Raw genomic sequence first — 55,917 nt, 5'->3', positions numbered from 1 at the left:
GAGTCCTGGGCCCGGCCCGCCATCGAGGCTGGCCTTCTGGTGGAAAAGGAGGTGGTCGAGCCCAAGCCGGACGAGACCTTCTACCTGGCCTGGCGCAGCGGCGAGGAAGGCGCGGCGCTGGCCTGGTGGCTCAAGCGCATGCGCGAGCAGCTGCCGTTCGCGCGCCTGATCACGCGCCACTGCCACGAGGCGAATCTGAAGGTGCAGCTCGAGAATCAGGCCGGCCGGACAAAATAGACGAAGGTGCTCTTCGGGTACAGGTGGCGGTAGACCGGGCGCGCCAGGGTCTTGAGGGCCGACTTCGGTTCCATCCAGCCGCTGCTGGCGTTGTACAGCTTGCGCAGCGAAGGACGCAGCGGCACCAGGCCGGCTTCGCGCCCCAGCGCATTCAAGGAATCACAGGTGAAGGCATTGATGTGCTCGAAGGGGGCGATGGCCATGATGTCGTCCGGGCTCAAGGCCCCGAAGTCCCTGGCCCCGAGCAGCTTGCGGATCGACTTCGCGGAGTTCGGCACGCTCACCTTCACCAGGCCGCCCGGCCGCAGCGCGCCGGCAAGGGTCTTGAGCGTCTCGCCGGGCTCGAGCAGGTGCTCGAAGACCTGTTCCGTATTAATGAAATGAAATTCGTCGCGCGGCAGCGCAGTGCCGTCGATCACCGGGATGCCGACCGACTTCGCATAATCGATCCGCACCTGTGACAGTTCGGCGCCACACACGTCGACCCCGTAGGCGCCGGCCATCTTCGCCCACTCGGCCCAGCCGAAACCGAAATCGAGGGCCTTGATGCTGCCCGGGCGCACGCGGAAATGGTCGAGCATGAACTGCACCTGCTCGGCCAGGTAGCGGTAGTCGCCCAGCCCCCAGCGCGCCGCCACCGCTTCGCGTTCGGTGGCCGGCAGCCAGCGGTCGTAGATTTCCTCGAGCAGCTCGGGCGCCGGCACCTGGGCCTGGAAGGCCAGGCCGCAGTGTTCGCACTTGGCCAGCTCGTAGTCGTAGCCGGTGAAGTCGCGCTCGACCCGGCGCCCGTAGTGGTCCTGCATGTAGCGGCTGATGCCGGGACTGTCCAGGGGTTCGCTGTACAGCGTGCGGGTGGACGTATGCCGACAAGCGGGGCATTGCCCGCGCTTGAACAGCAGGGGACGGGATGAATCAGGCATGGCGGCCTCCGCAGTCGATACGGGGTTACTGCTGACAAGCGGATGGTATGCCAAAGGACCGCGTCCTGCCATGGCGCGTCAATCGTGCGCGGCTGACTCAGGCCGCCTCGGTCTCGATATGGATGGCGCCCGACAGGGTCTTGTGCACGGGGCACTTGTTGGCGATGTCGGTCAGGCGCTGGCGCTCCTCGAACCCGAGCGCGCCCACGTACTCGATGTGGCGCTGGAAGGCGTAGCCGCCGTCCTTCGGACCGTGGGTGATGCGCACCCGCACGTCCTCCAGCGCCATTCCCTTGCGGCGGGCAAACATCGTCACCGTCAGCGTGGTGCACGCGGCCAGCGCCGCGGCCAGCAGGTCGTGCGGTTCGGCGCCGCTGTCTTCGCCGCCGAAGGCCTCCGGCGCGTCGCTCAGCAGCTGGTGCCTGCCGATCGTGATCATCTGCTGCAGCTTGCCTTCGCCTTTTTGTGCAGTCACTTCCATCGCATTCCCCAGTCTCGTGAATGGCGCGGGTTTCCCCCGCGCCTGGTTGCTCAGTTGGGCAGATCGAACACCAGGATCTCGGCCGCCTCGGCCTGCTCGAGCCGCACCGCATCCTCGTCGGTAATCTTGAGCGCGTCGCCGCCCTGCAGTTGCACGCCGTTGACCGTGGCGCGGCCGCGGATCACGTGGACGTAGGCCTGGCGTCCGGCAGCCAGCGCGTGGCTCAGCGCATCGCCACCGTTCATGATCGTGGCGTAGATCGAGGCATCCTGGCGCATCGACACCGAGCCTTCACGGCCGTCGTTCGAGGCGATCAGGCGCAGGCGGCCCTGCTTCGAGGCGGCGTCGAAATGCTTCTCCTCGTAGCCCGGCGGCTCGTCGGTGGTATTCGGCTCGATCCAGATCTGCAGGAAATGCACGCCCTCATCCTTCGAGTGGTTGTACTCGCTGTGGACCACGCCGCTGCCTGCGCTCATGCGCTGCACGTCGCCGTAGCGCAGCACCGAACCGTTGCCCATGCTGTCCTTGTGCTCGAGCGCGCCTTCCAGGACATAGGAGATGATTTCCATGTTGCGGTGGCCGTGCGAGTCGAAACCGCGGCCCGGGGAGACGTGGTCCTCGTTGATGACGCGCAGCGGGCCGAAACCCATGTGCTTCAAGTCGTAGTAGTGGCCAAACGAGAAGCTGTGCTGGGATTTGAGCCAACCGAAGCTGGCGGCGCCGCGTTCATTGCTTTTACGTACGTTCAACATGGTGTTCTCCTTGTATATTAGTTGACCATCGAAGGCCTTGATCATCGGCGACTTGCTGCCTGTGAGTCTTGCGCCGCTGTCTTTCGATGCGATGGAGCCATTATGCGCGTCCCGATCGGGATTGAAAAACGAGTAATTTACTGCCGAATCATCGAAATTTTCGAACCTTCCCGGCGGGCGTGCGGCCCGTGTTCTGCCCATATGGTCTAATCGCAGGAGACCAAGCCCTGGAGCCGACGATGCAGACTGCCCACCCCGATCCGAACACGCTGGACGAAGCCACGCTCGCCTTCGTGCGGTCCGTCTTCCAGCACGCGCGCGCCGGCGACACCGAGGCGCTCGCGACGCTGCTGGCGCAGGGCCTGCCGCCGAACCTGCGCAACGAACGGGGCGACAGCCTCTTGATGCTGGCCTGCTACCATGGCCACGTCGACACAGCGCGCGTCCTGCTCGAGCACGGCGCCGACCCGGAACTGATGAACGACGCCGGCCAGACACCGCTTGCCGGCGCCGCGTTCAAGGGCGACCTGGCGGTGGCTACCCTGCTGCTGGACCATGGCGCGAGCGTTGCCAGCGCCGGCCCAAACGGCAAGAACGCCCTGATGTTCGCCGCCATGTTCAACCGCACCGAGATCTCCCGCCTGCTGCTGGCGCGCGGCGCCGATCCGCATGCGCTGGACGCCGACGGCCTCAGCGCGCTGGCGGCGGCGCAGCGCATGGGTGCGCAGGATACGGCGGCCCTGTTGGCCGGCCTCGGCTGAGCATCCAGCGCGCGTTCATGTTGCTTGCGGCAAGATTGCAAACTGGCTTTGGTTCTGGCGTAATATGTTCAAGGAACCCATCGGTTCAGCAAAGCAGAGACAATGGAACGACCCCGTATTCCGCTGGATGAAGCACAACGCCTCGCCGCCCTGCACGCCACCAGGCTGCTCGGCAGCGCGCCCGAAGAGACCTTCGACCGCATCACCCGCACCGCCGCGCGCCTGCTGGGTGTGCCGATCGCCCTGGTGTCCCTGATCGACAAGGACCGCCAGTGGTTCAAGTCGCGCACCGGCCTGGATGCCTGCGAAACCCCGCGCGAGATCTCCTTCTGCGGCCACGCCATCCTCAGCGACGAACCGCTGGTGGTGCCGGACGCGGCCCAGGACGCGCGCTTCGTCGACAATCCGCTGGTCACCGGCGACATGCACCTGCGCTTCTACGCCGGCGTGCAACTGTACTCGGTGGACCGCAAGAAGATCGGCACCCTGTGCGTGATCGACAGCAAGCCGCGCCAGCTCGGTCCTGGCGATCTGGACGCCTTGCGCGACCTGGCCCGCATGGTCGAGCAGCTGGTCTACCACCGCCAGCTGGCGATGGCGGCACAATCCTTGAGCGAACGCCTGCAGGACTGCCCGCCGGCTCCGGGCGGCTCCCCGGCCTCGGGCGAACTGGCCTGGCTGGTCGCGCACGACCTGCTCACCGGGCTGCCGAACCGCCAGGCGATGCTGCGCGCCATCCAGGGCAGCATCGCCGGCTGGCGCGCGGACGGCACGCCGGCCCTGGTCGCCTGCATCAACGTCGATCGCTTCAAGCGCTTCAACGAGACGCTCGGCCATCGCGCCGGCGACGAGATCCTGGTGGGGCTCGCCACCAGCCTGCAGGCCCTGCTGCGCGAAGGCGACATGCTGGCGCGTGCCGGCAGCGACGAATTCCTGCTCCTGCTGCATGCGCGCGGCGAGCACCCGGAACCGGAACGCGCGTTCGACCGCATCATGGCGGCGGCCAACCGCGCCATCCCGACGCCGGACGGCGAAATCGCCCTCACCTGCAGCATCGGCACCACCCTGCTGCCGCAGGACGGCGACGACGCCGACGCCCTGCTCAACAACGCCGTCACTGCGATGCGCCATGCCAAGGCCCAGGGCCGCGGGGCAATCGTACGCTTCACCCCGGAGCTGCGCACCGAGCACGGCCGCCGCCTCACCCTGGAGAGCCACTTGCGGCGCGCCATCGCCCAGGACGAGCTGTTCCTGCAGTATCAGCCGAAGGTCGACCTGCGCAGCGGCGGCCTGGCCGGCTTCGAGGCCCTGGTGCGCTGGCGCCACCCGGAGTATGGCGTCATTCCGCCCGACGAGTTCATCCCGATCGCCGAGGAGAGCGGCATGATCGTCCCGATCGGCGAGTGGGTGCTGCGCAGCGCGGTGGGGCAGCTGGCCGCCTGGCGCGTGCAAGGCTTGCCGCTGGCGCCGGTGGCGGTCAACCTGTCGGCGCGCCAGTTCCTGCAAAGCGACGTGATCGCCATGGTGGGCGAACTGCTGGAGCAATCGGGCGTGGCGCCCGGACTGCTCGAACTGGAGCTGACCGAAAGCGTGTCGATGGCCGACCCGGAACGCAGCGTGGTCGTGATGCGCGGACTCGGCGATATCGGGGTCATGCTGAGCATCGACGATTTCGGCACCGGGTATTCGAGTTTCGGCTACCTGCGCCGCCTGCCGCTCGACAAGCTCAAGATCGACAAGTCCTTTGTGCAGGACATGGCGCACAGCGCCGAGTCGTCTGCCATCGTGCAGGCCATCGTCGCGATGGCGCACCGCCTGCAGCTGGCCGTGATCGCCGAAGGCGTCGAGACGGCGGACCAGGTGGCGGCGCTGCGCAAGGCCGATTGCGATCAGATCCAGGGATACTATTATTCGCGGCCCCTGGCGGTAGAAGATTGCGCGGCCTTCATCCGCCAGTATGCGGCCGAGCCGGCCGGCGGATCGTCTGTTGCGGCAAAGGCGTGAGCGGCGGGCTTGCCGATATAATCCCACGCTTGCGTAACCACACCGAAGGATGACGATGAAAGCACTGCCCCTGTTCCTGTCCCTGGCATTGAGCTCGCATGCCGCGTTGGCCGACGATGCCGGCATCTTGAAATGCCGCACCCTGACCGACACCGGCGCCCGCCTGGCCTGCTACGACGCCATCCAGGTCGGCGCCCGGCCGCAGGTGGCGACCGCCGCGGCCGCGCCGGCGCGCAGCAAGGAGGAGAACTTCGGCATCGAAGCGAAGAAGCAGCGCGAAGCGGAACCGCAGTCGATCACCTCGACCATTGCCGGCGACTTCCAGGGATGGGGCCCGTCCTCGCAGATCCGCCTCGCCAACGGCCAGGTGTGGCGCATCATCGACGGCAGCGAATCCGTGCTGGCGCCCATGCGCAACCCGAAGGTCACGATCGAACGGAACATGTTCGGTACCCTGTTCCTGAGGGTCGACGGAACTAACAGTTCCGCGAAAGTGCGCCGGGTCCAGTAAGCACGCGTACCATGTAGCGCGCCACGCCCGGATAGCTGGCCAGGGCGGCGCGCGCCGTATCGCAGGACGTCGCCCCGGCTTCGTAGCCGAGCGCTCCCCAGAAGCCGGCGGTATCCTGCACCGACACCAGCGCCGAGGACGTGAAACCGCGCGCGCGCGCCTGCGCCAGCAGGTGCTCCACCAGCCTGCGCGCCAGCCCGCGGCCATGCGCACGCGGCGCGACCGCCAGGTCGTGCAGGTAGAGCGTGTCGGCTTCCACGGCGGGTTCGAAGGGCGCGCCGAGCGGCGTTACCTTGCCCAGCCTGCTCGGGTAGGCGAACAGGTAGGCGCAGATCCCCTCCCCATCCTCCGCGACGATGCAGCTTTCCCTGGCCGCGCCCATGCGCGCCAGGACCACCTCGCCCGCTTCCTGCATCGACGGCGGGTAGCAGGCCGCCTGCACGGCGAGGAGGATATCGAGGTCGGCCGGGCGCATGGCGCGGATCCCATGGTGATATGCGAACTGCATGATTCTGGCGAGATAAAAGCCCGGGATGTTAGCACGCTGCCGGCTTCCTCGTCGTTCGTCGCACCGCCATCGTCGTTCGTCGCGCCGCACTTTCACGCCGGGTTCGGCTTTCCTAGACTTGCCACATTGCCTTATATTGAACAGCAAGGAGAACGACATGTGGCGCAAGATCATCGACTGGTACGAGGAGCTCGAACGTGAACACCTGGCCATCCTGGAGCGGCCGGAGCTGGCTGCGCAGGTGGCGCCCGGCTACCGGCGCAAGATTGCCGACAACATCGCGGCAATGTCGCCGGTGGACCGCCGCCAGTTGCACGCGTTCTCACTCATATACCGCGGGCGGCGCCTCTGGATCGGACTTGCCAAACTGGCCCTGGCCTTCAGCGCCGCCGGTGTCCTCACCGAGGTGATTCTCGACAAAGGAAGCTGGTACAAACCGGTGTTGGCCGCCAACCTGCTGGGTTTCGGCCTGCTGCTTGCGGGACTCGGCGTCTGGTTCAACTCCGGCAACGTATTCGGAAACAAGCGCCGCTTCGGTTTCGGGCTGTTCATGGGCCTGCTCGGCGCCGCGCTTGGCGTCGCTCTCGGCAATCCCGCCCCCTTTGCCGAGCAGTTGCCGCGAATGATGCGCACGCTCCAGCTGGCAGCTCTGTTCAGCCTGGTTGCCGCCATTCCGCTCCTGATGCTGGGCTCCTACCGGCGCAGCCAGCACGCCGCCCTCATGGAGCAACTGCAGCGCGACGCCGAGCGCGAGCGGCTGGCGCGCGAGCTGAGCGAATCGCAGCTGCGCATGCTGCGCGCCCAGATCGAACCGCACTTCCTGTTCAACACCCTCGGCGCAGTGCAGCAGCTTGCCGCCGACGGCGCCCCGCGCGCCGCCGCGCTCACGGCCGACCTGATCGCCTTCCTGCGCGCCAGCTTCAGCGACATGCGCTGCGAGCAGGTCAGCTTGCGAAGCGAGTTCGCCACCATCGAATCCTACCTGCGCGTGATGCAGGCCCGCATGGGCGCGCGCCTGCGCTTCGAGCTGTCGCTTCCCGCTGCGCTGGCGTCGAGCGAGGTGCCGAGCATGATCGTCCTGACCCTGGTCGAGAACGCGATCAAGCACGGCATCGAGCCCTCGCTGCGCGGAGGCGAGATCCACGTCGGCGCCGCGGCGCAGGATACCGGCATCCGCATCTGGGTGCGCGACAGCGGCGTCGGCATGAGCGACACACCCGGCAATGGCGCGGGTCTCGACAACGTGCGGCGCCGCCTGCAGCTGGCCTACGGCGACGCGGCGCGCCTGGTGCTGCGCGAAGCCGAGCCGGGCCTGAGCGCGGAGCTGCATGTGCCGGCGAAGAAGGAGGCGGCATGACGCGCGTCCTGATCGCCGAAGACGAACCGCTGATGCGCGAACGCCTGGCGGGCATGCTGGCCACCTGCTGGCCCGAGGCCGAGGTAGTGCTGCAAGCCGAGAACGGCAACGACGCCTGGGATGGATACCTCGAACACGAACCCGAGGTCGTGTTCCTGGACATCCGCATGCCCGGCCTGTCCGGTCTGGAAGTGGCCGAGCGCATCGGCGACAGCGCCCACGTGGTGTTCGTCACGGCCTACGACCAGTACGCCGTCGAGGCCTTCGACGCCGGCGCGGTCGACTACCTGCTCAAGCCGGTACAGCTTGACCGGATGGAGCGCGCGTTGGCGCGCATCCGGTCGAAACTCAGCACGCCGCCGGCCGACCTGGGCGAGCTGCTGCGCCACCTGAAGACCGCCCTGCCCGGCGCGCGCACCGAGAAGATGAAGTGGATCAAGGCCACCGTCGGCAAGCAGATCCGCCTGATCGACGTCGACGAGGTGCTGTTCTTCCAGTCCGACAGCAAGTACACGCGGGTGGTGCTCTCGGGTTCCGAAGCGCTGGTGCGGATTCCGCTGAAGGACCTGCTGGGAGGGCTGGACCGCGACCGCTTCTGGCAAATCCACCGCGCCACCCTGGTCAATGTCGGCGCCATCGCGGCGGTCGAACGGCTGGACGCAGAACGCATGCAGGTGCTGCTGCGCGGCTGCAGCGAGAAACTGGCGGTGAGCCGGACTTTCACCCACCTGTTCCGTGATTGAGAACCCGCGAATTCGTCATTTTACGACTTGTAAAATTGCCTCTGTTATATAATTCACACAAGAAGTCCGGCCTGCGCGTCGTTCTTCTCTTTGACAGGGGGATGCATGGCAACTGGCAGCAGCAAGGAAGAACGGGATCGCCTTCCGCACGACGACGCGTCCAGCCATGGCCAGAGCGAAGGCGTGCCCAGCGTGGGCCAGATGGAAGGTAGCGCCTTCAATCCGCTCGGCAACCCCGGCATCCGCCACTGGCAGGCCAGCCACATCTCGCGCCCGGGCTTCGAAGAGCGCGGCAATATCTTCTTCGCCGCCATCGAGATGACCCGCATGCCGATGGTGGTGACCGACCCGAACCAGCCGGACAACCCGATCGCATTCGTGAACCGCGCCTTCCTCGACCTGACCGGTTACGAGGAAGAGCAGGTCCTCGGCCGCAACTGCCGCTTCCTGCAGGGGGAGCAGACCGACCCGCATACCATCGAAGAGATCCGCAGTGCCCTGCGCGAGCAGCGCGCGGTGGCGGTCGACGTCCTCAATTACAAGGCCGACGGTCGGCCGTTCTGGAACGGCCTGTTCATCGGCCCGGTGTTCGACGAGGGCGGCAAGCTGCTGTACTATTTTTCCTCGCAGATGGACATCACGCGCCGGCGCGTCTCCGAACAGTCCTACCTGCAGGCCCAGAAGATGGAAGCGATCGGCCAGCTGACCGCCGGCCTGGCGCACGACTTCAACAACCTGCTGCAGGTCGTCGCCGGCAACCTGGAGCTCGCGGCCTCCGATCTCGACGACCGAATCACCGTCGGCCAGGCCATCGACCGCGCCCGCCTGGCCAGCGAAAAGGCCGGCAAGCTCACCCAGCAGCTCCTGACCTTCGCGCGCAAGCAGCGCCTCGAACCGAAGCGCCTGAACCTGAATTCGCTGGTGGTGGAATTCAGCGAGATGCTGGTGCGTACGCTGGGCGACAAGGTCGACCTGCACCTCGACCTGAAGCCAGGCCTGCCCTCGTGCACGCTCGATCCGACCCACATGGAGATGGCGCTGCTGAACGTCCTGATCAACGCGCGCGACGCCATGCCGGAGGGCGGCAAGGTCACGGTCGCCACCTCGACCATGGACGACCCGGAGAAGCTCGAGCGCCTGCACCTGGCGCCGGGCCGCTACGTGGTGATCTGCGTGATCGACCAGGGCGAAGGCATGTCGCCGGAAGTCGCGGCGCGCGCCACCGAACCCTTCTTCACCACCAAGGGCCCGGGCACCGGCCTGGGACTGGCGATGGTGCACGGTTTCGTGCAGCAATCGCACGGCCGCCTCGAGATCGAAAGCGCGCCGCAGCAAGGCACGACCATCCGCGTGGTATTCCCGCAGGCGTCCAAGTCGGCCATGGAGATCATGGGCGAGCGTTCCGCCAACGGCGCCAGGTGGACGCCCGAGGCGATCCTTGGCAAGCGCACCGTGCTGGTGGTGGACGACAGCGAAGAGGTGCGCGAACTGGCCGAGACCCACCTGCGCGCCGGCGGCTACCGGGTGCTGGGCGCCCCGAGCGGCGAGGCGGCCCTCGAGATGATCGAGCGCTACGGCAGCATCGACCTGCTGTTCACCGACATCATCATGCCGGGCGGGATGAACGGCCTGCGCCTGGCCGAACTGGTGCGCGAGCGCCAACCCGAGGTGCCGGTGCTGCTGGCCACCGGCTACATCGACGCGTTGCCGGCTGTCAAGGGCGAGGCCGCATCCTTCCCGATCCTGACCAAGCCCTACCGGCTGAACGAACTGGCCGAGCGCATCCGCCAGGCCCTGAAGGTCGACCTGCGCGTGAATCCGGCAGCCGGCTTCACCCACGAGGGCTGACACCATGCACATCCTGCTGGTCGACGACGAAGAGGCCATCGTTTACGTGTTCCAGCGCTACCTGGAGCGGGCGGGCTACCGGGTGACGGCGGTGGTCGATCCGTACGAAGCGCTGGCCATCGGCAGCGCCGGCCGCATCGACATGCTGGTCACGGATTTCCGCATGCCCGGCATGACCGGCGCAGACCTGATCGCCCGCCTGCGCGAACTGCATCCCGACCTGCCGGCCCTCGTCGTGACCGCCTTCGGCGCCGAAGTCGGCGTGGCCGCGCCGGATGTGCATGTGCTGAACAAGCCCTTGCCCCCGCAGGACCTGGTCGACGCGGTGGCGCGGGCGCTGGCGCCTGCCCAGCCATCCTGAGCCAAGGGCGCCTGCGCTTCGTCGCGTTTGCGCCTCGCGCATCAGTCGTGCGCTCCTTGACGGCGCAGGCTGCATCCGCCATGCTGTTAGAATAACAACGTCTGCATCGTCCACGAGGCTTGCACGGCGGCGCTACCGGCATGCGGCCACCCATCGCACTGCCTTTCACGCCGCCGGCAACAGCGCAGGCGCCACAACTCACGACCGCTTCATCGCACGCAAGGACGATCGCATGACCCCGAACTCGACTCCAAACGAAGGCGCCAGGGCGCCGCACGCCCCGACCGAATACATCCTCAATGCCAGCTGCCGCGCCGGCATCGGCATCGTGGCCGCTGTCGCCACCTTCCTGGCCGAACGCGACTGCTACATCTGCGCACTGGAACAGTTCGACGACGACTCCACCGAGCGCTTCTACATGCGCGCCGTGTTCCGGCTCCAGGCCGGCTCCCCGAGCATCGAGAACATCCGCGAGCAATTCGGCGAAGGCTGCGGCGCCCGTCTCGACATGCAATGGAAGATCCACGACCCGGCGGACGCTGTGAAGACGGTGATCATGGTGTCGAAGGACGACCACTGCCTCGACGACCTGCTTTACCGCCGCCGCAACGGCGAACTGAACATGTCGATCACGGCGGTGGTGTCGAACCACCTCGACCTGCGCCCGATGGTCGAGCGCGAAGGCATCCGCTTCATCTTCCTGCCGGTGACCAAGGACAACAAGGCCCAGCAGGAAGCCCGGTTGCTGGAAGTGGTCGAGGAGACCCGCGCCGATCTGGTGATCCTGGCGCGCTACATGCAGATCCTGTCGGACGAGCTGGCGCGCCGCCTGGCGGGCCGCTGCATCAACATCCACCACTCCTTCCTGCCCGGCTTCAAGGGCGCCAAGCCCTACCACCAGGCCTTCGACCGCGGCGTCAAGCTGATCGGCGCCACCGCCCACTACGTGACGCCGGACCTGGACGAAGGCCCGATCATCGAGCAGATGGTCACCCGCGTCGACCACAACTTCCGCCCCGAGCAGCTGGTGCGCGTGGGGCGCGACAACGAATGCATGGCGCTGGCCGCGGCGGTCAAGTTCCACATCGAGCGCCGGGTATTCCTGCATGGAAACAAGACGATCGTCTTCCGGGGTCCCTGAGCTGCGATCGATCATATTCGAGAGTTAGCAGTAGCACGTCGTCCCGGCGCAGGCCGGGACCCAATTCAGTCGAGCAGCGAATTGCTTCACCGGCTAGCGATAGCACACGTAGAACTTGGGCCCCGGCCTTCGCCGGGGCGACGGTCTTGCGGCCGCGGGTTCATGCCGGCGTCCGCTCAACGCCCGGCATCCTTGTCCATGCGCTGCTGCAGCAGCCACAAGCGGGCGTAGGTCCCCTTGCGGCGCAGCAGTTCGGCATGGCTGCCCTGCTCGACGATGCGGCCGCGGTCCATCACCACGATGGTGTGCGCATTGACGATGGTCGACAGGCGGTGCGCGATCACCAGGGTGGTGCGGTCCTGCGACAGCCGGTCCAGTTCGCGCGTGATCGCGTGTTCCGAGTCGGCGTCGAGCGCCGAGGTGGCTTCGTCGATAATCAGGATCGGCGGGTTCTTGAGCACCGCGCGCGCGATCGCGATGCGCTGCTTCTCGCCGCCCGACAGGTTGACGCCGCGCTCGCCCACGGGCGTGTCGTACTTGTCCGGCAGCGAGTCGATCACCTCGTGCAGGTGGGCCGCGCGGCAGGCCGCCACCACGTCCTCGCGCGTGCTGCCGCTGCGCCCATAGGCGATGTTGTTGCCGATCGTGTCGTTGAACAGCGCCGTCTCCTGCGGCACCACGCCGATCGCCATGCGCACGCTGGCGGCTTCACATTGGCGGATATCCTGGCCATCCACCAGGATGCGGCCATTGGCCGGGTCATAATAGCGCAGCAGCAGGCGCGCCAGCGTCGACTTGCCAGAGCCGCTGCGCCCGACCACGGCCAGCGTGGTTCCCGGCGCGATGCACAGGCTGACGTCGACCAGCACCGGACGCGCCGGCTCGTAATGGAAACTGACGTGCTCGAACACGACCTCGCCCCGGCCCGGCCGCAAGGGCGGCGCCCCGGGTGGATCGAGGATTTCGGGACGCTCGCGCAGCAGCTCGAACAGGCGCTCCGCGTTCACCCAGGCGTCGCGCGCCTCGCGGTAGACGAAACCGAGCGCATTCAGCGGCAGGCAGACCTGCAGCGCGTAGGCGTTGATCAGGACCAGGTCGCCCACGCTCATGCTGCGCGCCATCACCGCCTGGCCGGCCAGCACCATGATGGCGGCCACACCCAGTGCGATGACGGCGCTTTGCCCCACGTGCAGGGTGAACAGGGCGCGCTGGTTGGCGCGGCCGGCCTCCTGCCAGTCGCCCATGATGGCGGCGAAGCGCCGGGCCTCGCGCGCCTCGCCGCTGAAGTACTTGACCGTATCGTAGTTGATCAGGCTGTCCGCCAGCCGCCCCTTGGCGGTGGAGTCGAGCTTGTTGACCCGCCGCTGGTAGACCACGCGGCGCGCCGTGAACACCAGCGTGAAGCCGGCGTAGACCAGGAAGGTCACCAGGATGATCCCGGCAAAGCCCGCCGCATAGCGGCTCAGCATGATCGCCAGCACCAGCCCGATCTCGACCAGGGTCGGCACGATCGTGAACAGCCCGACTCCGAGCAGGAAGGCGATGCCGCTGGTGCCGCGATCGATGTCGGGCAGCAGGCTGCCGAGCTTGCGCTGGGCGTGGAAACGCGGCCCCAGTGCGTGCAGGTGCGAGAAGGTCTTCTGCGCATAGGCCGCGACGGCCTCGAGCGTGACCCGCACGAACAACAGGTCGCGCCACTCGTTGAACAGGGTGGACGTGAAGCGCAGCAGCGCGTAGCCCACCAACAGGTACAGCGGCAAGACCTGCGGCAGCGACGCTTGCGAGAAGGCATCGATGATCCGCTTGAGCAGCAGCGGCACCGCGACGGTGGCGAGCTTGGCCAACAGCAGCAGCACGACCGCCGCCACGATGCGCCAGCGGTGCCGGCCCAGCACCTGCCACAGCTCGGCGCCGATACGGGCGCCCCGCCCCGCCTCCCCGCTACCCCCCGCCATCGCCGCGTCTCCTGAGCCCCGATGGGAATTGGACAGGGCACGGACGCACAACGTTCGGATTCCGCGCCGGCAGGCTGCGGTATCGCAGTCCGATACCGAAAAGCCAGGCCGGTGCTACTTCATACGGCGTCCTTGCACGGAGCCCGGCGGCTGCGGATGATGCCCCTACATTCATCACGGAGATCAACATGAAACGCCTCCTACTCGCCGCCCTGCTCGGCCTCGCCTGCACCTCCACCCATGCAGCCGGGCATGCGGGACAGTCGGAACTGTCGAATGCCAGCGCCAACCTGTCCGGCGTCGTCGTCGGCGGCTCCATCCTGACCCTGGCCGCCACCGGCAGCGTCGTGGTGGCCAGCGTCAGGACGGTCGGCGACGGCATCGAAGTCGTGCTCGAGGGCGCCGCCGACGCCAGCCGCGCCACGGTGCGCCTGTCCGGCCGGGCGGCCGCCGGCGTCTCGCTGGCCGCCGGCACCGCGCTGGAAGTGGTGACGGCGTCGACCGGCTACGTCCTGGTGATGTCGGGCAAGGCGATTGCCTTCCTCCCGAACGAAGCGGGCAAGGCCCTGCTGCACCATTCGAGGGCAGGCTGATGGACCGCCGCCTGTTCGGCGCCGCCCTGCTGGCCCTGGCCATCGCCGTGCCCGCCAGGGCCGGCCAGCCCTGCGAGGAGCGCCCGCTCGCCGCCCACGAAGTCGTGCTGTCGATGGACCTGGCCCAGCGCACGGTCCAGGCCCTGGAGGCCAGCGGCGCCCAGGTCGCCCTGGTCTCGCGCGCCGGCCAGGACCTGAGCCGCTACCGCCTGCGCTACTCGCACATGGGCATCGCGGTGCGCGACCATCCGAAGGGACGCTGGACCGTGGTGCACGCGCTGAACGACTGCGGCAGCGCGGTCTCGGGCCTGTACGACGAGGGCATGGGGAATTTCTTCCTCACCGACCTGTACCGCCACGAAACCCAGCTGGTGATTCCCGGTCCCGAGCTGGGGGCCAGACTGGCGAAGCTGGCGGCCACCCGCACCCCGGTGCGCCTGCACGAGCCGAAGTACAACATGTTGTCCTATGTGTACTCGACCAGGTACCAGAATTCGAACCAGTGGGTGCTCGAGACCCTGGCCGCCGCCGCCGCCCCGCCCGGCCAGGTCGAGACCCGGCTCGAGGCCCAGAAATGGCTGCGTTCGATCGGCTTCCAGCCGCCCACGGTCGAGGTGCCGGCGGCGGTGCGCCTGGGCGCCCGCATGTTCCGCGCCAACGTGGCCTTCGACGACCACCCTTATGAGCGCCGCATGGCCGGGCAAATCGACACGGTCAGCACCGATGCCGTGCTCCGGATGGTGCGCATGGTCGACCCGCAGGCCAGGACCATGACCATCGATTGAAGCGGTCCGGCACGGTCGTACGTGCGTGAACTAACCGAACAGGATCAGGCTGGCGGTTAAGGTAGTGGCTTCGCTCAAGAATTCCACGAAGGGACGGCCATGGACCACTACCAGGAATACCCGATCCGGCTGCGCATCAACGGCCAAGACCGCGAGTTCGCGGTCGGCGCCTGGGTGACGCTGCTCGACCTGCTGCGCGAACGCGCAGGCCTCACCGGCACCAAGAAGGGCTGCGACCACGGGCAGTGCGGCGCCTGTACGGTGTTGCTGGACGGTAAACGCATCAACTCCTGCCTGACCCTGGCGGTGATGCACAACGGACATGAGGTCACCACGGTCGAGGGCCTGGCCAAGAGCGAGGAACTGCATCCGCTGCAGCAGGCCTTCATCGACTGCGATGCCTTCCAGTGCGGCTACTGCACGCCCGGCCAGCTGTGCTCCGCGGCCGGGCTGATCGCCGAAGGCCAGGCCAGGAGCGTCGACGACGTGCGCGAACTCATGAGCGGCAACCTGTGCCGCTGCGGCGCCTATCCGCAGATCACCCAGGCGGTGATGCAGGTGATGGGCATCGAGGGCAAGCCCGGCGAAGGCGAAAAGCCGTTCACAACCGGTCCGGTGCTCGCATGAACCCGTTTACCTTTACCCAGGCCAGCGACGTGGACGCCGCGCTGGCCCGCCTGGCGATGCCGGGCGTCCGTCCGATCGCGGGCGGGACCAACCTGCTCGATCTGATGAAGGAAGGCGTGATGCACCCCGGCGAGCTGGTGGACATCAATGGCCTGGGATTCGACCGGATCGAGCAAGATGCCGGCGGCGGCCTGCGCCTGGGCGCCCTGGCGCGCAACGCCGATACCGCCTACCACCCGCTGGTACGCGAGCGCTACCCGCTGCTGAGCGCCGCCATCCTGGCAGGCGCCTCGCCGCAGCTGCGCAACATGGCCACCAACGGCGGCAACCTGCTGCAGCGCACCCGCTGCTACTACTTCTACGACGTCGGCACGCCCTGCAACAAGCGCGAACCGGGCAGCGGCTGCCCCGCCAAAGAAGGACTGAACCGCCTGCATGCGATCCTCGGTACCAGCGAGCATTGCATCGCCACCCATCCTTCCGACATGTGCGTGGCCCTGCGCGCCCTCGACGCCGTGGTCCACGTACGCTCGCAGGGCGGCGCGCGCGAGATCCCGTTCGCGGACTTCCACCGGCTGCCGGGCGAGCACCCGGAACGCGACAACACCCTGGAAGCCGGAGAGCTGGTCACCCACATCACGCTGCCCGAAGCCGGACGTTTCGCCGCCCATTCCACCTACCTGAAGGTGCGCGAACGCCTCTCGTACGCGTTCGCGCTGGTGTCGGTCGCCGCCGCGCTCGACCTCGACGGCGGCAAGATTCGCGCCGCCCGCATCGCGCTGGGCGGCGTGGCCCACAAACCGTGGCGGGTCGAGGAAGCCGAGGCTTCGCTCGAGGGCAAGGCGCCCGGTGCGGACGCCTTCGGCGCCGCCGCCGACATCGTCCTGCGCGGCGCCAAGGGCTACGGCCAGAACGACTACAAGCTCACGCTGGCGCGCAACGCCATCGAGCAGGCCTTGAGCACCGCCACGCGCGGCACCGAGTACGCGAAGGGTGAACACCGAGGAGAGCAGCAATGACCGACCTGATTCCAGAACTGCGCACCCCAAGCGCCCCCGAAGGCACCGGCCGGGTACGCAGCGGCATGCCGGTCTCCCGCATCGACGGCCGCGCCAAGGTGACCGGCGAAGCGAAATACGCGGCCGAGCACGAGGCCGAGGGACTGCGCTACGGCGTCGTGGTGAGCGGCACCGTTGCCCGCGGCCGCATCAAGTCCATCGACACCCGCGCCGCGCTGGCCACGCCCGGCGTGGTGGAGGTGCTTACCCACCTGAACCGCCCCAAGGTGCGCTCCTGGGACCTGGCCTACAAGGACATGACGGCGCCGGGCGGCTCACCCTTCCGCCCCCTGTTCAGCGACCGCATCTTCTACAGCGGCCAGCCGGTGGCGCTGGTGCTCGCCGAGACCTTCGAGGCGGCGCGCCACGCGGCCCAGCTGGTGGAGGTCAGCTACGAGGAAGAAGCGCACGAGACGAACCTGCTGGCCTCGCTCGACCAGGCCTACACGCCGCGTGCGCTGAAGGCCGGCTTCACGCCGCCCAGCTCCACCGGCGATGCCGACAAGGCCTTCGAAGCCGCCGAAGTGAAGATCGAGTCGCAGTTCTACCACGGCGTCGAGCACCACAACCCGATGGAGATGCACGCCACCACCGTGGTCTACGGCGAGGACGGCCACCTGACGATCTACGAGAAGACCCAGAGCTCGCAGAACAACCGCTGGTACGTCTCGCGCGCCTTCGGCATCAAGAAGGAAAAGGTCACCGTGCGCAACCCTTACGTGGGCGGCGCCTTCGGTTCCGGGCTGCGCCCGCAGTACCAGCTGCCGCTGGCGGTGATGGCGGCGCTCAAGCTGAAATGCCCGGTGCGGGTGGTCCTGACGCGCCAGCAGATGTTCAGCTTCGGCCACCGCCCCGAGACCTGGCAGAAGGTGAAGCTGGCCGCCAACAACGAGGGCAAGCTGCAGGCGATCGTGCACGAGGCCATCCACGAGACTTCGCGCCTGGAAGACTATGTCGAGGTGGTGGTCAACTGGTCGGGGCAGCTGTACGCCTGCGACAACATCAAGCTCGGCTACAAGCTGGTGGCCCACGACCGCCATTCGCCGATCGACATGCGCGCGCCCGGCGCCGCGCACGGCATGCACGCGCTGGAAGTGGCGATGGATGAACTGGCCTACAAGCTGCGCATGGATCCGCTGGAATTCAGGCGCATCAACTACGCCGACCGCAATCCGCTCGAGGACAAGCCGTATTCGACGAAAGAACTGAGCCAGTGCTACGACAAGGGCGCCGCGCGCTTCGGCTGGCAGGACCGCCCGATCGAACCGCGCTCGATGCGCGACGGGGAGGAACTGATCGGCTGGGGCATGGCCACCGGCATGTGGGATTCCCTGGTGATGCTGGCGCGCGTGAGCGCCGTGTTCCACGCCGACGGACGCCTGGTGGTGAGCAGCGCGGCCTCGGACATCGGCACCGGCACCTACACGGTGATGTCGATGATCGCGGCGGAAGCGCTGGGCCTGCCCATGGAGCGGGTCACCTTCCAGCTGGGCGACTCGACCCTGCCCTTCGCGCCGGTCGAGGGCGGCTCCTCGCACGTGACCACGGTCGGGGGCGGCGTGCACGGCGCCTGCGACAAGCTCAAGAAAACCCTGATCAAGATGGCGAAGGCCATGCCGGGTTCGCCGCTTGCCAGGGCGCGCACCCAGGACCTGGAATTCGCCGACGGCACGCTGCGCCTGCGCAACCGTCCCGAGACCGCCATGCAGTTGCGCGACGTGCTGGCGGCCGGCGGCGTCGACCGGGTCGAGGAAAAGTTCTTCATGAAGCCTTCGATGCTCAAGCAGCGCAAGTACACCCGCGCGGTGCACTCGGCGGTGTTCTGCGAGGTGCGCGTCAACGAAAAGTTGGGCATCGTGCGCGTGACGCGCGTCGTGAACGCGGTGGCGGCCGGCCGCATCATCAGCGCCAAGACCGCCGCCAGCCAGGTGATCGGCGGCGTGGTGTGGGGCATCAGCCAGGCGCTGCACGAGGAAAGCTTCACCGACCACCGCTTCGGGCGCTTCATGAACCACAACTACGCGGAGTACCACGTGGCGGTGAATGCGGACGTGCACGACATCGAGGTGATCTTCGCCGATGAAGACGACCGCATCGTCAGCGAGCAGCTCGGCGCCAAGGGCGTGGGCGAGATCGGCATCGTGTCGGTGTCGGCGGCGATCAGCAATGCGATCTTCCACGCCACCGGCAGGCGCCTGCGCGGCACGCCGATCACCCCGGACAAGGTGCTGCTGGGCGAGCACGAGATTCCGGTGCCGGAGCCGAAGCAGGCGCAGTAGGACCTCCTGCCGCGCCCGTCACGGCGGGCGCGCGCATCGGCAAGCGTAGTATTTCGTCAACACGACGCCGATCGGCGGCTCCTGCCATGCGCCATGCATGGCGGCGAGGGCCGCATTCCGGCGTTTTTCCGACATTGTTCCGCATCTTTTCCGACTCGCCATACGGGTTTCCACGTAGTTGCAAATCTATCTATTTACTGGTAAAACCAGTCCTGCGTATGCACGCGCTCCATGCAAGCTGGCTGGACTCGTCGTGGCCTGCATCGTGGCTGTTCCTGCGTCGCCCATACTGATAAACCAAGAAAACCGAGGTTAGAGGAAGACACCGATGAAAACCACATTCCTGCGCACCGTCGCGGCCATTGCCCTGCTGGGCGCAGCCACAGTCGCCACCAGCGCTTCAGCCCAGAACTACCCCACCAAGACCATCACGATGATCGTGCCGTTCGCCGCCGGCGGACCGACCGATACCGTGGCGCGCCTGGTGGCCCAGTCGATGGGCAATACCCTGAAACAGCAGATCATCATCGAGAACGTCGGCGGCGCCGGCGGCACCATCGGTGCGGCGCGCGTGGCCAAGGCCGCGCCGGACGGCTACACCATCTTCCTGCACCACATCGGCCACTCGACCGCGCCGGCCCTGTACCGCAAGCTGAGCTACAACGCGATGACCGATTTCGAGCCGATCGGCCTGGTCACCGACGTGCCGATGACCCTGATCGCCAAGAAGGACTTCCCGGCCAAGGACTTCAAGGAACTGCTGGCCTACGTGAAGGCCAACAAGTCCAAGGTCACCTATGCCAACGCCGGCCTCGGTTCGGCCTCGCACCTGTGCGGCATGCTGTTCCAGACCGCCATCGGCGTCGACCTGACCACCGTCCCGTACAAGGGCACCGGCCCGGCCATGAACGACATGCTGGGCGGCCAGGTGGACCTGATGTGCGACCAGACCACCAACACCACCAGCCAGATCAAGAGCGGCAAGGTCAAGGTCTACGGCGTGACCACCAAGCAGCGCCTGGCCTCGATGCCGAACGTACCGACCATGAGCGAAGCCGGCCTGCCGGGCTTTGAAGTGGCCGTGTGGCACGGCATGTACGCGCCGAAGGGCACCCCGAAGCCGGTCATCGACACCCTGTCGAACGCCCTGCGCACCGCCCTGAAAGACCCGACCGTCAAGCAGCGCTTCGCCGACCTCGGCACCGAGCCGGTGGCCGACAAGCGCGCTACGCCGGAAGCCTTGCGCACCCACCTGAAGGCCGAGATCGACCGCTGGGGCCCGATCATCACCAAGGCCGGCCAGTACGCCGACTGATCGCGCAGCGCAAACGCGGCAGGCTGTGCGGGAATCGCTCCCGCGCAGCCCGTTCGCTACCACACAACAACAAGCAACAAGGGGTTCGCAGTGGCTTCCATCGTCCGCCATCCGAAGAATTTCTGGATCGGCATCATCTTCCTGTGTTTCGGCATTGCCGCCATCGCCCTCATCGGGGACAACGAGATGGGCAGCGCCGGCCGCATGGGTCCGGGCTATTTCCCGACCGTCCTCGGCGGCCTGCTGTCCGTCGTCGGCCTGGCCGGCATCATCCGCGCCTTCATCGGCCGCCGCTCCGAAGCGCATGACGCGATCGGCACCTTCCACATCAAGGACATCGTCATCATCCTGGGCGCGGTGATCCTGTTCGGCATCCTGATGCGCGGCGCCGGCCTCCCCGCCGCCGCCTTCGTGCTGGTCATGCTGAGTTCCTTCGCCAGCAAGCAGTTCAGTTTGAAAGGCTCGCTGCTGCTGGCCGTCGGGCTGGCCATCTTCTCGGTGCTGCTGTTCGTGAAGCTGCTCGGCCTGCCCATGCCGATCGTCGGCCCCTGGCTGGGAGGGGCATAAATCATGGAAATCTTCACCAACCTGGGACTGGGCCTCGAAACGGCCTTCACCCTGACCAACCTGTTCTACTGCCTGGTCGGCGTTTTTGTGGGCACCGCGGTCGGCGTGCTGCCGGGCCTGGGCCCGATCGCCACCATCGCCATGCTGCTGCCGGCCACCTTCGGCTTGCCACCGGTCTCGGCCCTGATCATGCTGTCCGGTATTTACTATGGCGCCCAGTACGGCGGCTCGACCACCGCGATCCTGGTCAACCTGCCGGGCGAATCGTCCTCGGTCGTGACCGCGCTCGACGGCTACAAGATGGCGCGCAACGGCCAGGCCGGCAAGGCGCTTGCCACCGCGGCGATCGGTTCCTTCTTCGCCGGTACCGTCGCCACCATCCTGCTGGCCCTGTTCGCGCCGCCGCTGGCCGACCTGGCGCTGAAGTTCGGCCCGGCCGAGTATTTCTCGCTGATGGTGCTGGGCCTGGTGGCCTCGGTGGTGCTGGCGAGCGGCTCGCTGCTGAACGCGATCGGCATGGTGATCCTGGGCCTGCTGCTCGGCCTGATCGGCACCGACGTCAACTCGGGCGCGCAACGCTACACCTTCGACAAGCCGGAACTGGCCGACGGCATCAACTTCGTGATCGTCGCGATGGGCATGTTCGGTATCGGCGAGATCATCCGCAACCTCGAGCACGGCGAAGACCGCAACGTCCTGATGAAGAAGGTCGAGGGGCTGATGCTGAGCAAGGAGGACTTCAAGCGCATCCTGGCGCCGGTCCTGCGCGGCACCTTCCTCGGCTCGGCGCTCGGCATCCTGCCGGGCGGCGGCGCCATGCTGGCCTCGTTCTCGGCCTACTCGATCGAAAAGAAGGTCTCGCCCAACGCCAAGAACTTTGGCAAGGGTGCGATCGAAGGCGTGGCGGCGCCGGAAGCGGCCAACAACGCCGGCGCCCAGACCTCCTTCATCCCGATGCTCACGCTCGGCATCCCGTCCAACCCGGTGATGGCGCTGATGATCGGCGCGATGATCATCCAGGGCATCCAGCCGGGTCCGGCCGTGATGTCCGAGCAGCCGGCGCTGTTCTGGGGCCTGATCGTCTCGATGTGGTTCGGTAACCTGTTCCTGGTGGTGCTGAACCTGCCGATGATCGGCCTGTGGGTCAAGATGATCCTGGTCCCCTACCACCGCCTGTATCCGGCCATCCTGATGTTCTGCGCGATCGGCGTGTTCAGCCTGAACAACAACGAGTTCGACATCTGGCTCATGGCCCTGTTCGGCCTGTTCGGCTACATCTGCGCCAAGCTGGGTGCGGAACCGGCGCCGATGCTGCTCGGCTACATCATCGGCCCGATGATGGAGGAATACCTGCGCCGCGCGCTGCTGCTTTCGCACAGCGACCCGATGGTGTTCCTGCGCAGCCCGATCAGCGCCACCATGCTGGCCATGGCGGCCGTCGCGCTGATCATCGTGATGCTGCCGGCGCTGCGCAAGAAGCGCGAGGAGGCTTTCCAGGAGGAGTGAGCGGTTTCGTAGGGTGGCGTTGCATCTTTGCAGGGACCGCATGAACGCGCGGACGGCATAGCCGTCCACCCTACATCAGAACAGCGCGCCCTGCGGGCTGGTCAGCCGCGCGAAACTGTCTCCGAGAAAAGGCAGGATCGCGTCGGCGATCGGCTCGAGCTGCTTCGTCAGGTAGTGTTCGTAGTCGATCGGCGCGCGCCGCAGTTCCAGGGGCTCCGGCCCCGCCGTGGTCATCACGTAGCGGATCCAGCCGCCTCGCCGGTATTGCGCCGGCCGCCCCTGGGCGGTATGGAAATCGTCGGCCATGCGCGCCGCGCGCACGTGCGGCGGGACGTTGCGTTCGTACTCCTCCAGCGGACGGCGCAGGCGCTTGCGGTAGACCAGCAGCTCGTCCAGTTCCCCGCGCAGCGTGCGCGCCACGTAGTCCGCTACCCAGGCCTCGTAGGGCTGGCCCTTGAACACGCGCAGGTAGAGCTCCTGCTGGAACTGCTGCGCCAGCGGCGACCAGTCGGTACGCACCGTCTCCAGTCCCTTGTACACCACCTCTTCGCTGCCGTCGGCGTTCAGTACCAGGCCGGCGTAGCGCTTCTTGCTGCCTTCGTCGGAGCCGCGCACGGTGGGCATCAGGAAGCGCGCGTAGTGGGTGTCGAATTCCAGCTCCAGGTGCGAGTCGAGGCCATGTTCGTCCCGCAAGTGCTCGCGCCACCAGCCGTTGACGTGATCGACCAGTGCGCTCCCGATGCGCTCCGCGTCCTCCTGCGCGTGCGGGCCGCCGAGCCAGACGAAGGTGGAGTCGGTGTCGCCGTAGATCACCGCGTAGCCCTGTTCCTCGATCAGGGCGCGGGTGCGGTGCATGATCTCGTGCCCGCGCATCGTGATCGAGGAGGCCAGGCGCGGGTCGAAGAAGCGGCAGGCGGTGGTCCCGAGCACGCCGTAGAAGGCGTTCATGATGATCTTGAGCGACTGCGACAGCGGCACGTTGCGCTCGCGCTTGGCCGCTTCGCGCCCTTCCCACACCTGGCGCACGATGCCCGGCAGGCAGTGGCGCGTGCGCGAGAAGCGCGCGCCGCGAAAGCCCGGCACGGTGCGCTCCTCGGCTTCGGCCAGCCCGGCCACCAGGCCGACCGGGTCGATCAGGAAGCTGCGGATGATGGACGGGTACAGGCTCTTGTAGTCGAGCACCACCACCGAGTCGTACAGTCCGGAGCGCGAATCCATCACGAAGCCGCCGGGGCTGTCGCCCGCGGCTACGTCGCCGATGTTGGGAGCCACGAAACCCAAGCGGTGCATCAGCGGCATGTAGCGGTGCTCGAAGGCCGCCACCGAGCCGCCGCTGCGGTCCACCGCCAGCCCGGTGACGCTGGCGCGCTCCAGCAGGAAGCGGACCAGTTCCGTCTTCTCGAAGATGCGGGTGACCAGTTCGCAGTCCTTCAGGTTGTAGAAGGCCAGCGCCGGCTTGTCCTCGGCGAACATGCGGTTGATCTCGTCCATCCGGCTGTAGGGGTTGTCGATCGCCTTGCCTTCGCCCAGCAGGCTTTGCGACACCGATTCCAGGCTGAACGAGGGAAAACTGTAGGTGGCCGAGCGCAGCGCCTCGATGCCGTCGATGACCAGGCGGCCCGCGACCGACACGAAGAAATGCTCGGAGCGCCCGTGCTCGCGGGTCTCGATGGCGCTGCCGTCGCGTCCCAGCCGCAAAGGGCGTCCCAGGCGCTCGGCCGCCTGCACCAGCATGCGCAGGTCGAACTGGATCACGTTCCAGCCGATGAGCGCGTCCGGATCGTGCGCGCGGATCCATTCTTCGAGACGGTCGAGCAGCTCCGCACGGCTCACACAGTACTCCAGTGCGAAGTCCAGTTCCCGTGGGGCCCCGTTGGGCTCGCCCAGCATGTAGACCTGGCGCTGGCCACAGCCCTCCAGGCCGATGCAGTACAGTTCGCCGTGCTGGTTGGTCTCGATGTCGAGCGAGACCATGCGCAGTTGCGGACGATAGTCGCCGTCCGGCTTGAGCTGGGCGTCCAGGATCAGCGCGGGGTCGCGGGAATCCGGCCTGCCGTGCACCAGCACCGGCGCCGTGATGAAGCGCTCCATCAGGTAGCGCTCGGGCGGGCGCACGTCGGCCTCGTAGACGGCGACCCCGAACTCGCGCAGGCGCTTTTCCAGCCGCAGCAGCTGGCGGTACTGGCGGCAGTACAGGCCCAGTACCGGACGGTGGTGAAAATCGCACAGCGACAGCTCGCGCAGTTCCCAGCCCGTCTTCTCGCCGTGCAGCGCGAGTTCGGCGGCCTCGCGCTGTTCCAGAGGAAGAAAAGCGACCGGGGTCTGCGGCGCCAGGCGCACCCGCCGCGGTCCTTCTTCGGTGGCGATCCAGAATTCGACTTCGTTGCCGCTGTCCGTGTCGCGCCAGTGGCGGGTCAGCAGGAAGCCCTGGATGGGTGCGGTATCCATGCCGGCCTAGCTGAAGCGCGCCAGCTCCGCTTCGCTGAAGCCCGCCTGGCGCCGCGCCTCGATGTTGAAAGGCCCTTTCAGGACCGGCGCCTTGTAGCGCACGGTCAGCTCGCCGTAGGTGGACACCGGCTCGAGCCCACGCAGGGCGCACAGGTGCAGGTACCAGCGGTTGCCGATCTCGACGTGCCCCACCTCGTCGCGTAACAGCACGTCGAGGATGGCGGCGGCCTGCATGTCGCCGGCCTGCGCCAGCTTGGCGCGCAGCGGCGGGATCGCATCCAGCCCGCGCGCTTCCAGCGTACGCGGCACCAGCGCCATGCGCGCCAGCACGTCGCCGCGGGTTTTTTCCACCATCTCCCACAAGCTGTCGTGGCCCGGGAAGTCGCCGTAGGTGTAGCCGAGCGTGGCCAGGTGGCCGCACAGCATGTCGAAATGCAGCGCTTCTTCGCCCGCCACGCGCAGCCAATCAAGGTAGTAGTCCTGCGGCATGCCCGGGAAGCGCCACAGCGCGTCGAGGGCCAGGTTGACCGCGTTGAATTCGATGTGGGCGAGCGCATGGACCAGCATGGCGCGTCCCTCCACGGTCGCCATCGAGCGGCGGCCGACCAGCCGCGGCGGCACCAGTTCGGGCCGCGCCGGACGGCCGGGGATGCCCGCCGGCGCATCCATGACGGCGTCGGCGTCGACGCGCCAGTCGCCGTGCCGGTGCGCGGCGCGCATTGCCGCCACGCCCGCGCTCTTGGCGGCGGGATCGGTCTCGAGCAGGGATTGCAGAGCGCATGCGCGTAGCTCCAGCGGTTGCGCCATTATCAAGCCTTGGGTAGATCGAAAAGCGCTAGTGTACCAAAAGGCAGCAGGCGGCCATCGGCTGGGTTACCATGATGGCATCGCCAATGACCCGAGCCCCTCATGCGTCACGAGCACCCCGCCCTCCTGATCATCGACATGCAACAATGCATGGCCAGCCCGGATGCGGGCGCGCGCAACAACCCCCAGGCCGAAGCCAACATCGATACGCTGCTGGACGCATGGCGCGCACGCGCGGCGCCGGTGGTGCACGTGCGCCACATCTCGCGCGCACCAGGCTCGGACTTCGCTCCGGGGCAGCCGGGCGCCGCCTTCCAACCGGTGTTCGCGCCGCGCCAGGGCGAGCACGTGGTCGAGAAGAACATCCCGGACGCCTTCATCCTCACGGGGCTGGAACGCTGGCTGCGGGTGCGCGGCATCGAGCGCCTGGTGGTGGCGGGCGTCAGCACCAACATCTCGGTCGAGTGCAGCGTGCGCAGCGCCGGCAATCTTGGTTTTCAGGTGAGCGTCGCGGCAGACGCCTGCTTCACCTTCGCCCGCCACGACCATAGCGGTGCGCTGCGCAGCGCCGACGAGGTGCATGCGATGTCGCTGGCGAACCTGGCGGGAGAGTATGCAAGCATCGTGACGACCGCCGACGCGCTGCGTCTGCTCGACTGAGTCGTCCAAGCCACACTCTACCCGTTTGACATTGTGGCAAGCTGGTCAGGCTTGCTACACTGGCCTGCCGGACTTTCCGTCCATCGCCAGGCCCACCGCAAAGGAAGCGTGCCATGTTCGCCCGTCCTGACCTGCAGTCCCGCCTCATCCTCACCACGTCCGCATTTACCGCAGAAATCCTCCACCTCGGGTGGGAATACAGCCACGGCGGCGTGCCGGCCCACCACCTGCTGAACAACCCGGAACTGCCCGCCGTCTCCAATTGGTGGGGGCTGCTGGTCGTGCCACTGCTGGTCTGGTTCCTGGTGGGTCGCATCCAGCGCCGCGCCGCCACCCTGGTGCAAATCGGTAGCCGCGAGCGTTTCCGCACCCTCGCCCGGGCCCGCTTCGCCGTCGCCTTGCTGTGGGCCGGGGCCTTGGCGCTGGCCTTCACGCTCGGACACCCGTCCGTGACCTGGATCTTCTTCGGCGCCTTTGCCGCGGCCGTGTGCGCGGGCGCCTGGCGTGCCGAATACGTGCTCGGCTTCGCGCTGGGCATGAGCTTCACCTTCGGCGCCGTGCTGCCGGTGCTGGTGGCCTCGACCATCGCGGCCTGCGCCTTTGCCGTCCATCTGGTGTGTGGCGCCATGCTGCGGCTGGCGCGCGGCGGGCGGGTGCGCGGGGCTGGCCTGCCCTAGGCAGAATAGAACTGCGCGACACCGCGCACGGGCTGCGAGCGCATCGAATTAAACCACGGCAGCGCTGAACGGCTCAGGCCGCCGCGCCAGCAGATGAGACAGCCGCTGCAGCCCCGCCTGCAGGCGTCCACGGTCCTGGATACTGCCCAGGGAGATCCGGATCGCATTCACCGATCCGCTGCCGGTGGCGAATGCCTCCGCCGGCGTGACCGCGATGCCCTCGCTGTCGGCCGCACGCGCAAGCTGCGAGGAGTTCCAGTACGCCGGCAGTTCGAGCCATACATGCAGGCCGTCCCCGGCGCCACTGTAGCGCCCGGCAAGAATATCGCGCGCCATCCGGTGGCGCAGGCGCGCTTCCTCCCGTACGCCTGCCAGTAAACCATCGGCCGAACCGTCGAGGATCCACTGGGTGGCCAGCGCAGCGCTCAAGGGGGCAACCATCAGCGCAAACGACCTGAGCGCGGCCAGGAAGCGTTCCCGCACTTGCGGATCGCGTACCAGCACGAAAGCGGCACGTAGACCGGGCGTCAGGCATTTCGACAGGGTCGAGATGTAGACCACCCGTTCCGGCGCAAACGTGGCGATCGGCGGCGGCGGGGCATCGGCAAGGAGCCAGTAGGGATCGTCCTCGACAATCCGTACGGCGCAGCGCTGCGCGACGCCGGCGAGCTCCTTGCGCCGGCCTTCCGGCATGGTGACGGCGGTCGGGTTCTGTAAGGTCGGATTGAGGTAGACCAAGCCAGGCTGGTGCTGGCGGCAGGCTTCCTCGAGCATCTCGGGCAGCATCCCGTGTTGGTCCGCTTCCACCGCAACGATGCGGCGGCCGAACTGGGTCGCTGCGGCGCGCAGGCCGGGATAGGTCATGGGCTCTGCCAGGATGACGTCGCCAGGCTCCGTCAGCGCAAGGATCAATGCGGCGATGGCGGCTTGCGCACCCGGACAGACGACGATCTGCCCGGAATCCAGGGATCCGAACATGGGCGCGAGCCAGGCGGCGCCTGCCTTGCGGTCGGAGTCGCTTCCCCCGCCCAGGTGGTAAGTCATCAGCGATGCACTATCCGCCCGCATCAGTACTTGCGACAAACCTTGCTTCAAGAGGTCGCCGAAGTCCACGCCATCCGGCGGTGGCGGAGTATTCATGCTCAGGTCGAGGATCGGGTTCAACTCGACTTTCGGCGCCGCGACATACGTGCCGCGCGCGCCGCGGCCTTCCAGCAAGTTGCGGCGTCTGGCTTCGTCGTAGGCGCGCGTGACCGTCGTCAGGTCGACGTGCAGCTGTGCCGCCAACCGGCGCTGGGGAGGCAGACGGTCGCCCGGTTTCAGCGATCCGTCGGCCACCGCCGCCTGCAGGGCATCCGCGATCTGCAGGAAGCGTGGCCCTTTGTTCCCGGCCAGGCGCGGCAGCCAGGTTGGCAAATCTTCATCTTGTATGGCTCTCAACTGGGACATTATGTCTCAATGTATGGATTTTGTTTTTGAGTAGAATGCCTCAAAACGTGGAGCAACACCATCCTTGCATGGCAGTCGCCGCACCTTTTCTCCTCTCTCATCACTATTCGGCAATGAAGTGCCGGATGCACCCGCTCAAAATTATGGAATGGACCCCGGTAGTCTTCTACGTATTCAAGTTTGTCGTGTTAGGCATAGGCATGTTCTACGCCGTCAAGTGGCATTACGATCAAGGAGAAAAGAATCAGGACAAGCAGCAGGAAAAGCGCGCGGTGCTGCGCGCGGCCGGCAAGCTGGCGGTCCTCTTCGTGCTGCTGCTCCTCATTCTGGGCCTGGCCACCTTCTTCCTTGCCGGGACACTCGGCCTGGACCTGAGCATGCCCTGACGGCATATTCCCCTACATCTGCCGGAACAGTTGGGCGTACACCGGACTCACACGCGGCTTCTCGGGCCGGTTGCGCAGGTTGAGCGTCACCTTGCCCATCGAATCACGCCCGGCGCTGGCGACGCAGCCCAGGTTCACCACGGTGCTGCGATTGACCTGGCGGAACGTGTCCGGGTCGAGCTGAGGCAGCAGTTCCTTGAGCGGCACCCGGATCAGCGCTTCGCTCTCCGCCGTGACCACGTTCACATACTTGTCGGTCGCCTGGAAGTACACCACCTCGGCCACCGGAATCATGCGCACCATATTGCCCACCGCCGCGCGCACGATCGTCAAGCGTTCCGGCGCCGGGGCGGCCGGCATCAGGGCCTGCAGCCGGCCGACCAGATCGGCGAGCGGATCGCCGTCCTCTTCCTGGCGCCGCCCCAGCAGGCCCTGCAGGCGTTCGACCGTGCGGGCCAGGCGCGCCTCGTTCACCGGTTTCAGCACATAGTCGGCCGCCGCCTGCTCGAAGGCCTGTACCGCGTAATCGTCGTAGGCGGTCACGAACACGACGTGCGGGAACGGCCCCAAGCCTTCCCAGCGCTCGGCCAGTTCCTCGGCAGCCTCGATGCCGGTCTGGCCGGGCATCTTGATGTCCATGAACAGCACCTCGGGCCGGGTCGCCAGTGCCTGCTCCACCGCGGCCACGCCGTTCGGGGCGGTCGCGACGATCTCCAGTTCGGGCCACAGCTTGGTCAACAGGCGGGCCAGGGTCGCGGCCAGAATCGGTTCGTCTTCTGCAATCAGGGCGCGGATGCTCATGCGATCTCCAAAGGTAAGGTAAGGCGGACAAGGGTGCCTTGCGGCTGTGCCGGAGTGATCAGGACGCCGGCGCGTTCGCCGTACAGCACGCGCAGGCGTTCGCGGGTGGTGGCGACACCGACCCCGCCGCCGCCGTGGCTGGACTGGCCAAGGCCCAGGCCGGTATCGAGGATGCGCAGGTCGAGCAGGCCGTCGCGCGCCTCGGCCGAGATCCGGACTTCGCCGCCCTCGATCTTCGGTTCGAGTCCATGCACGATCGCGTTCTCGACCAGGGGCTGCAGCAGCATCGGCGGCAGCTTCGCTCCGCGCAGCGCGGCCGGCAGTTCCAGCCGGTAGGCCAGGCGCTCGCCCATGCGCACCTGCATCAGGCCGAGATAGGCGTCCATGGCGGCGAATTCATCGGCCAGCGTGGTGCTCTCCGAGCGCGCGGCGCCCAGCGTGGCGCGCAGGTACTGGATCAGCTGGTCGAGCATGGTATTGGCGCGGTCCGGATCGATCGCGATCAGTCCCTGCAGGTTGGCCAGGGTATTGAACAGCATGTGCGGTTCGATCTGGGCCTGCAGCAGGCGCAGTTGTGCCTGCAGGGCCTGGCGCTCGACGGTCTCGGCGCGCAGGCGGGCCGCGTGGTGTTCCTGTTCGGCCCGCCGCAGCCCCTCGCGGTGCGCCGCCAGCACCATGCCGGCGCATAGCAGCAGGAAGGTCAAGGCGGCCAGGCTGAGGCGCGGCAGCGTCGCGTAGCCGGCCAGGTCGGGAGGATGGTGCTCGAGCAGGCGGCCAATCACCTGCACCCCGCTGAAGTGGGCCAGCGGCGCCGCCAGGGCCGCGACGCCGGCCAGCGCCAGCCACTGGCGCCGGACCTGCAATGGCCCCGGCCAGAACAGCAGGCGCACTGTGTCGACGATGGCAAAGCCCAGCACCGAGATGAAGCAGGAATACGCGAGCTGCTCGTACAAGGTTTCGGGCCGGCCGACCACCAGCGTGATGATCACCGCCGCCAGCACGCCGAACACGACGGCCATCCGCAGGTCGCGCAGCAGCCTGGCGCCAAAGCTGTCCGCTGGGGCCGCCGGTGCCGGCGCAAGGGAGAGGATGGAGCTGGTCATGCGGCCTCGCTTCGATGCGTTATCAGGATGACCAGCATTCTGCCCAGCCGATGCCGTCTCGGCAAGGCGGGAGCGATGAACCCGCATTTCGATACCGTGAACCGGCTTGCCGGTCGACCGGATTGTCGCCTGGCCCCGGCGAAATGGCCCTGGGGATATGTCACCAGCGCCTCCTTTCCTGTAGGATAGCGCCTTTGCTCGGTACAGCCCAGCCGGCTTTTACCCTGCAGCTCATCAATACGATAACCAGTGTCGCGAACCGGCCCAGTCCGGCTCGCCGGGAGTGTATGGAACGATCCCCGCACGCGCGCAAGATGAAGATGACGCGCAGCCGTACCGCCATTGCCTGCGCCGCCGTGGTGCTCGCCATCGCCTGCGCCGAGACGGTGCGCTGGAGCCGTGCCCGGGCGGCGGCCGCCCCTTCCACGGTGCAGGCCGTGGTGCCGGGACGGGTGGCCCTGTCCGAACTGTCGCGCTCCCTGATTCCGATGCCGCGCAATACGCCTTCGGCCCATGCCAGCGCGATGGCGACGCTGCCCGGCGACCGCATGATCACCTTCTGGTGGGCCGGCAGCCGCGAGAGCGGGCCGGACGTCAAGGTCTATGCCTCGCAATGGCAGAACGGTAAATGGGGCGAACCCTGGATGGTGGCCAGCCGCGAAACGCTCGGCAAGGCCCTCGGCTTCGGCGTGCGCCGTATCGGCAACCCGGTGGCCTGGACCGGCCCGGACGGCCAGATCCACCTGTACGTGGTGGCCACCGGCCTGGGCGGATGGGCGGCGTCGCGCGTGGCGCACCTGGTCTCCGTCGATGAAGGCGCCAGCTTCGCCATGAAGCGCGTGCTGCCGATGTCACCGCTGTTCAATACCAGCGTGCTGGTGCGCACCAATGCGGTCGGCCTGGTCGACGGCGGCTGGTGGCTGCCGGTGTATTTCGAGATCGGCATCAAGTACCCGATGATGATGGCCTTCGGCCCGGACGGCGAGCCCACCGGTCTGGGGCGCATCGGCACCCGAACCACCACGCTGCAGCCGGCCATCGTCCCGGTGTCCAATACCGAGGTGCGCGCCTGGATGCGCGACGCCAGCGAGGAGCGCCGCGTGCAGCATGCCCGCAGCCGCGACGGCGGCGCCAGCTGGGAAGACCTGCCGGCCCTCGACCTGAACAACGAGAACACCTCGATGGCGGTGCTGCGCCTGGCCAATGGCGAATTCCTGATGCTGCACAACCATATCGCCCCCGGCGGCGGCTCGCGCAGCCTGCTGCGCCTGTCGCTCTCGAAAGACGGACACACCTGGCGCACCGTGGCCGACGTGGCCAGCGGCGGCAAGAGCGACGAGTTCTCCTATCCCACCATGCAGCAGGTCGGCCGCGAACTGCACGTCACGTATACCTTCCAGCGCCAGGCGATCGCGCATCACCGGTACCGGATCAGCATTGGAGAGACCATCTGATGACCCTGCCCGATCTTTCGCTGCAATTCGTGTATGCCCGCCTGGCGTGGGCACTGGTGCTGGCCGCCATCCTGGTCGGCCTGTGCCCCGCGGCCTGGCGCCTGCCGCGGCGCGCGCTGGGCGCGACCCTGGCAGCCTGCCTGTTGCTGATGGCCCTGCCGGGCGCGGCCTCGCCGGCCTGGCACCTGGGCCTGGCCTTCCAGTATCCGAGCGCCCTGCTGGCCGGCCTGTGCCTGCTCAAGCTCCATGCGCGCTGGCGCAGCGCTTCCGGCCCGGTCCCGGCTGCCCTGCCGGTTCCGCTGGCCGCAGCGCTCGCCTTGGCCGGCGTGCTGCTCTACCTCGACGCCTTCGGCCTGATCGCGGGCGGCTATTATTACGCCGGCTTCGGCGGGCGCGCGGCGCTGGGCGCGGTGCTGCTGGCCGCCATCTGCGCGCTGGCCGCCACGCGCGGCCGCTTCCCCCTGCAATCCGCCGCGATCCTGGGCGCCCTGGCCCTGTTCTCGCTCGCGCGCCTGCCGAGCGGGAACCTGTGGGATGCGCTGCTCGACCCGCTGCTGTGGGGCTGGGCCCTGGTCACCCTGCTTGGCGCGGCCCTGCGCGCCCTGCTGCGCGCCCGCGCGCGCGGGCCGCTGGCCAGCGCCGAAGCGGAGCTGCCGGTGCTGCATCATGCCGGCGCCGAACCGATTTCATCAATGAAGGAGTAGTCTGTGGCAAACAAGAAGTGGTATCTCCATCCCGTCATCGCCACCGGGATCGTCATCAACGCATTCGTGCTGCTGCTCGCGGTGGCCCTGGCAGGCAACCCGGCCAGCATGGACCGCCTGCTGGTGGAAGACGGCATCGTCGAATGGATGCAGTTCCTGTGCTTCATGGCGCTGGCCGGCCTGCTCGGCTTCGCATTCTTCGAACGCCTCAAGCGCAGCGACCGCGGCGTCATGGAATTGCTGACCCTTGGCGGCCTGAGCCTGCTGTGCGCGCTGGCGGCGATGGAAGAGATCAGCTGGTTCCAGCGCATCCTGAACATCCAGTCCTCGGAATTCTTCCTGCAGAATAACCGCCAGGGCGAGACCAACATCCACAACCTGGCGATGGGCGACGGCAGCCTGCACAAGAACGTGCTGCTCAAGCTGATCTTCATCACCGGCATGGTCCACAACCTGATCCTGCCGCTTGTGGCGCGCTTCAAGCCGGCCGTGCAGGACTGGGTCGAGAAGATGGGCCTGTACCTGCCGCCGCTGTCGGCCTCGGTGCCCTACCTGGTGCTGGTGGCCCTGTCGCACCTGCTGATCGACCATCCCCGCAAGGGCGAGCTGGGCGAGATGTTCGGCGCGGTGCACTACATGGCGACCGTGTTCGGCGCCTATTTCGTGGGTGTGGCGTACAAGCGCGCACCGCTGTTCGACAACCCGGCCGACATGCGCCGTGTGTCGACCCTGTTCGCGCTGTGGATGCTGTTCCTCTTGATGAACGGCTGGATGCTGAGCGCCGGTGCCGGCGCCATGGTCGGCTGATCGATCCTGATTGGCCGGGCGGCATCGCCGCCCGGCCAGCCACGGCTCAGAAGCCGTAGTTCATGCGGGCGTAGATGAAGCGCCCTGCCCGCCCGAACGGCGCATAGTTCGCGAACGGGGTGTTACCCGTGGTGTTCAGCGCCGGCGGCTGGGTCTCCGGATACTGGTCGAACAGGTTGTCCGCCCCCAGGGCCAGGCTCAGTTTCGGCGTGAACGCATAGCGCGCTTCGATGTCCACCAGGGTCTTCGGATCCATCCAGAAGTCCAGCGCCGCCGTGGTCCCCGGCGACAGCACTTTGCCGTAGCGGGTCGCGCGGAAGGTCGCGCCCCACTGGCCGAGTTTCCAGTTCACGTTCGCGCTCAGCTTGTTCTCGGGCTGGCCCTTCTCCAGCGACAGCACGTTCAGGCGGTCGAACAGCACCGGCGCCGGGTTCAGGGCGCTCAGTTGCGCCGTCACCGGCACCTTGGTCACCTCCGTTTCGGTGAAATTGCCGGCCACCGTGAAGTCGAAGTTGCCGGCGTTGGCCGTCTTCATCGGCCAGCTCACCACCACGTCCACGCCCTGGGTGCGGGTATCGACGCCGTTGATGAAGAAGCGTCCGCCACCGACACCCGTGATCCCCTGCGAGATGATGTAGTTGCGTACGTTCGCCTGGGTCAGGTTCTCGGACAGGATGATGCGGTCCTCGATGTCGATGCGGTAGGCGTCGATCGTGATGCTGAAGGGCTCGAAGCGCATCACCGCGCCCAGCGAGGCATTCACCGATTTTTCGGCTTCGAGCGGCTTGGCGCCCAGCGCCACGGCCACCCGGTCGGTCGGGCGGAAGGTGGTGATCTCGAACGGCACGCCGTTGATGAAGTTGGTGGAGGTCGCGGTGAAGTTCTGCTGCTGCGGCGAGGGCGCGCGGAAGCCGTTCTGGACGGCGCCGCGCAGGGCGAAGGCCTTGCTGAAATCGTAGCGGCCCGAGAGCTTGCCGGCCAGGCTGTTGCCGAAGTCGGTGTAGTGCTCGCCGCGCACCGCCACCGAGGCCAGCAACTGCAGCGTGATGTTCGCTTCCAGGTCGACGAACGCGCCGATCGCGCTGCGGTGCGCATCGACCTCGTTGGACGGGCGGAAGCCCGGGAACACCTGGGCGCCGGGCGCGGCCGGGGTGCCGTTCGGCAGGATCTCGGGGCCGGCGCGCCAGGAATCCGGCTCGCCCGCGAACAGCTCGTAGCCTTCGCGCCGGGCTTCGGTGCCGACCGCGATGTTCAGCGGCGAGGCGAAGCCCGCCACCTCCAGCGAACGTACGCCGGTCAGGTTGAACACCAGCTGGTCATAGGCATAGCCGCCGGCATAGAAAGACCGCTTGCTGCTCGGGCCGATCGAGCGGTTCAGCGTGTTCTCGATGTCGTACTCCATCTTGTTCCTGCCGTAGCCGAGCGAGGCGTCCATGTCCCAGCTGCCGGCCTGCCAGGTGACGCCGCCGGTGGCGGAGAAGTCGTTCACCGTCGGCGCGATGATCGGCAGGAAGCCGTCCGGATAGATCGAGGGGATGTTGCGGGCGTCCTGGGCCGGGCGGAAGAAGCCGCCCGAGCGCGCGAAGCGGTTCTGGTAGCTCGCCCAGCCGTACAGCTTGACGCCGCCGCCCAGGTCGTTGCCGGCATTGGCGAAGAAGGTCACCTGCTCCATCTCCGGCTCGCCGTACCAGGCGTTGAAGCGGTTGATGGTGAGTTCGCGCGGATCGAAAGCGCCACTGGCCAGGCGCGGATACTGCTGGCGCATGTCGTAGCCGCTGCGCTCGGTGCGCTCCTGCTTCTTGTATTCGCCCGCGAGCGTGAGGTGGCCGGTCTCGCCCAGGGCCAGGCCTTTCCAGATGCTGACGGTGCCGGTCTGGCCGTCGGTGCGTTCGCGCTTGGCGGGTGCGGTCCAGGTGGCGCCGGCGGGCGCGACGTCGTTCCAGAGCTCATACTCGGTCTTGCGCGCGCCATAGGTGACGCTCGCTTCGCCGCCTTCGCGGTCGGTGCGCAGGCGCAGGTTGACCACGCCGGAGATGGCGTCCGACCCGTACTGGGCGGCGGCGCCGTCGCGCAGCACCTCGACGCTTTTCACGATCGCGGTCGGGATGGTGTTCATGTCCACCGCCGCCGAGCCGCGGCCGATCGAGCCGTTCACGTTGACCAGCGAGGATGCGTGGCGGCGCTTCGAGTTCACCAGCACCAGGGTCTGGTCGGGCGCCATGCCGCGCAGGGTGGCGGGACGGATGGTGTCGGTGCCGTCGGTGATGGCCGGACGCGGAAAGTTCAGCGAAGGCAGCGCGATCGACAGGGCCTGGTTCATCTCTGTGGTGCCGACGTTCTTCAGCGTCTCCGACGAGATGATGTCGACCGGCGCGGCGGTATCCAGGGCGGTACGATTGGCCACGCGGGTGCCGGTGACCACCACCGTGGCGGCCGCAGCCGTGTCGCTTGCCGCGGGCGTTCCCGTCGCGGTGTCCTGCGCGTGGGCGCCGGTAAACAAGGAAGCGATGGCAAGGGCCAGGACCGTCTTTTTGGTATCGTGTTTCTGCATCTTGGGTTTCCTCTTGGTGTCGTTACCGCGCCGGGACGAGGCGCCGCGTATTGCTTGTTCGATACTGCTGGGCACACAATAGGATGTCAATTCGTAAAACTTGCAGTTGAGCATATTTACAACAGCCGGCCCGCGTCAGGCTGATGTAAGGCCCGGATGTCCTTCGCTTGCTACACTTTCATCTTTCCCAGCCAGGATCCTCGTATGCACGACCCCTTGTTTCCCGGTTTTCGCCCTTTTACCGCCGTGACCGACGACGGCAGCACGATCGCGGGCGTGAGCGGCGGCGCCGGCGCGCCGCTCCTGCTGCTGCACGGCCACCCGCAGACCCACGCGATCTGGCACAAGGTGGCGCCGCTTCTTGCTCGGCACTTCACCGTGGTCGCCTGCGACCTGCGTGGCTATGGCGACTCGTCCAAGCCGCAAGGAGCCCCCGACCACGCGAACTACAGCAAGCGGGTCATGGCGGCCGACATGGTCGCAAGCATGCGCCATCTCGGCTTCGAACGCTTCCGGGTCATGGCCCACGACCGCGGCGCGCGCGTGGCGCACCGCCTGATGGCGGACCATCCGCAGGCCGTGGAGCGCGCCGTGCTGCTGGACATCGCGCCGACCCTGGCCATGTACGAAGGCACGACGGAGGCTTTTGCGCGCGCCTACTGGCACTGGTTCTTCCTGATCCAGCCGGCGCCGCTGCCCGAACGGCTGATAGAGGCCGACCCGGACGCCTACCTGCGCGACGTGATGGGCCGCCGCAGCGCCGGCCTGGCGCCCTTCGATGCGCGCGCGCTCGCCGAGTACGCGCGCTGCCTTTCCTTACCCGGCACGGCGCACGGCATCTGCGAGGACTACCGGGCCGCCGCCGGCATCGACCTGGAACACGACCGCGCCGACCGCGACGCCGGGCGCCGCATCGAGACGCCGCTGCTGGCCCTGTGGGGCGCGCAAGGCGTGGTGCAGCGCTGCTTCGATCCGCTGCTGGAGTGGCGCAAGGTGGCCATGCGGGTCGAGGGCGAAGCACTGGACTGCGGCCACTACATCCCGGAGGAAGCGCCCGAGGCGCTGCTGGCGCGGACGCTGCCTTTCCTGCTGGCGTGATCCGTTCAGGCGCGCGCCACGCCCAAAAACACGTCCCTATAATCCTCGCCGCAGGACCTCGCGCGCTGCGATGCGGCCCTGTGCACGATGCGCTATGGGCCGGTTCGCTCTTCGCCGGCAAAGTTCCCTCTATCACTTTGATCGGCACCATATGGACCGCACAGATGAGGACTTGTTTGCATCGACCGGCGACGGCACCGAGCCTCGCCGGCTGCTGGGTTTACGTCAGGCAGTTGCCCTGATCGTCGGCGTGGTCATCGGCGCCGGCATCTTCAAGTCGCCCTCCATCGTTGCCGGCCTCAGCGGCAGTGCCGACTGGATGTTCGCCATGTGGATCCTGGGCGGCCTGGTCTCGCTGGTGGGCGCCCTGTGCTATTCCGAACTCACCACCGCCTACCCGCATCCCGGCGGCGATTATCACTTCCTGCACCGTGCCTACGGCCGCGCCACCGCCTTCCTGTTCGGCTGGGCCCGCTTCGCGGTGATCACCACTGGCTCGATCGCGCTGCTGGCCTTCGTGTTCGGCGACTACATGCAGCAGGCCGTGCCGCTCAGTTTCCTGCCCGAGGGCTGGGGCGCCACCGCCTACGCCTGCGCGGTGATCGTCGTCCTGTCGCTCGTCAACCTGCAGGGCTTGCGTACCGGCGCCGGCGCCCAGATGTGGCTGACGCTTGCCGAGATCGGCGGCCTCCTGCTATTGGTGGCCGCGGCCGCCTTCTTCACCGACGGCGCCCCGGCAGCGGCGCCGGCGCTTGCCACGGCGGACACGGCGGCGCCGGTCTCGTTCGGCATGGCCATGGTGTTCGTCCTGCTCACCTACGGCGGCTGGAACGAGGCCGCCTACATCAGCGCCGAGATCCGCGGCGGCGCCGCCAGCATGGTGCGCGCCCTCACCCTGTCGATCCTGATCATCACGACCCTCTACCTGATGGTCACCTGGGCCTGCCTGCAGGTGCTCGGCATGCAGGGCATGGCCAGCTCCGAGGCGCTGGCGGCCGACGTCATGGGCATCGCCTTCGGCGCCTCCGGGGAAAAGGTCATTTCGATACTGGTCGCGATCTCGGCGCTGACCTCGATCAACGCCACCATGATCGTCGGGGCCCGCACCGGCTTCGCCATCGGCCGCGACTGGCGCTCGCTGCGCAAGCTCGGCCAGTGGAACGACGAGAACAGCACCCCGACGGTGGCGATGTCGATCCAGTGCGCCGCCGCCCTGCTGCTGGTCGGCATCGGGGTCGCCTTCGGCAGCGGCTTCAAGGCCATGGTCGAGTTCACGGCGCCGGTGTTCTGGCTGTTCTTCCTGCTCAGCGGGGTGTCGCTGTTCGTGCTGCGCCGGCGCGAGCCCGACCTGCCGCGGCCGTTCCGGGTGCCGCTCTATCCCCTGCTGCCCCTGCTGTTCTGCGCCACCTGCGCCTACATGCTCTGGTCCAGCCTGTCGTACGTGTACAGCCAGTCGCTCGGCGGGCTGAACGCGGCCTGGATCGGAGTGGCCGTGCTCGCCAGCGGATCGCTGCTGCTGCTCTTCCTCGACCGCAAGGATGGCCTTGACGCTGCCAAGACAAGATCCGTTCCCTGACCAAGTAACTGAGCCACCTGAAGGAGTCCACATGCAAACCGACGAACGCCGCCGTACCCTGCTGCTGTCCGCCGCCGCCGCCGCGGGCACCATCCTGCTGCCGACCCACGCGCACGCGCAAGCCCTGGCCGAGCCAGAGCGCCTCGACGTACCCTACGTGCCCACGCCCCAGGAAGTGGTCGACCGCATGCTCGAGATGGGCAAGGTCGGCAAGGGCGACGTGCTGTACGACCTCGGCTGCGGCGACGGCCGCATCGTCGTGACCGCGGCCAAGAACCGCGGCGCGCGCGGCACCGGCATCGACCTGAATCCGGTGCGCATTGCCGAGGCCAAGGAGAATGCGAAGACCGCCGGCGTGGCCGACCGCGTCAACTTCAAGGTGGGCGACCTGTTCCAGGCCGACGTGTCTCCGGCCACCGTGGTGACGCTCTACCTGCTGCCCTCGGTGAACGTCAAGCTGCGGCCGCGCCTGTGGCAGCAGCTCAAGGTCGGCACCCGCGTGGTGTCGCACGCCTTCGACATGGGACCGGAATGGCCGCCCGAGAAGAAGGACGAAGTGGACGGCCGCACCATCTATTTCTGGACCATCACCCAGGGCAACAAGAAAGCCGTGAAGGCTTGAACAGCCGAGCGCCTGCTGGTCAAGGGCTGGTAGCCGCCGTTGGCGCAGCTTGCGGCGGCACCCGAAGGGTCTCGCCGATGCGCAGCACGCCGAAGGCTTCCTCGCTCACGCCATGGGCCTGGCGCGCGATCTCGAGGTCGCGCGGCGCCTGGTCGATGCGTTCCTGGCCCATCGGGAAGGTGCCCCAGTGCATGCCCACGCTGCGCCGCACGCCCAGCTCGCGGTGGATGCGGATCGCCTCGTCGGGGCTGACGTGTGAATTGCGGTACCACACCGGCTGGTAGGCGCCGATCCCGATCGCGGCCAGGTCGAAGCCCTCGGGAAAGCGGGCGGCGATATCCTGGATGTCCTTCGAATAGCCCAGGTCGCCCGAGAAAAAGAAGGAGAAGCCGGGACGGGTCACGGCCCAGGCGCCCCACAGGGTTTCGTTGCGGTCGTACAGGCCGCGCGCCGACCAGTGATGAACCGGCAGGAACTGCAGTTCCAGGCCGCGCAGGCTGGCCTTGTCCCACCAGTCGAAGCGGGCGATGCGCGAGCGGTCGCCGCCGGTCACATGCTGCGCCAGCCACAGGTCGACGCCCAGCGGCGCGTACAGCATGGGCGCGCCGCCCTTCTGCCGGTATAGCGCGCGCAGCGATGCCAGCGACAGGTGGTCATAGTGCGAATGACTGATCAGGATGGCGTCGATGTGCGGCAGGTCCTGCAGGGCCACGCCCGGCGCCTGCTGGCGCTTCGGGCCGGCGAAGGACAGCGGCGAGGCACGGTCCTCGAACACCGGGTCGAGCAGGATGTTCACGCCGTTACCGGTCTGCAGCAGGAAAGTCGCGTGGCCGATCCAGGTCAGCGCCGGCTCGGTCTTGTTCGCATGGAGGTAGCCCAGGTCGGCCGCCACCGTCGGCACCGGCGCCAGGGGCAGGCGTTCCGAGCCGTCCGAGGTCCAGTTCCTGATGCGCCCGGCCCAGCCTTCGAAGAAGCCGACTTTCGGCCGCTGGTAGGCGGGATTCGGCGGGTAGTTGTTGGCGAAGCCCTCGGACCGGTGATGCGGCTTGCCCGCGTCATAGTAGGGATTGACTTGCGCACAGCCGGCAAGCAGGGAGGCGGCAAGAATAGCGCTCGGCAGGGCAAGGCGGACTGGCAGGGACATGGAGGAGATGAACGGTTGAAAACGACGAGTATAAGGGAACGCGTGGGATGCCTCCGACGCAGTAGCGGAAGCGTCCCGGGCAGTGCAAACAAGATTTGCACATAGCGGTCTGGGTGCAAATAAGATTTGCATGAAAGACAATAAATGCACATGCCCTACGCCGCGCGAGAACGGCGATCCCCATTTTGCCATTTCCTTATTGTTGCCCAGGATGTAAGCTACAGGGCCCAGCGCGAACGCTGGCGGCGCCCGCGGCCCATCCACCGCCCCGGGTGCTCCCGTCTGGCCACAAGCGGGACGTCCCGTGCGCATCCGCTGTCATTCTGCTACCGTAGGGAGGCAGCGGCGGCGCACCAGCCCGGCACCAGGTGCCGGAGCGGCAGCGACCTCTTTAACTTTTCCAGCACCTTATTTTGGCTGTTCACTATGACTTCTTCGACCGACCTTGACAACGCGCTTCCCCTCGACATGATCATCTTCGGCGGCATGGGCGACCTGGCGATGCGCAAACTGCTTCCCGCGCTCTACATGGCCTACCTGCACGGCAACCTGCCGGGGCAGACCCGCATCATCTCGACCGGGCGCCAGGAGTTCGACCGCGACGCCTATCTCCGCTTCGTCGAAGAGAATTCGCGCTCCTTCATCTCGGGCAACAACTTCAACGAGAAGACCTGGGACGGCTTCCTGCAGTTGCTCGAATACGTGCGCCTCGACGTCCAGGCCGCGCCCGACTTCAGCGCCCTGGCGGCGGCGGCCCACCCGGGCGCGCAGCGCGTGTTCTACCTCTCCACTGCGCCGGCCCTGTTCACCACCATCTGCGCCAAGCTGGCCGACGCCGGCCTGGTCGACGCCAGGGCGCGCGTGGTGCTGGAAAAGCCGCTGGGACAGGACCTCGAGTCCGCCATCGAGATCAACGAAGCGGTCGGCAAGCACTTCGCCGAATCGCAGATCTACCGCATCGACCACTACCTGGGCAAGGAGACCGTGCAGAACCTGATGGTGCTGCGCTTCGGGAACTCGATCCTGGAACCGCTGTGGCGCGCGCCGAACATCTCGAGCGTGCAGATCACGGTGGCCGAGGAAGTCGGCGTCGGCAGCCGCGCCGGCTTCTACGACAGCACCGGCGCGATGCGCGACATGGTCCAGAACCACCTGCTGCAGCTGCTGTGCATCGTCGCCATGGAGCCGCCCACCTCGCTTTCGCCGGACGCGGTGCGCGACGAGAAGCTCAAGGTGCTGCGCTCGCTGCGCCGCCTCACGCTGGCCGACATCGCGCGCGACACCGTGCGCGGACAATATGTCCACGGCGTCAGCGGCAACCAGGAAGTGGGCGGCTACCTCGAGGAAAAGAACGTCCCGGCCGACAGCAAGACCGAGACCTTCGTGGCCCTGCGCGCCCACGTCGACACCTGGCGCTGGTCCAAGGTGCCGTTCTACCTGCGCACCGGCAAGCGCATGGCGCGCCGTTCCTCGAAGATCGTGGTGGAATTCGCCAATCCGCCCTTCCCGCTGTTCCCCGACATGCCGGGCGGCGTCGCCAACCGCCTCGTGATCGAACTGCAGCCGGAAGAAGCGATCAAGCTGCAAATCATGGCGAAGCAACCCGGCAGCGGCATGCAGATGCAGCAGGTCGCCCTGAACCTCGACCTGCAGTCGGCATTCCAGCAGCGCCGCGCGGAAGCCTACGAGCGCCTCTTGATCGACGTGGTGCGTGGCCGCCTGACCCACTTCATGCGCCGCGACGAGCTGGAGGCCGCCTGGGCCTGGGCCGACCCGATCATCGAAGGCTGGAGCACGCTGGGCGAGAAGCCGCATCCGTATGCGGCCGGCTCGTGGGGACCGGCGGAAGCCTTCGCGCTGCTGGCGCGCGACGGTTTCGCCTGGGTCGAGTAAACCCTACGACAGCAAGGACCTGCGCCGCGCGCGCAGGATCCACGCGTACAGCAGGCCATTGATGACGAGCACGCCGGCCGCCAGCCCCAACTGCAGGCCGCGCGTCATTTCCCCCGGATAAATCAGCGGCAACAGGTAATGGTCGATGAAGCCGCCGTTGTAGCCGGATTCTCCGGCCAGCAGGCGCATGCGGTTCTCCACATGGGTGAGCGGACAGACCGCGCCCAGCACCTCGATGCCGAAGCCCCAGGCCGCCGCCGCCAGGTGCAGCGGCAGCAGGCGCGGCCGGCGCAGCACCAGCAAGGCGCCGAACACGACGAACAGGATGAAAGCGAGGTGCACGAGCAGCACCGCATCCGCCAGGAACCGATAGACCATGTTTGAACGGTCTTCCAGGAAACGATCGACCCGACCAGTTTAATACGCCGCAAGGCCCCATGCCATTCGACGCGTGCGCGATTGAAGCCGCGCGCAAGGCGGCGTACAGTTGTTGGTCTTCGAACCCATTGAAAACACCATGCACGCCTTGACTCCGCAAGCCTTTGCCCTGCCCTCGTTTGCTTCGCTTGGAGCAAATCTACTCAAGAACATGGACCGCAGCCGCCAGGCGCGCGGCAAGCTGCTCGACCGTGCCGGCTATGGTCCGCAGGAAACCCCGTTTACCGTCCTGCACAGCGAAGCGGGCCTGAACCTGCGCCGCTTCGGCGGCGCCGGCGAGGACGGCCCGGCCGTGCTGCTGGTTCCCGCGCCGATCAAGCGTTCCTATATCTGGGACCTGGCGCCCGAGATCAGCGTCGTGCGGCGCTGGATGGAGGGAGGCTACCAGGTCTACCAGGCCGAGTGGACGCCGCTTCCCGACGACGGCGACGACGATGACTTCGGCCTGGACGACTATGGCGACCGCCTGCTCGCCGCCTGCCAGCGCGCCATCGAGCTTGACAGCGGCAAGGCCAGCTTGACCATCGCCGGCCATTCGCTGGGCGGCATCCTGGCGGCAATCTACAGCTGCCTGCACCCGGACCGGGTCGATGCCACGGTGCTGCTGGAATCGCCCCTGCATGTCGAAAAGCAGTCCTGCTGCTTCACGCCCCTGATCGACGCGACGGCGCATGCGCAACCGATCGCGGACGCCTTCCGCCAGGTGCCGGGCGTGTTCCTGAACATGATGAGCGCCATCGCCGAGCCGCATGCTTTCCAATGGGAGCGCATGATGGACCGCTGGCTGTCGCTCACCGACCCGAAGCTGCTTGTCACGCACATGCGGGTGGAGCGCTGGACCCACGACGAATTCCCCTTGCCGGGCCGACTGTTCACCGAGCTGGTCGAGCAGCTCTACCGCAAGGACGAGTTCATGCAGGGCAAGCTGCGCATTGGCGCGCGGCAAATCGGTCCGCAAGACCTGCGCGCGCCCCTGGTCAGCGTGCTCGACCCGCGCAGCAAGCTGATTCCCGAGGCATCGATGCGCCCCTTCCACGAGGCCGCGGCGAGCGAGCGCAAGTGCCTGCTGCACTACGAGGGCGATGTCGGCGTCAACCTGCAGCACGTGGGCGTGCTGGTCGGGAACAGCGCCCATGCGCGGATCTGGCCGGCGATCTTCGAGTGGCTGGCCGGCGTACGGCAATAGGCTTCAGAGCGCTCCCCGCGGCCGCCAGCGCATCTGCAGGCGAACCTGCTCTTCCGTTTCGACCGTAAAACCCAAGGCCGCGTACAGCCGGCGCGCACGATGGTTATCGGTGAGCACTGCCAGCGTCAGATCGCGCCCGTCCTGCGCTGCCTGGCGCTGCAGGCGGCGCAGCGCCTCGCCCGCGACCCCGCGCCCGCGCGCATCTAGCATGACGGCGATATCGACCACCCGGATCGCCCCCGGCACGCTGGCCGTCACCAGGCGGCCCACCGGCACGCCGTCCAGTTCCAGCACCTCGTACAGCGCCTCGGGATAGCTGCTGCGGTAGCCGGCCACCTGCATCTGCCGCTGCATGGCGACGATGCCGTCGATGTAGCGCGGATCGGCAAGCAGACCCAGCAGGTCGTCGCGGGTCGAGCGGTACAGGGCAAGGGAGAAGTCCTCGTCGGACGGCAGGGCGGGCCGGATGTGCAGGGCGGCAAGAGACATGGCGGGAATGCTGGGCATGGTGGACGTTTCCCGGCAGTATATCCGGTAGCGGACTCGGCCACGGGCGCAGGCAATCTGCGCTACCATGCCGGGCATTCTCCCGCCATCACGAACCAAGGATCCACGTGTTACCCGTACTCGCTCTCGACGTGGGAGCCGCCATCAAGACCCTGGTGCTGACCCTCGACCTGTTCGGCACCTTCGTCTTCGCCCTCAGCGGCGCCATCGCCGGCGCCCGCCGCCGCCTCGACATCTTCGGGGTGCTGGTGCTGTCCTTCGTTGCCGCCAACTCGGGCGGCATCGTGCGCGACCTCCTGATCGGCGCCACCCCGCCGGCCGCGATCCGGGACTGGCGCTACATGGCCGTGTCCTTGCTGGCCGGCCTGGTCATCTTCTTCTGGTATCCGATCGTCAACCGACTGCGCAATCCGGTGCTGATCTTCGACGGCGCCGGCCTGGCGCTGTTCTGCGTGGCCGGGGCGCAAAAGGCGCTGGTGTTCGGCGCCGACCCATGGGCGGCCGCCCTGCTCGGCATGTTGACCGGCATCGGCGGCGGCGTCGCCCGCGACGTGCTGCTCAACGACGTACCGGCAGTATTCCGCTCCGACATCTACGCTGCCGCCGCGCTGGCCGGCGCCAGCGTCGTCGTCCTCGGCGACGCGCTGCAATGGCCCGCCGCCCCCACCGCCATCGCCGGCGCCGCCCTGTGCTTCGGCCTGCGACTGGCCGCGATCCGCTTCGGCTGGCACCTGCCCACCGCGCGCCATCCGGATCAACCCGACGACGAGGCGAAGGACCCGAAGCACGGCGAATACCGCTGAGCGACCGTCCTCGAGCGGTCGGACCGAATCCCGGGATACGCTTGTCGCACGCGCGCCGGGTTTTACTCCAAAGCCCGGTTGCGTGATTCCAGGTCGACGCACAGGATCGCCAGTGCCGCAATGAGCAGGAAGCCGGCCAGCATCCCCAGCGCAAGCGTGAAATGGGTCGCCATCACCGGCGCGACGATCGCGGGCGCGAACAGCCCCCCGAACCGGGCGATGGCCCCGGCCGTCCCCATGCCGCTGGCGCGCAGGTCGGTCGGGTAGACCTCGGGCGTGAACGCATACAGCGCGCCCCAGGTGCCCAGCAGCGCAAAGCTCATCAGGAGGGTGGATCCGACCACCAGCCAGGTGGCGTTGCCCAGGCTGTAGGCCATGCAGCCGGCCGCGCTCACGAGCAGGAAGCCGACCAGGGTCGGCTTGCGTCCCCAGCGCTCCACACCATAGGCCGACAGCGCAAAGCCCGGCAACTGCACCAGCGCCAGCAGGATCAGGAATTCCTGTCCGCGCATGAAGCCGAATCCCTCGCTGCTCAAGCGCACCGGCAGGTAGACGAAGACGCCGTAGTAGGCGACCGAGATCAGCATCCACGCCAGGAACAGGGAGACGCTGCGGCGCCGCAGCTTGCCGGCGAACAGCGCCGACAGCGGCTGCTTGCCGCCGGTGTCCGGCGCCAAAGGCGGAATCTCGACCTGGCGGCCGTTCACCGCGGCCACCCGCGCCAGCACGGCGCGGGCCTCCTGCCCCTTGCCGCTGCGGTTGAGGTACATGGGCGACTCGGGCACGAACAGGCGCAGGACAACGCCAATGAGCGCCGGCAGGCCGGTGACCAGGAAAATCACGCGCCACGCATCGATACCCCAGCGTAGCGCCACCAGGGCCAGGATGGCCAGCAGGATGGTGCCGACGGCCCAGAAGGACTCGAGCAGCACGAGCCAGCGGCCGCGCCGCTCGCTGGGCAGGAATTCGGCCATCATCGTGTAATCCACCGGCAGGGTGCCGCCGACGCCGACGCCGGTGAGGAAGCGCAGCACCAGCAGCCAGCCGAGGTCCGGCGCAAAGGCGGAGGCGACCCCGAAGCAGGCATCGATCAGCACCGCCGCCATCAGCACCGGCCGGCGCCCGATGCGGTCCGCGAGGCGGCCGAAGCAGAAGGCGCCGACCAGCATCCCCACGAAGAACCAGGTCCCGGTCTGCAGCGCCTCGGGCAGCGGCACGCCGAAGGTCTGGGCGATCGACGGCGCACTGAAGCCGATCGACAGCACCTGCATCGCGTCGGCCATCCAGACCAGGCCGAAGATGGCGAACAGCCGGTACTGGAAGCGGCCGACGCCGGCCGCCTGGATGCCCTGCTCAACTGTCGCCGTCATCGTGGACATCGTCGTTTTCCCCTCTCATGGTCGGAGTGTGCAAGAAGAATCCATGGCCAACCGTGCAATGGAAAACACTGGGACGAAAAAAATGCCTGCGATGCAGGCATTCTGGGGGGATGCTCGGGCCTTACACGCCGACCATCGAAATGGCCTTGGTGTTCAGGTAGGACTCCAGGGCTTCCGGACCGCCCTCCGAGCCATAGCCCGAATCCTTGATGCCGCCGAAAGGCAGCTCGGCGCTCGGGGTGGCCGGCTGGTTGATCCACAACATGCCGACTTCGACGCGGTTCATCAGGAGCTGGGCGTTCTTGATCGAACGGGTGAAGGCGTAACCGGCCAGGCCGTACGGCAGGCGGTTGGCTTCCGCGATGGCGTCTTCCAGGGTGTCGAAACCGCGCACCGCAGCCAGCGGGCCGAAAGGCTCGTCGTTGAACACGCTCGCGGCCAAGGGCACGTCGGCCAGCACGGTCGGCGCAAAGAAGTTGCCGGCGTCGCCGACACGCTCGCCGCCGGTCGCCACGACGGCGCCCTTGGCGCGCGCATCCTCGACGAACTGGGCCATGGCGCTCAGGCGGCGCGGATTGGCCAGCGGGCCGAGGGTGGTGCCCTCTTGCAGGCCGTCGCCCACTTTCAGGCCTTCGGCATGCGCCACCAGCGCGCGGGTGAATTCGTCCTTGATCGCGTTATGCACCAGGAAGCGGGTCGGCGAGATGCACACCTGGCCGGCATTGCGGAACTTGGCGGCGCCGGCCGCCTTGACGGCGAGGGCCACGTCGGCGTCTTCGGCGATGATGACCGGGGCATGGCCGCCCAGTTCCATGGTGACGCGCTTCATGTGGGCGCCGGCCAGGGCGGCCAGCTGCTTGCCGACCGGGGTCGAGCCGGTGAAGGTGACCTTGCGGATGATCGGATGCGGGATCAGGTAGCCGGAGATCTCGGCCGGGTCACCGAACACCAGGCCCACCACGCCAGGCGGCACGCCGGCATCGACGAAGCACTGGAACAGGGCCGCCGGCGAGGCCGGGGTCTCTTCCGGCGCCTTGCACAGGAAGGAGCAGCCGGTGGCCAGGGCGGCGGCCAGCTTGCGCACGACCTGGTTGATCGGGAAGTTCCACGGGGTGAAGGCAGCGACCGGGCCGACCGGCTCCTTCAGCACCAGTTGCTGAGCGGCCGGGTTGCGCGACGGCACGATACGGCCGTAGACCCGCATGCCTTCGGCCGCGAACCAGTCGATGATCTCGGCGCCGGCCATGGCTTCCATCTTGGCTTCGGCCAGCGGCTTGCCCTGCTCCTGGGTCAGCAGGCGGGCGATGTCGCCGGCGCGCTCGCGCAGCAGGTTGGCGGCGCGGCGCATGGTGGCGGCGCGCTCGGCGGCGGTAACGTTACGCCAGGTCTCGAAGCCCTTTTGGGCGGCGGCCAGGGCGCGGTCCAGGTCGGCAACGCTGGCGTGGGCCACGGTGCCGATCGACTGGCCGGTGGCGGGATTCACGACCGGGATCGTCTTGCCGCCCGTGGCGTCTTGCCATTCGTTGGCGATGAGGAGTCGGGTATCGGGATAGCTGGAAGTCGTCATGGAGCGTCGCGTCCTTTGTTCAGATGGCCGGAAATGAAAGAATTGACATCATAACCTTTGTCGGAACACCCTGCAGGCCCCAGGCCTGTGTCGCGCCAGAAACGCGAAGGCCCCTGATACACAGGGGCCTTCACGCAGCGCTTCCTCATCCAGACCGGCGGACGCGGCAACCCGGCTTGCTTACAGGTAGTAGGCGCCGCCCACGGTGTAGGGCTTGCCGGCGAATTCGAGCGCGCGACACAGTTTCCTTCCCAGGGTAGCCATCAGCTTGCGCAAGGTATTGCTGGTGGCGGGACGGATCGAGTCGATGGTAGCGGCGTTCATATGGATTCCTTTTGATTTGATGCGATGGCAATGAACGCAGGATAAGAGCAACAGAGAAATTAGTCCAATTGCCATTCCAGATCTCGACCATAATCAAAATATATAATTCAGCTGGGTGGACTGGTCTGTGTTATCACGCCCGGGCATACCCCTGCCGGCGTTCCCGGATATCTCAGTCGCGCACTCCTGCTGCGGCGTCTCCAGGCGCAAGCCTTCGAGAGCGGCTCCCTAATGCGATCCGGACCTCACCGGACAGCATCCAAGCCTGGTCGATGCGCCTGCCCCATCCGCCTGCGCCCCCGATCCCGGCCAGAGCAAGGCAGGCAGCTTTACCAACGCCATCGCCGAAGCCAAGCGCAAGCTGGCCGACTCCCTTGGCATAGCTTCCGAGAAGATCGAGATAACCATCCGCCTCTGAGGGAGCGGCTCAGGGCAGCGCCAGCACCGTGTGCGGCAGACCGGGCGTATCGACCCGGAAGGCGAACAGGCCACCCGCCAGCGGCTGCTCGCGGCGCTGCTCGGGCGACAGGCCCTTCCAGGCGGTGGTGACATAGGCAGTGCGCAGGTCCTCGCCGCCGAAGGCCAGCTTGGTGATGTTCGTGCACGGGAACCGCACGCTGCCGACCAGCCGTCCCGCAGCCGTGTAGCGCTCGATCCGGCCCGCGCCGAACAGGGCGATCCACAGGTCGCCTTCGCAATCGACCGCCATGCCGTCCGGGCGGCTGCCTTCCGGCAGCTGCAGGAACACCCGCTTGCCGGCCAGGCTGCCGTCCTCGCGCAGCTCGAAGGCGTACACGCGGCGCAGCGGCGTATCCGTGTGATACAGGGTCTTGCCGTCCGGGCTGATGGCGGGGCCATTGGTGATGATGTAGCCGGCGTCGGCGCGCGACACGACGCCATCCCGGCCAAGGCGGTACAGTGCCCCCCTTGACTCGAGCTGGGCGTCGTCCATCGATCCGAACCAGAGGTTGCCGCCGGCGTCCACGTGGCCGTCATTGAAACGATTGCCCGGCACGTTGTCCTCGACCTTGCGCAGCGGCGTGAATTCGCCGCGCGCCTCATCGAAGCGGTACAGGCCGTCTTCCAGCGCGCAGACCATGGCGGCGCTAGAATCCGGGACCACGAAACCGGGCTGGCCGGGCGCTTCCCAGCTGCGCCGCTCGCTGCCGTCCGCGGCGCAGCGGTGGATGCGCCGGCCCTTGATGTCGACAAACCAGACCGAACGCGTGGCGGCGTGCCAGAGGGCGCCCTCGCCCAGGTGGGCGCCCAGGTCCCAGATGCATTCCGGTGTCATTGAAGCCATGGTCTTGAAAGTGGTGTCGCCGGTCATGCTCATCCAGGGTCGGGTTGATGGTGCGGAGGCGAGATTGTACCGTCCAGGCCACGGCCGGTCAGTCCAGCGTCACCCCCATCAGCCCGATCACGACATCGTTGGCCAGCGTCCGCAGCTCCAGGCTCTTCAAGTCCTTGCCGCGCTCCAGCGGCATCTCGAGCACGGTAGCCGAGCCGCCGTCGATCTTCGCGCGCAAGTCCTGCGGGAGGGACGCCGGGTCCAGCACCCGGACCCGGGCTGTCTTCAGGTCGACCCGCACCGGCAAGGATCCGCAGTACGGAAACTGGTAGTCGTCGATGAAGTAGTCCTGTTCGATGGGCCACCAGCTGTCGGGATTGTGCAGGGCCAGGCGGCTGCGGCTGCCGTCCGCGTAGGTCACCACCACCTCGCCGTTGTCGATCCGGCTCTGCATCGCATTGCTGGAGCCGGCCATCAGCAGGAATGCGCGCCCGGCCCGGCCCTGCAGCGACACGCTGGCCTGCTTCGGATAATTGTCCCACTGCGAGGTGAACAGAATGTTGGCCGCACCCGGGCTTGAAGGCGTGGCGAAGCTCAGGCCGTTGGGCAGGCGCAGGACGCCGCCCCGGGCGCGCAGGCCGCTGTCGTCGACCGTGGCCATGGCGTTCACGTGCCCGGCCCAGGCGCCGATGCCCTGCGAGGGCAAGGACAGCGAGACAAACGGCGAGCGCGGCGACAGGTACTTCCCGGGCTTGAACAGCTCGGTCACGCGATCGTTGAAGCGGGCCGTCAGGTCGACATGGCGCGAATTCACCCGCGCGCCCGTGGTCCACGCGGCGGCCCGGGGAGTGCACGCCGCTTGCGGGGCATCCGGCGGCGGCGCCGCAGCCTCCCACCAGGTGAACGCGCCCTGGCGCACGCGCCGCAGGCCGTCGCCCGCCGCCGTCTTTGCGACAACCTGCGCAGCGGCGCCGATCGGCTGTCCGCGCCACCGGATCGTGAGCTCGGTCTTGCGCCCGAAGGGCAACTCGATCTGCAGGCGCGGCGCGAAGACTTCGTCGCTGCCGGCGCGCCAGCGCACCGGCTTTCCGTCGGCGAGGACCGAGTCCACGCCGTCGCTCGCTGCCGGCAGCTCGAGCACCAGACGCCCGAAGACCGCGGCCGGCTGTTCGATCGTCCAGCGTTCTTCCGTCCCATCGCGGCGGAACGCCAGCGCCACGCCCGGATGGCGCAGGCTCGCATGCCGCCAGTCGCGCGGAAAGCCCGGACGGATCAGCAGCGTGCCCGCGAGCGCATCCGGGCGCACGCCGAACAGCCCCTCCACCAGCGTGCGCGCCATCACGCCCGAGCCGTCGGCAAAGTCGCGCTGGGCTTCGCGGCGGTAGACGTCGAGGTAGTTCATGCTGCCGATATTCCCCGGCGAGATCCCCATGTAGAGGCTGGCCAGCAGCGCCCCCTTGGCGAGGTCGAAGGCGCGCTCGCCGTCCCCGGCCTGCCAGGTGGCGAGCGCGGTGTGCAGCACCTCGCCCATCACCACGTTGTTGGTGGACCAGGAATACGGCATCCAGTCGGTGGTCGGCAGCACGCGATAAGGGCGGTCGGCAGGCACGCCCGGCCCCGCGACCGGAATCGTGCGGCGCTGGCGCGCCAGGTCGAGCACCATGCGCGCGCCTTCCAGGCGGTTCGGCACCGCGGAATCGATGGCGTGATAGTAGCTCCACAGGCCGTAGCTGGGGTGCAGCAGCCGGGCCCCGAGCAGGTCGCGGTATTCGCCGAAGGCGCCGCGCTCGGGCATCCACAGGTGGCGCCGCATGCCGGCCCGGATGCGCTCGGCCTCGATGCGGTACGGCGCCGGATCCTCGCCGATCAGGGCCGCGATGCGCGCCGCCATCGCGTTGTGCCAGGCATTGTAGGCCGAGGTGTGGGTGGCCCCGCCGCCGTTGTAGTACAGGTCGTCGCTGGCCCAGATCGCGGCATAGCCTTCGTACAGGGGCAACTTGTCGGGCCCGTACTCGCGCCGGAACAGGCGCCGCTCCCAGGCCAGGTGGCGCTCCAGCACCGGCCAAACCGCCCTGGCATACGCGCGGTCGCCGGTCCACAGCAGGTGGCGCAGCAGCGCGTCGATGAAGCCGATGTTCATGTCGTAGTGCGACTTGCTCATGTCGCCGTTGCTGTGCAGGCCGGCTTCGCTGCGCGCCAGGTTGGTGTCGCGGTCGGCGGGCGGCAGGCGCGCCGGCACCGGAGAGGTATCCTGGCGCGCCGTCCATTCGTCGAAGTTGCGGCGCGCGCGATCGTGCCAGCCCAGGGCGTCGAGCGCGTAGGGCCCGCGCCAGCCCAGCAGCTTGGTGCGCCAGGCGATCGCCCCGTGCATGATGGCGCCCTGCTCCTCGTCCCACACGGCGTCCAGGGCGATGTTCAACGCCCCCATTGCGGCGTTGATGTAGGGGTCGGGCGTATCGACTCTCACCTGGCCGCGCAACCGGGCGAAATGGCCGCCGGCCTGCGCGAAGCGTTCGGCCAGTTCCTCCGGCCGGAAGGCGGGCGTGCGGCTGCGCTCGGCCGCGGGACGGGCGTCCAGGGTGCTGCCGGCCTCGCGGTACACCGCCAGTTCGGGCGCCTTCTTGCTGCGCGTGACCTGGAAAGCCAGATCGATGGCCTCCCCGCTCAATGGCAGCCGGCCGAGCGCGACCTGACCATCCTTGCCGGCGTCCTGACCCAGCAAGCCGGCCAGGTCGTCCCATCCGGCGGCGTCGGCGCGGCGCACGGCAAGGGGCCGCGACGCCGTCGCCGTGATCGCCGCCCTGTCGTTGCTGACCGTGAATCCATGGGCATGCAGGTCGACGCTGCTGCCGCGCGCGTCCTCCGGCGCGAACTGGAAATACTGGCTGATCGGCACTGTCTCGGTCCCGATGTCGCCGCCGCGGCGCCCCTGCGCGCCATTGCCGGGGGCGAAGGCAAACACCAGTTCGGCCATCTCAGGCAGCGACTTGCCCGCTACGCGCAGCCCGAGTCCTTCCACGCTCGCATAGGCGATCGCCGCCAGGTGGATCCGGCCGGCTTCGCCCAGCAGCGGATCGGCAATCTCGTAATGCAGCTCGCCCGGCCGGTAGCGCGTCACGATGTGGCGCGCCGCGTGCAGCCAGAGTACGCCGGCGGGGGTCTTGACGCCCAGGCGCACATTGCCGCCGCGCCCGGGCAGGTAGAGCGAAAACTCGGGCCGGTCGCCGCCGTCGACACGGAAGGCGGTATTTCCGCCATACAGGGGACGGTTGAAGAACTCGCCGCCGTTCTCGATGACGAAGTCCTCGCCCTCGGGGCGGTAGCGCAGCGGCCGCGCGACTTGCCCGGCCAGGTTCGGACGCGCTACCTCGACGCCCGGCTTGTACGCCGTCGCCTGCTCGCCGCGCGCTTCCATGGCGAGCGCCGCGAGCGCCAGCAGCACGCAAGCCGGCAGGATGGGCATGCAGGTCTTCATCATGTGATCGTCTCCCCAGCATTGTTTCGGCAGATAATAAGAGAGGTCCTCGCCTCCCATCGCCTCACAGCGGGAAATTCTCATTGGCGTGACTAAGTGAAAAAAAATAACTAAAACCTTGAGGAAAACATTCCCGTGTTCGTCTTACCAAGGGGGAAGCACGAACGGGCGAGCGTATGGACACTGACGTAGTTGACTGGCTTACAATAAATTTTCTGCCGCATGAGGCCGAGTTGCGCAGGATGCTGCGTCGCGTCTGTAGCAGCCCGGCAGAAATCGACGACGTGGTGCAGGAGACCTGTTACCGGATCCTGTCGATGGCCAGCCTGGACGGCATCCGCGATCCCAAGCCCTTCGTCTTCCGCACGGCCAAGAACCTGGTCCTCGACCGCATCAAGCGCGACGCGGTGGTCAGGATCGAAGCCATGGCCAACCTGGAAGACCTCGACATCGCGGACGCGGCGCCCTCGCCCGAGCGGGTGGTGTTCGCCCGCTCGGAACTGAAGTGGGTGATCGGACTTGTCTCGCAGCTGCCCGGCCGCTGCAAGGCAGTGTTCCGGGCGCGCAGGATACACGGCCTGTCGCAGCACGAAACAGCGCAAAGCCTCGGCCTGACCGACGGTGTCGTCGAACACGAAATGATGAAAGGGATGCGCTTGATGTCGGAGATGATTGCCAGTCACGGCATGAACCAGGAGACCGGCGCCATCCCGTCCCCCGCAAAAAAACGCGTCAGCAAGAAACAGAATGTCAACGATCGATAACGAAGCCTTCGAGTGGGTGGCGCGCAAGCTGGCGCGCGGCCTGAGCGCCCCCGAGAGCGCGCAATTCGACGCATGGTATGCCGCCGATGTGCGGCACCAGGGCGCCTACGTGCGCGCCATGGCCATCTACAATGCGATCAATCTCGCCAGCGCCCCGCAATCGCTGTCGCCCGAACTCTCCATGGCGCGGCAGCAGCGCCGCAGCCGGCGCGCCTGGTTCAGGATGGGCGCCATGGCCGCTTGCCTGGTCGCGGCAGTGGGAACCGTCAGCCTGCAAGTCCTGCGCGACGAGCGGGTCCTCACCACGGCCAAGGGCGAGTTCCGCAAAGTGCCGCTGCAGGACAAGTCGGTCGCCACCATCAACAGCGGCAGCCAGATCGAAGTCGCCTTCACCGACAAGCAGCGCACCGTCAACCTGCGCAAGGGAGAAGCCTGGTTCGAGGTCGCCAAGGACAAGACAAAGCCCTTCGTGGTCGAAGCCGGCGCGGCGCGCATCAAGGCGGTCGGCACCGCCTTCTCGGTGCGGCGCTTCGCGAACGGCACCGAGGTGCTCGTCACCGAAGGCAAGGTCGAGGTCTGGGACAAGGGCAGCAGCGCCCGGCGGCGCCAGCTGGTCGAGGGCGACCGCGCCTTCCTGGCGCAGGATGCGAGCGCGATCAGCGTGAGCCGCCAGCCGGTCGAAGTGAACCGCAAGCTGGCATGGAGAGAAGGCAAAGTGATCCTCAAGAACCAGACCCTGGACGACGCAGTGGCGGACTTCAACCGCTACAGCCCGAAGACGATCGTCATCGTCGACGCCACGCTCCGGGACAAGCGCCTGTTCGGCCAGTACAAGCTCGACGCCCCCGAACTGTTCGCCCAGGACGTCAGCACCGTGCTGGACGTCCCGGTCGCGATCACCGCGGACACGATCTTCATCGGCCGCAGGCAAGGCGAGGCGCAGGACGGCATCTGATACAGGAAGCGAAGCGATGCCGCGCCACGCTGGCACACGATCCGGACGCGCCGTCTTTGGCGGGTCCGGATTTTTTTTGCCCTTTGCAGTCAGCTTCCTGAGTATTTATACGACGGCACGCCACTGCTTGATTTTTGAGGGAGGATATCGATTCAGTCATTGTTTTGAGTGATTGGGCAAACGATCGCCGCAGCATGAGGAAGACGCCGCCGCCGGCAGTCTTTACACATACGGAGCAGCATAGTTCCGACAAAAACAGATTAGAGGAGACGTGCATGAACCCCATGCACCCATACGCCAGCGCGGCCGGCACCATCCTGGCCGTGAGCTTGGCCGCGTACGCGGGCAGCGTCAGCGCCCAGGAATCGCCGCGGCCCTTCAATATTCCCGCAGGCCCTGCGACGGAGTCCATTCCGGAATTCGCGCGCCAGGCCGGCATCAACATATTGACCTCGGCGGACATCCTGGATGGCGTGAACACCGAAGCCCTCACCGGCGCATTCGTCATCTCCGAGGCGGTCGATCGACTGCTCGGCTGCACTAATCTGGTCGGACGGGTCAGCTCCGGCGGCACCGTGGTGATCCTGGCGCGACCGCCAGGCCCATCCGGACAACCCAATGACTCGAAAATATCGGATGAGACAATGACAAAAAATACCCTCCCCGGCCGGCGCAAGGCGACCTGCGTCGCGGTCTCGGCGGCCGTGCTCATGATGGGCGCACCGCTGGCCAGTGCGCA

Annotated in this window: 51 protein-coding genes (2 of these 51 running past the window's edge); 32 read left to right on the top strand and 19 right to left on the bottom strand. The window is 67.4% G+C overall.

The annotated features are described in order from the left end of the window. Window positions 1-237 carry the 3' end of a LysR substrate-binding domain-containing protein gene (locus tag YWC_RS27960; protein WP_051306160.1) on the top strand. The gene continues 729 nt to the left of window position 1, outside the view, so 237 of the gene's 966 nt are visible here — the last part of the coding sequence; the start codon falls outside the window, past its left edge; it ends in the stop codon at window positions 235-237. Here YWC_RS27960 and YWC_RS27955 read toward each other — a convergent pair. The 3 genes from YWC_RS27955 to YWC_RS0102500 all read right to left on the bottom strand — a co-directional run bounded on the left by YWC_RS27955 (window position 216) and on the right by YWC_RS0102500 (window position 2,390). Beyond that, window positions 216-1,157 (bottom strand): class I SAM-dependent methyltransferase, encoded by a 942-nt coding sequence (locus tag YWC_RS27955; RefSeq protein WP_051306159.1) that lies wholly within the window; start codon window positions 1,155-1,157, stop codon window positions 216-218. The two genes, YWC_RS27960 and YWC_RS27955, sit on opposite strands and share 22 nt — an antisense overlap. A gap of 97 nt (window positions 1,158-1,254) precedes the next feature. Continuing rightward, window positions 1,255-1,638 (bottom strand): OsmC family protein, encoded by a 384-nt coding sequence (locus YWC_RS0102505; protein ID WP_027863965.1) that lies wholly within the window; start codon window positions 1,636-1,638, stop codon window positions 1,255-1,257. A gap of 50 nt (window positions 1,639-1,688) precedes the next feature. Continuing rightward, entirely contained in the window at window positions 1,689-2,390 is a 702-nt protein-coding gene (locus YWC_RS0102500) for a pirin family protein (protein ID WP_027863964.1), read from the bottom strand. Window positions 2,391-2,629: 239 nt separating this feature from the next. Here YWC_RS0102500 and YWC_RS0102495 point away from each other — a divergent pair, with 239 nt between their 5' ends. The 3 genes from YWC_RS0102495 to YWC_RS0102485 all read left to right on the top strand — a co-directional run bounded on the left by YWC_RS0102495 (window position 2,630) and on the right by YWC_RS0102485 (window position 5,666). Further along, window positions 2,630-3,151 (top strand): ankyrin repeat domain-containing protein, encoded by a 522-nt coding sequence (locus YWC_RS0102495; RefSeq protein ID WP_027863963.1) that lies wholly within the window; start codon window positions 2,630-2,632, stop codon window positions 3,149-3,151. A 102-nt stretch (window positions 3,152-3,253) separates the two neighbouring features. Next, entirely contained in the window at window positions 3,254-5,155 is a 1,902-nt protein-coding gene (locus tag YWC_RS27950) for a sensor domain-containing phosphodiesterase (RefSeq protein WP_051306158.1), read from the top strand. A 55-nt stretch (window positions 5,156-5,210) separates the two neighbouring features. Further along, a complete protein-coding gene (locus YWC_RS0102485) occupies window positions 5,211-5,666 on the top strand; it encodes a hypothetical protein (protein WP_027863962.1) in 456 nt (151 codons plus the stop codon). Here YWC_RS0102485 and YWC_RS0102480 read toward each other — a convergent pair. Then, the gene (locus YWC_RS0102480) at window positions 5,632-6,174 is read right to left on the bottom strand and encodes a GNAT family N-acetyltransferase (protein ID WP_229412991.1); all 543 of its coding nucleotides are present in this window, start codon (window positions 6,172-6,174) and stop codon (window positions 5,632-5,634) included. The two genes, YWC_RS0102485 and YWC_RS0102480, sit on opposite strands and share 35 nt — an antisense overlap. Window positions 6,175-6,331: 157 nt before the next feature. Here YWC_RS0102480 and YWC_RS31380 point away from each other — a divergent pair, with 157 nt between their 5' ends. The 5 genes from YWC_RS31380 (at window position 6,332) to purU (ending at window position 11,624) form a co-directional block, all read left to right on the top strand. Further along, entirely contained in the window at window positions 6,332-7,531 is a 1,200-nt protein-coding gene (locus YWC_RS31380; protein ID WP_169728076.1) for a sensor histidine kinase, read from the top strand. Next, window positions 7,528-8,274: a LytR/AlgR family response regulator transcription factor gene (locus YWC_RS0102470; RefSeq protein WP_027863960.1), complete on the top strand. Its 747-nt coding sequence runs from the start codon at window positions 7,528-7,530 to the stop codon at window positions 8,272-8,274. Before YWC_RS31380 ends, YWC_RS0102470 begins: the two co-directional genes overlap by 4 nt. A gap of 105 nt (window positions 8,275-8,379) precedes the next feature. Continuing rightward, window positions 8,380-10,122: a histidine kinase famiy protein gene (locus YWC_RS0102465; protein WP_027863959.1), complete on the top strand. Its 1,743-nt coding sequence runs from the start codon at window positions 8,380-8,382 to the stop codon at window positions 10,120-10,122. Window positions 10,123-10,126: 4 nt separating this feature from the next. Further along, window positions 10,127-10,483 (top strand): response regulator, encoded by a 357-nt coding sequence (locus YWC_RS27940; protein WP_051306156.1) that lies wholly within the window; start codon window positions 10,127-10,129, stop codon window positions 10,481-10,483. A gap of 232 nt (window positions 10,484-10,715) precedes the next feature. After that, window positions 10,716-11,624 (top strand): formyltetrahydrofolate deformylase, encoded by a 909-nt coding sequence (gene purU / locus YWC_RS0102455; RefSeq protein WP_051306155.1) that lies wholly within the window; start codon window positions 10,716-10,718, stop codon window positions 11,622-11,624. Window positions 11,625-11,800: 176 nt separating this feature from the next. On the opposite strand, the gene YWC_RS27935 is transcribed toward purU, so the two are convergent. Beyond that, the gene (locus tag YWC_RS27935; protein WP_036212743.1) at window positions 11,801-13,579 is read right to left on the bottom strand and encodes an ABCB family ABC transporter ATP-binding protein/permease; all 1,779 of its coding nucleotides are present in this window, start codon (window positions 13,577-13,579) and stop codon (window positions 11,801-11,803) included. 188 nt (window positions 13,580-13,767) lie between these two features. Here YWC_RS27935 and YWC_RS0102445 point away from each other — a divergent pair, with 188 nt between their 5' ends. The 8 genes from YWC_RS0102445 (at window position 13,768) to YWC_RS0102410 (ending at window position 22,309) form a co-directional block, all read left to right on the top strand. After that, window positions 13,768-14,172: a hypothetical protein gene (locus YWC_RS0102445; protein ID WP_036212740.1), complete on the top strand. Its 405-nt coding sequence runs from the start codon at window positions 13,768-13,770 to the stop codon at window positions 14,170-14,172. Beyond that, the gene (locus YWC_RS0102440) at window positions 14,172-14,957 is read left to right on the top strand and encodes a DUF2145 domain-containing protein (RefSeq protein WP_036212736.1); all 786 of its coding nucleotides are present in this window, start codon (window positions 14,172-14,174) and stop codon (window positions 14,955-14,957) included. The genes YWC_RS0102445 and YWC_RS0102440 overlap by 1 nt, the downstream gene beginning before the upstream one ends. 99 nt (window positions 14,958-15,056) lie before the next feature. Next, complete coding sequence (locus YWC_RS0102435) at window positions 15,057-15,584, top strand: (2Fe-2S)-binding protein (protein WP_027863955.1); 528 nt, start codon at window positions 15,057-15,059, stop codon at window positions 15,582-15,584. Then, a complete protein-coding gene (locus YWC_RS0102430; RefSeq protein ID WP_027863954.1) occupies window positions 15,581-16,603 on the top strand; it encodes an FAD binding domain-containing protein in 1,023 nt (340 codons plus the stop codon). The genes YWC_RS0102435 and YWC_RS0102430 overlap by 4 nt, the downstream gene beginning before the upstream one ends. Further along, window positions 16,600-18,921, top strand: a complete 2,322-nt coding sequence (locus YWC_RS0102425) for a xanthine dehydrogenase family protein molybdopterin-binding subunit (RefSeq protein WP_027863953.1) — start codon at window positions 16,600-16,602, stop codon at window positions 18,919-18,921. The genes YWC_RS0102430 and YWC_RS0102425 overlap by 4 nt, the downstream gene beginning before the upstream one ends. Before the next feature lie 328 nt (window positions 18,922-19,249). Then, window positions 19,250-20,236 carry a tripartite tricarboxylate transporter substrate binding protein BugD gene (locus YWC_RS0102420; protein ID WP_027863952.1) on the top strand — a complete coding sequence of 329 codons (987 nt, stop codon included), beginning with the start codon at window positions 19,250-19,252 and terminating at the stop codon, window positions 20,234-20,236. Window positions 20,237-20,326: 90 nt separating this feature from the next. Further along, on the top strand, window positions 20,327-20,803 hold the full coding sequence (locus tag YWC_RS0102415) for a tripartite tricarboxylate transporter TctB family protein (protein ID WP_027863951.1): 477 nt from the start codon (window positions 20,327-20,329) through the stop codon (window positions 20,801-20,803). Between the two features lie 3 nt (window positions 20,804-20,806). Beyond that, window positions 20,807-22,309 carry a tripartite tricarboxylate transporter permease gene (locus YWC_RS0102410; RefSeq protein ID WP_027863950.1) on the top strand — a complete coding sequence of 501 codons (1,503 nt, stop codon included), beginning with the start codon at window positions 20,807-20,809 and terminating at the stop codon, window positions 22,307-22,309. Window positions 22,310-22,384: 75 nt separating this feature from the next. On the opposite strand, the gene YWC_RS0102405 is transcribed toward YWC_RS0102410, so the two are convergent. Together YWC_RS0102405 and YWC_RS0102400 are read right to left on the bottom strand one after the other, a co-directional pair. Next, on the bottom strand, window positions 22,385-24,757 hold the full coding sequence (locus YWC_RS0102405) for a DNA polymerase II (RefSeq protein WP_027863949.1): 2,373 nt from the start codon (window positions 24,755-24,757) through the stop codon (window positions 22,385-22,387). Window positions 24,758-24,763: 6 nt separating this feature from the next. Next, window positions 24,764-25,564, bottom strand: a complete 801-nt coding sequence (locus tag YWC_RS0102400) for a ferritin-like domain-containing protein (protein WP_027863948.1) — start codon at window positions 25,562-25,564, stop codon at window positions 24,764-24,766. Window positions 25,565-25,666: 102 nt separating this feature from the next. Between YWC_RS0102400 and YWC_RS0102395 the strand changes: the two genes are divergently transcribed. Both YWC_RS0102395 and YWC_RS0102390 read left to right on the top strand, forming a co-directional pair. Next, complete coding sequence (locus YWC_RS0102395; protein WP_027863947.1) at window positions 25,667-26,224, top strand: cysteine hydrolase family protein; 558 nt, start codon at window positions 25,667-25,669, stop codon at window positions 26,222-26,224. A gap of 113 nt (window positions 26,225-26,337) precedes the next feature. Next, window positions 26,338-26,901 carry a hypothetical protein gene (locus tag YWC_RS0102390; RefSeq protein ID WP_027863946.1) on the top strand — a complete coding sequence of 188 codons (564 nt, stop codon included), beginning with the start codon at window positions 26,338-26,340 and terminating at the stop codon, window positions 26,899-26,901. A 48-nt stretch (window positions 26,902-26,949) separates the two neighbouring features. Here YWC_RS0102390 and YWC_RS0102385 read toward each other — a convergent pair whose 3' ends face one another. Continuing rightward, window positions 26,950-28,350: an aminotransferase-like domain-containing protein gene (locus YWC_RS0102385; protein ID WP_211238934.1), complete on the bottom strand. Its 1,401-nt coding sequence runs from the start codon at window positions 28,348-28,350 to the stop codon at window positions 26,950-26,952. Between the two features lie 68 nt (window positions 28,351-28,418). On the opposite strand from YWC_RS0102385, the gene YWC_RS0102380 reads away from it, so the two are divergent. Beyond that, complete coding sequence (locus YWC_RS0102380; protein WP_307175143.1) at window positions 28,419-28,736, top strand: hypothetical protein; 318 nt, start codon at window positions 28,419-28,421, stop codon at window positions 28,734-28,736. A 12-nt stretch (window positions 28,737-28,748) separates the two neighbouring features. Here YWC_RS0102380 and YWC_RS0102375 read toward each other — a convergent pair whose 3' ends face one another. Both YWC_RS0102375 and YWC_RS27930 read right to left on the bottom strand, forming a co-directional pair. Next, window positions 28,749-29,537 (bottom strand): LytR/AlgR family response regulator transcription factor, encoded by a 789-nt coding sequence (locus YWC_RS0102375; protein ID WP_027863943.1) that lies wholly within the window; start codon window positions 29,535-29,537, stop codon window positions 28,749-28,751. Then, on the bottom strand, window positions 29,534-30,640 hold the full coding sequence (locus YWC_RS27930; protein ID WP_084416260.1) for a sensor histidine kinase: 1,107 nt from the start codon (window positions 30,638-30,640) through the stop codon (window positions 29,534-29,536). Before YWC_RS27930 ends, YWC_RS0102375 begins: the two co-directional genes overlap by 4 nt. A 287-nt stretch (window positions 30,641-30,927) precedes the next feature. Between YWC_RS27930 and YWC_RS0102365 the strand changes: the two genes are divergently transcribed. The 3 genes from YWC_RS0102365 to YWC_RS0102355 are packed head-to-tail and all read left to right on the top strand — an operon-like array spanning window position 30,928 to window position 33,605. Next, a complete protein-coding gene (locus YWC_RS0102365; protein ID WP_027863942.1) occupies window positions 30,928-32,094 on the top strand; it encodes an exo-alpha-sialidase in 1,167 nt (388 codons plus the stop codon). After that, on the top strand, window positions 32,094-32,798 hold the full coding sequence (locus YWC_RS0102360) for a hypothetical protein (protein ID WP_027863941.1): 705 nt from the start codon (window positions 32,094-32,096) through the stop codon (window positions 32,796-32,798). Before YWC_RS0102365 ends, YWC_RS0102360 begins: the two co-directional genes overlap by 1 nt. 3 nt (window positions 32,799-32,801) lie before the next feature. After that, window positions 32,802-33,605 carry a hypothetical protein gene (locus YWC_RS0102355; RefSeq protein WP_027863940.1) on the top strand — a complete coding sequence of 268 codons (804 nt, stop codon included), beginning with the start codon at window positions 32,802-32,804 and terminating at the stop codon, window positions 33,603-33,605. Between the two features lie 46 nt (window positions 33,606-33,651). On the opposite strand, the gene YWC_RS0102350 is transcribed toward YWC_RS0102355, so the two are convergent. After that, window positions 33,652-36,156, bottom strand: a complete 2,505-nt coding sequence (locus YWC_RS0102350) for a TonB-dependent receptor plug domain-containing protein (RefSeq protein ID WP_027863939.1) — start codon at window positions 36,154-36,156, stop codon at window positions 33,652-33,654. 204 nt (window positions 36,157-36,360) lie between these two features. On the opposite strand from YWC_RS0102350, the gene YWC_RS0102345 reads away from it, so the two are divergent. The 3 genes from YWC_RS0102345 to YWC_RS0102335 all read left to right on the top strand — a co-directional run bounded on the left by YWC_RS0102345 (window position 36,361) and on the right by YWC_RS0102335 (window position 39,452). After that, a complete protein-coding gene (locus YWC_RS0102345) occupies window positions 36,361-37,254 on the top strand; it encodes an alpha/beta fold hydrolase (protein WP_027863938.1) in 894 nt (297 codons plus the stop codon). 151 nt (window positions 37,255-37,405) lie between these two features. Then, window positions 37,406-38,830 carry an APC family permease gene (locus tag YWC_RS0102340; protein WP_084416259.1) on the top strand — a complete coding sequence of 475 codons (1,425 nt, stop codon included), beginning with the start codon at window positions 37,406-37,408 and terminating at the stop codon, window positions 38,828-38,830. A 31-nt stretch (window positions 38,831-38,861) separates the two neighbouring features. Then, window positions 38,862-39,452, top strand: a complete 591-nt coding sequence (locus tag YWC_RS0102335; protein WP_027863936.1) for an SAM-dependent methyltransferase — start codon at window positions 38,862-38,864, stop codon at window positions 39,450-39,452. Window positions 39,453-39,471: 19 nt separating this feature from the next. Here YWC_RS0102335 and YWC_RS0102330 read toward each other — a convergent pair whose 3' ends face one another. After that, complete coding sequence (locus tag YWC_RS0102330; protein ID WP_036212729.1) at window positions 39,472-40,596, bottom strand: MBL fold metallo-hydrolase; 1,125 nt, start codon at window positions 40,594-40,596, stop codon at window positions 39,472-39,474. Between the two features lie 426 nt (window positions 40,597-41,022). On the opposite strand from YWC_RS0102330, the gene zwf reads away from it, so the two are divergent. Continuing rightward, window positions 41,023-42,489: a glucose-6-phosphate dehydrogenase gene (gene zwf, locus YWC_RS0102325; protein WP_027863934.1), complete on the top strand. Its 1,467-nt coding sequence runs from the start codon at window positions 41,023-41,025 to the stop codon at window positions 42,487-42,489. 3 nt (window positions 42,490-42,492) lie between these two features. On the opposite strand, the gene YWC_RS0102320 is transcribed toward zwf, so the two are convergent. Beyond that, the gene (locus tag YWC_RS0102320; protein ID WP_027863933.1) at window positions 42,493-42,867 is read right to left on the bottom strand and encodes a DUF2784 domain-containing protein; all 375 of its coding nucleotides are present in this window, start codon (window positions 42,865-42,867) and stop codon (window positions 42,493-42,495) included. Between the two features lie 139 nt (window positions 42,868-43,006). On the opposite strand from YWC_RS0102320, the gene YWC_RS0102315 reads away from it, so the two are divergent. Continuing rightward, window positions 43,007-44,113, top strand: coding sequence for an alpha/beta fold hydrolase (locus YWC_RS0102315; protein WP_229412990.1), 1,107 nt, complete (start codon window positions 43,007-43,009; stop codon window positions 44,111-44,113). A gap of 3 nt (window positions 44,114-44,116) precedes the next feature. Here YWC_RS0102315 and YWC_RS0102310 read toward each other — a convergent pair whose 3' ends face one another. Continuing rightward, entirely contained in the window at window positions 44,117-44,620 is a 504-nt protein-coding gene (locus tag YWC_RS0102310; protein WP_169728075.1) for a GNAT family N-acetyltransferase, read from the bottom strand. 107 nt (window positions 44,621-44,727) lie between these two features. Here YWC_RS0102310 and YWC_RS0102305 point away from each other — a divergent pair, with 107 nt between their 5' ends. Next, window positions 44,728-45,423, top strand: coding sequence for a trimeric intracellular cation channel family protein (locus YWC_RS0102305; protein WP_051306154.1), 696 nt, complete (start codon window positions 44,728-44,730; stop codon window positions 45,421-45,423). Between the two features lie 62 nt (window positions 45,424-45,485). Here the strand turns inward: YWC_RS0102305 and YWC_RS0102300 are convergent, their stop codons facing one another. The 5 genes from YWC_RS0102300 to YWC_RS0102280 form a co-directional block, all read right to left on the bottom strand. Next, a complete protein-coding gene (locus tag YWC_RS0102300; RefSeq protein WP_027863929.1) occupies window positions 45,486-46,802 on the bottom strand; it encodes an MFS transporter in 1,317 nt (438 codons plus the stop codon). A 121-nt stretch (window positions 46,803-46,923) separates the two neighbouring features. Further along, window positions 46,924-48,369: an NAD-dependent succinate-semialdehyde dehydrogenase gene (locus YWC_RS0102295; RefSeq protein WP_027863928.1), complete on the bottom strand. Its 1,446-nt coding sequence runs from the start codon at window positions 48,367-48,369 to the stop codon at window positions 46,924-46,926. 180 nt (window positions 48,370-48,549) lie between these two features. Continuing rightward, window positions 48,550-48,693 (bottom strand): hypothetical protein, encoded by a 144-nt coding sequence (locus YWC_RS32600; protein ID WP_156923444.1) that lies wholly within the window; start codon window positions 48,691-48,693, stop codon window positions 48,550-48,552. 427 nt (window positions 48,694-49,120) lie between these two features. Then, window positions 49,121-50,023, bottom strand: coding sequence for an SMP-30/gluconolactonase/LRE family protein (locus tag YWC_RS0102285; RefSeq protein ID WP_229412989.1), 903 nt, complete (start codon window positions 50,021-50,023; stop codon window positions 49,121-49,123). 61 nt (window positions 50,024-50,084) lie between these two features. Next, a complete protein-coding gene (locus YWC_RS0102280; protein WP_229412988.1) occupies window positions 50,085-53,462 on the bottom strand; it encodes a DUF4450 domain-containing protein in 3,378 nt (1,125 codons plus the stop codon). A gap of 173 nt (window positions 53,463-53,635) precedes the next feature. On the opposite strand from YWC_RS0102280, the gene YWC_RS27925 reads away from it, so the two are divergent. From YWC_RS27925 to YWC_RS0102265, 3 genes are all read left to right on the top strand, one after another. Further along, entirely contained in the window at window positions 53,636-54,223 is a 588-nt protein-coding gene (locus tag YWC_RS27925; protein WP_084416257.1) for an RNA polymerase sigma factor, read from the top strand. Further along, complete coding sequence (locus YWC_RS0102270; protein WP_027863925.1) at window positions 54,207-55,178, top strand: FecR family protein; 972 nt, start codon at window positions 54,207-54,209, stop codon at window positions 55,176-55,178. Before YWC_RS27925 ends, YWC_RS0102270 begins: the two co-directional genes overlap by 17 nt. Before the next feature lie 275 nt (window positions 55,179-55,453). Then, a protein-coding gene (locus YWC_RS0102265; protein ID WP_027863924.1) for a TonB-dependent receptor crosses the window boundary here: on the top strand, window positions 55,454-55,917 show its start. It continues 3,535 nt past the right edge of the window; only the first 464 of its 3,999 coding nucleotides appear in the window; it begins with the start codon at window positions 55,454-55,456; the stop codon falls past the right edge of the window.

It is taken from the genome of Massilia alkalitolerans DSM 17462 (assembly GCF_000427785.1).
GTDB lineage: Bacteria > Pseudomonadota > Gammaproteobacteria > Burkholderiales > Burkholderiaceae_D > Telluria > Telluria alkalitolerans.
This window is presented reverse-complemented; position numbering and strand designations above follow the sequence as displayed.

Bases quoted from the DNA above. Each gene is read 5' to 3' on its own strand.
- YWC_RS27955 (WP_051306159.1), bottom strand. From the start codon at position 1,157: ATGCCTGATTCATCCCGTCCCCTGCTGTTCAAGCGCGGGCAATGCCCC.
- YWC_RS0102505 (WP_027863965.1), bottom strand. From the start codon at position 1,638: ATGGAAGTGACTGCACAAAAAGGCGAAGGCAAGCTGCAGCAGATGATC.
- YWC_RS0102500 (WP_027863964.1), bottom strand. From the start codon at position 2,390: ATGTTGAACGTACGTAAAAGCAATGAACGCGGCGCCGCCAGCTTCGGT.
- YWC_RS0102495 (WP_027863963.1), top strand. From the start codon at position 2,630: ATGCAGACTGCCCACCCCGATCCGAACACGCTGGACGAAGCCACGCTC.
- YWC_RS27950 (WP_051306158.1), top strand. From the start codon at position 3,254: ATGGAACGACCCCGTATTCCGCTGGATGAAGCACAACGCCTCGCCGCC.
- YWC_RS0102485 (WP_027863962.1), top strand. From the start codon at position 5,211: ATGAAAGCACTGCCCCTGTTCCTGTCCCTGGCATTGAGCTCGCATGCC.
- YWC_RS0102480 (WP_229412991.1), bottom strand. From the start codon at position 6,174: ATGCAGTTCGCATATCACCATGGGATCCGCGCCATGCGCCCGGCCGAC.
- YWC_RS31380 (WP_169728076.1), top strand. From the start codon at position 6,332: ATGTGGCGCAAGATCATCGACTGGTACGAGGAGCTCGAACGTGAACAC.
- YWC_RS0102470 (WP_027863960.1), top strand. From the start codon at position 7,528: ATGACGCGCGTCCTGATCGCCGAAGACGAACCGCTGATGCGCGAACGC.
- YWC_RS0102465 (WP_027863959.1), top strand. From the start codon at position 8,380: ATGGCAACTGGCAGCAGCAAGGAAGAACGGGATCGCCTTCCGCACGAC.
- YWC_RS27940 (WP_051306156.1), top strand. From the start codon at position 10,127: ATGCACATCCTGCTGGTCGACGACGAAGAGGCCATCGTTTACGTGTTC.
- purU (WP_051306155.1), top strand. From the start codon at position 10,716: ATGACCCCGAACTCGACTCCAAACGAAGGCGCCAGGGCGCCGCACGCC.
- YWC_RS27935 (WP_036212743.1), bottom strand. From the start codon at position 13,579: ATGGCGGGGGGTAGCGGGGAGGCGGGGCGGGGCGCCCGTATCGGCGCC.
- YWC_RS0102445 (WP_036212740.1), top strand. From the start codon at position 13,768: ATGAAACGCCTCCTACTCGCCGCCCTGCTCGGCCTCGCCTGCACCTCC.
- YWC_RS0102440 (WP_036212736.1), top strand. From the start codon at position 14,172: ATGGACCGCCGCCTGTTCGGCGCCGCCCTGCTGGCCCTGGCCATCGCC.
- YWC_RS0102435 (WP_027863955.1), top strand. From the start codon at position 15,057: ATGGACCACTACCAGGAATACCCGATCCGGCTGCGCATCAACGGCCAA.
- YWC_RS0102430 (WP_027863954.1), top strand. From the start codon at position 15,581: ATGAACCCGTTTACCTTTACCCAGGCCAGCGACGTGGACGCCGCGCTG.
- YWC_RS0102425 (WP_027863953.1), top strand. From the start codon at position 16,600: ATGACCGACCTGATTCCAGAACTGCGCACCCCAAGCGCCCCCGAAGGC.
- YWC_RS0102420 (WP_027863952.1), top strand. From the start codon at position 19,250: ATGAAAACCACATTCCTGCGCACCGTCGCGGCCATTGCCCTGCTGGGC.
- YWC_RS0102410 (WP_027863950.1), top strand. From the start codon at position 20,807: ATGGAAATCTTCACCAACCTGGGACTGGGCCTCGAAACGGCCTTCACC.
- YWC_RS0102405 (WP_027863949.1), bottom strand. From the start codon at position 24,757: ATGGATACCGCACCCATCCAGGGCTTCCTGCTGACCCGCCACTGGCGC.
- YWC_RS0102400 (WP_027863948.1), bottom strand. From the start codon at position 25,564: ATGGCGCAACCGCTGGAGCTACGCGCATGCGCTCTGCAATCCCTGCTC.
- YWC_RS0102395 (WP_027863947.1), top strand. From the start codon at position 25,667: ATGCGTCACGAGCACCCCGCCCTCCTGATCATCGACATGCAACAATGC.
- YWC_RS0102390 (WP_027863946.1), top strand. From the start codon at position 26,338: ATGTTCGCCCGTCCTGACCTGCAGTCCCGCCTCATCCTCACCACGTCC.
- YWC_RS0102385 (WP_211238934.1), bottom strand. From the start codon at position 28,350: ATGTCCCAGTTGAGAGCCATACAAGATGAAGATTTGCCAACCTGGCTG.
- YWC_RS0102380 (WP_307175143.1), top strand. From the start codon at position 28,419: ATGGCAGTCGCCGCACCTTTTCTCCTCTCTCATCACTATTCGGCAATG.
- YWC_RS0102375 (WP_027863943.1), bottom strand. From the start codon at position 29,537: ATGAGCATCCGCGCCCTGATTGCAGAAGACGAACCGATTCTGGCCGCG.
- YWC_RS27930 (WP_084416260.1), bottom strand. From the start codon at position 30,640: ATGACCAGCTCCATCCTCTCCCTTGCGCCGGCACCGGCGGCCCCAGCG.
- YWC_RS0102365 (WP_027863942.1), top strand. From the start codon at position 30,928: ATGGAACGATCCCCGCACGCGCGCAAGATGAAGATGACGCGCAGCCGT.
- YWC_RS0102360 (WP_027863941.1), top strand. From the start codon at position 32,094: ATGACCCTGCCCGATCTTTCGCTGCAATTCGTGTATGCCCGCCTGGCG.
- YWC_RS0102350 (WP_027863939.1), bottom strand. From the start codon at position 36,156: ATGCAGAAACACGATACCAAAAAGACGGTCCTGGCCCTTGCCATCGCT.
- YWC_RS0102345 (WP_027863938.1), top strand. From the start codon at position 36,361: ATGCACGACCCCTTGTTTCCCGGTTTTCGCCCTTTTACCGCCGTGACC.
- YWC_RS0102340 (WP_084416259.1), top strand. From the start codon at position 37,406: ATGGACCGCACAGATGAGGACTTGTTTGCATCGACCGGCGACGGCACC.
- YWC_RS0102335 (WP_027863936.1), top strand. From the start codon at position 38,862: ATGCAAACCGACGAACGCCGCCGTACCCTGCTGCTGTCCGCCGCCGCC.
- YWC_RS0102330 (WP_036212729.1), bottom strand. From the start codon at position 40,596: ATGTCCCTGCCAGTCCGCCTTGCCCTGCCGAGCGCTATTCTTGCCGCC.
- zwf (WP_027863934.1), top strand. From the start codon at position 41,023: ATGACTTCTTCGACCGACCTTGACAACGCGCTTCCCCTCGACATGATC.
- YWC_RS0102320 (WP_027863933.1), bottom strand. From the start codon at position 42,867: ATGGTCTATCGGTTCCTGGCGGATGCGGTGCTGCTCGTGCACCTCGCT.
- YWC_RS0102315 (WP_229412990.1), top strand. From the start codon at position 43,007: ATGCACGCCTTGACTCCGCAAGCCTTTGCCCTGCCCTCGTTTGCTTCG.
- YWC_RS0102310 (WP_169728075.1), bottom strand. From the start codon at position 44,620: ATGCCCAGCATTCCCGCCATGTCTCTTGCCGCCCTGCACATCCGGCCC.
- YWC_RS0102300 (WP_027863929.1), bottom strand. From the start codon at position 46,802: ATGTCCACGATGACGGCGACAGTTGAGCAGGGCATCCAGGCGGCCGGC.
- YWC_RS0102295 (WP_027863928.1), bottom strand. From the start codon at position 48,369: ATGACGACTTCCAGCTATCCCGATACCCGACTCCTCATCGCCAACGAA.
- YWC_RS32600 (WP_156923444.1), bottom strand. From the start codon at position 48,693: ATGAACGCCGCTACCATCGACTCGATCCGTCCCGCCACCAGCAATACC.
- YWC_RS0102285 (WP_229412989.1), bottom strand. From the start codon at position 50,023: ATGACCGGCGACACCACTTTCAAGACCATGGCTTCAATGACACCGGAA.
- YWC_RS0102280 (WP_229412988.1), bottom strand. From the start codon at position 53,462: ATGATGAAGACCTGCATGCCCATCCTGCCGGCTTGCGTGCTGCTGGCG.
- YWC_RS27925 (WP_084416257.1), top strand. From the start codon at position 53,636: ATGGACACTGACGTAGTTGACTGGCTTACAATAAATTTTCTGCCGCAT.
- YWC_RS0102270 (WP_027863925.1), top strand. From the start codon at position 54,207: ATGTCAACGATCGATAACGAAGCCTTCGAGTGGGTGGCGCGCAAGCTG.